The organism is Tsukamurella paurometabola (assembly GCF_900631615.1).
Lineage (GTDB): Bacteria > Actinomycetota > Actinomycetes > Mycobacteriales > Mycobacteriaceae > Tsukamurella > Tsukamurella paurometabola_A.
This window is the reverse complement of record NZ_LR131273.1, coordinates 57,672-110,861: the sequence shown is the minus strand read 5'-3', so window position 1 is coordinate 110,861 and position 53,190 is coordinate 57,672. Positions and strand designations below refer to the sequence as shown.

73 protein-coding genes (2 of these 73 running past the window's edge) are annotated in these 53,190 nt (G+C 70.3%); 57 read left to right on the top strand and 16 right to left on the bottom strand.

Features of this window, described 5'->3' with window-relative positions:
• The 3 genes in view from ELY19_RS00675 to ELY19_RS00665 are tightly spaced (at most 20 nt apart) and all read left to right on the top strand, a layout consistent with a single transcriptional unit that may run on beyond the window.
• Window positions 1–3,816 carry the end of a type I polyketide synthase gene (locus tag ELY19_RS00675; protein ID WP_126194484.1) on the top strand. 5,478 nt of this gene lie to the left of the window's left edge, so the window shows 3,816 of its 9,294 coding nt (coding positions 5,479–9,294); its start codon lies off the left edge, out of view; it ends in the stop codon at window positions 3,814–3,816.
• Between the two features lie 17 nt (window positions 3,817–3,833).
• Complete coding sequence (acpS, locus tag ELY19_RS00670; protein WP_126194483.1) at window positions 3,834–4,259, top strand: holo-ACP synthase AcpS; 426 nt, start codon at window positions 3,834–3,836, stop codon at window positions 4,257–4,259.
• 20 nt (window positions 4,260–4,279) lie between these two features.
• Complete coding sequence (locus tag ELY19_RS00665; RefSeq protein ID WP_126194482.1) at window positions 4,280–9,733, top strand: ATP-binding protein; 5,454 nt, start codon at window positions 4,280–4,282, stop codon at window positions 9,731–9,733.
• Between the two features lie 87 nt (window positions 9,734–9,820).
• Here the strand turns inward: ELY19_RS00665 and ELY19_RS00660 are convergent, their stop codons facing one another.
• The 3 genes from ELY19_RS00660 to ELY19_RS00650 all read right to left on the bottom strand — a co-directional run bounded on the left by ELY19_RS00660 (window position 9,821) and on the right by ELY19_RS00650 (window position 11,575).
• Window positions 9,821–10,156, bottom strand: a complete 336-nt coding sequence (locus ELY19_RS00660; RefSeq protein WP_126194481.1) for an HIT domain-containing protein — start codon at window positions 10,154–10,156, stop codon at window positions 9,821–9,823.
• An 87-nt stretch (window positions 10,157–10,243) separates the two neighbouring features.
• Window positions 10,244–11,062 (bottom strand): transglutaminase-like domain-containing protein, encoded by an 819-nt coding sequence (locus ELY19_RS00655; protein ID WP_197715959.1) that lies wholly within the window; start codon window positions 11,060–11,062, stop codon window positions 10,244–10,246.
• Window positions 11,063–11,140: 78 nt separating this feature from the next.
• A complete protein-coding gene (locus ELY19_RS00650; protein WP_126194480.1) occupies window positions 11,141–11,575 on the bottom strand; it encodes a DUF6194 family protein in 435 nt (144 codons plus the stop codon).
• Window positions 11,576–11,615: 40 nt separating this feature from the next.
• Between ELY19_RS00650 and ELY19_RS00645 the strand changes: the two genes are divergently transcribed.
• The gene (locus ELY19_RS00645; protein ID WP_322745655.1) at window positions 11,616–12,320 is read left to right on the top strand and encodes a MerR family transcriptional regulator; all 705 of its coding nucleotides are present in this window, start codon (window positions 11,616–11,618) and stop codon (window positions 12,318–12,320) included.
• A gap of 54 nt (window positions 12,321–12,374) precedes the next feature.
• Here ELY19_RS00645 and ELY19_RS00640 read toward each other — a convergent pair whose 3' ends face one another.
• A complete protein-coding gene (locus tag ELY19_RS00640; protein WP_126194478.1) occupies window positions 12,375–13,520 on the bottom strand; it encodes an acyl-CoA dehydrogenase family protein in 1,146 nt (381 codons plus the stop codon).
• Window positions 13,521–13,536: 16 nt separating this feature from the next.
• Complete coding sequence (gene bcp / locus ELY19_RS00635) at window positions 13,537–14,010, bottom strand: thioredoxin-dependent thiol peroxidase (RefSeq protein WP_126194477.1); 474 nt, start codon at window positions 14,008–14,010, stop codon at window positions 13,537–13,539.
• 19 nt (window positions 14,011–14,029) lie between these two features.
• Here bcp and ELY19_RS00630 point away from each other — a divergent pair, with 19 nt between their 5' ends.
• Window positions 14,030–14,413 (top strand): hypothetical protein, encoded by a 384-nt coding sequence (locus ELY19_RS00630; RefSeq protein WP_126194476.1) that lies wholly within the window; start codon window positions 14,030–14,032, stop codon window positions 14,411–14,413.
• Between the two features lie 60 nt (window positions 14,414–14,473).
• Here the strand turns inward: ELY19_RS00630 and ELY19_RS00625 are convergent, their stop codons facing one another.
• Window positions 14,474–15,340, bottom strand: a complete 867-nt coding sequence (locus ELY19_RS00625; RefSeq protein ID WP_126194475.1) for a LysR family transcriptional regulator — start codon at window positions 15,338–15,340, stop codon at window positions 14,474–14,476.
• 124 nt (window positions 15,341–15,464) lie between these two features.
• On the opposite strand from ELY19_RS00625, the gene ELY19_RS00620 reads away from it, so the two are divergent.
• Window positions 15,465–16,799, top strand: coding sequence for an NAD(P)/FAD-dependent oxidoreductase (locus tag ELY19_RS00620; RefSeq protein WP_126194474.1), 1,335 nt, complete (start codon window positions 15,465–15,467; stop codon window positions 16,797–16,799).
• On the opposite strand, the gene ELY19_RS00615 is transcribed toward ELY19_RS00620, so the two are convergent.
• Window positions 16,737–17,957 (bottom strand): L,D-transpeptidase, encoded by a 1,221-nt coding sequence (locus ELY19_RS00615; RefSeq protein ID WP_126194473.1) that lies wholly within the window; start codon window positions 17,955–17,957, stop codon window positions 16,737–16,739. The genes ELY19_RS00620 and ELY19_RS00615 overlap by 63 nt on opposite strands.
• A gap of 98 nt (window positions 17,958–18,055) precedes the next feature.
• On the opposite strand from ELY19_RS00615, the gene ELY19_RS00610 reads away from it, so the two are divergent.
• Entirely contained in the window at window positions 18,056–18,301 is a 246-nt protein-coding gene (locus ELY19_RS00610) for a glycine zipper domain-containing protein (protein WP_126194472.1), read from the top strand.
• A 183-nt stretch (window positions 18,302–18,484) separates the two neighbouring features.
• On the opposite strand, the gene ELY19_RS00605 is transcribed toward ELY19_RS00610, so the two are convergent.
• From ELY19_RS00605 to ELY19_RS00570, 8 genes are all read right to left on the bottom strand, one after another.
• Window positions 18,485–18,901, bottom strand: a complete 417-nt coding sequence (locus ELY19_RS00605; RefSeq protein ID WP_126194471.1) for a VOC family protein — start codon at window positions 18,899–18,901, stop codon at window positions 18,485–18,487.
• 263 nt (window positions 18,902–19,164) lie between these two features.
• Window positions 19,165–20,340, bottom strand: a complete 1,176-nt coding sequence (locus ELY19_RS00600) for a site-specific integrase (RefSeq protein ID WP_126194470.1) — start codon at window positions 20,338–20,340, stop codon at window positions 19,165–19,167.
• Window positions 20,340–20,558, bottom strand: a complete 219-nt coding sequence (locus ELY19_RS00595) for a DUF3263 domain-containing protein (protein ID WP_126194469.1) — start codon at window positions 20,556–20,558, stop codon at window positions 20,340–20,342. The genes ELY19_RS00600 and ELY19_RS00595 overlap by 1 nt, the downstream gene beginning before the upstream one ends.
• Window positions 20,555–20,890 carry a hypothetical protein gene (locus tag ELY19_RS00590; protein ID WP_126194468.1) on the bottom strand — a complete coding sequence of 112 codons (336 nt, stop codon included), beginning with the start codon at window positions 20,888–20,890 and terminating at the stop codon, window positions 20,555–20,557. Before ELY19_RS00590 ends, ELY19_RS00595 begins: the two co-directional genes overlap by 4 nt.
• Window positions 20,884–21,318: an ImmA/IrrE family metallo-endopeptidase gene (locus ELY19_RS00585; protein WP_227967096.1), complete on the bottom strand. Its 435-nt coding sequence runs from the start codon at window positions 21,316–21,318 to the stop codon at window positions 20,884–20,886. Before ELY19_RS00585 ends, ELY19_RS00590 begins: the two co-directional genes overlap by 7 nt.
• Before the next feature lie 49 nt (window positions 21,319–21,367).
• Window positions 21,368–22,036: a hypothetical protein gene (locus tag ELY19_RS00580; protein ID WP_126194467.1), complete on the bottom strand. Its 669-nt coding sequence runs from the start codon at window positions 22,034–22,036 to the stop codon at window positions 21,368–21,370.
• Window positions 22,033–22,239, bottom strand: a complete 207-nt coding sequence (locus ELY19_RS00575; protein ID WP_164711475.1) for a type II toxin-antitoxin system HicA family toxin — start codon at window positions 22,237–22,239, stop codon at window positions 22,033–22,035. The genes ELY19_RS00580 and ELY19_RS00575 overlap by 4 nt, the downstream gene beginning before the upstream one ends.
• A 38-nt stretch (window positions 22,240–22,277) precedes the next feature.
• Window positions 22,278–23,489: a helix-turn-helix domain-containing protein gene (locus tag ELY19_RS00570; protein WP_126194465.1), complete on the bottom strand. Its 1,212-nt coding sequence runs from the start codon at window positions 23,487–23,489 to the stop codon at window positions 22,278–22,280.
• Between the two features lie 197 nt (window positions 23,490–23,686).
• On the opposite strand from ELY19_RS00570, the gene ELY19_RS00565 reads away from it, so the two are divergent.
• The 49 genes from ELY19_RS00565 to ELY19_RS00330 all read left to right on the top strand — a co-directional run bounded on the left by ELY19_RS00565 (window position 23,687) and on the right by ELY19_RS00330 (window position 49,049).
• Window positions 23,687–23,962: a hypothetical protein gene (locus ELY19_RS00565; RefSeq protein ID WP_126194464.1), complete on the top strand. Its 276-nt coding sequence runs from the start codon at window positions 23,687–23,689 to the stop codon at window positions 23,960–23,962.
• Window positions 23,963–24,025: 63 nt separating this feature from the next.
• Window positions 24,026–24,910, top strand: coding sequence for a phage antirepressor KilAC domain-containing protein (locus ELY19_RS00560; protein WP_126194463.1), 885 nt, complete (start codon window positions 24,026–24,028; stop codon window positions 24,908–24,910).
• A complete protein-coding gene (locus ELY19_RS00555; protein WP_126194462.1) occupies window positions 24,907–25,170 on the top strand; it encodes a hypothetical protein in 264 nt (87 codons plus the stop codon). The genes ELY19_RS00560 and ELY19_RS00555 overlap by 4 nt, the downstream gene beginning before the upstream one ends.
• Entirely contained in the window at window positions 25,167–25,454 is a 288-nt protein-coding gene (locus tag ELY19_RS00550; RefSeq protein WP_126194461.1) for a hypothetical protein, read from the top strand. Before ELY19_RS00555 ends, ELY19_RS00550 begins: the two co-directional genes overlap by 4 nt.
• Window positions 25,451–25,657, top strand: a complete 207-nt coding sequence (locus tag ELY19_RS00545; protein WP_126194460.1) for a hypothetical protein — start codon at window positions 25,451–25,453, stop codon at window positions 25,655–25,657. The genes ELY19_RS00550 and ELY19_RS00545 overlap by 4 nt, the downstream gene beginning before the upstream one ends.
• Window positions 25,654–25,911 (top strand): hypothetical protein, encoded by a 258-nt coding sequence (locus tag ELY19_RS00540; protein ID WP_227967094.1) that lies wholly within the window; start codon window positions 25,654–25,656, stop codon window positions 25,909–25,911. The genes ELY19_RS00545 and ELY19_RS00540 overlap by 4 nt, the downstream gene beginning before the upstream one ends.
• A gap of 82 nt (window positions 25,912–25,993) precedes the next feature.
• A complete protein-coding gene (locus ELY19_RS00535; protein WP_126194459.1) occupies window positions 25,994–26,365 on the top strand; it encodes a hypothetical protein in 372 nt (123 codons plus the stop codon).
• Entirely contained in the window at window positions 26,362–26,550 is a 189-nt protein-coding gene (locus ELY19_RS00530; RefSeq protein WP_126194458.1) for a hypothetical protein, read from the top strand. Before ELY19_RS00535 ends, ELY19_RS00530 begins: the two co-directional genes overlap by 4 nt.
• Window positions 26,547–26,732 carry a hypothetical protein gene (locus ELY19_RS00525; RefSeq protein WP_126194457.1) on the top strand — a complete coding sequence of 62 codons (186 nt, stop codon included), beginning with the start codon at window positions 26,547–26,549 and terminating at the stop codon, window positions 26,730–26,732. The genes ELY19_RS00530 and ELY19_RS00525 overlap by 4 nt, the downstream gene beginning before the upstream one ends.
• Window positions 26,732–27,118: a hypothetical protein gene (locus ELY19_RS00520; protein WP_126194456.1), complete on the top strand. Its 387-nt coding sequence runs from the start codon at window positions 26,732–26,734 to the stop codon at window positions 27,116–27,118. Before ELY19_RS00525 ends, ELY19_RS00520 begins: the two co-directional genes overlap by 1 nt.
• Complete coding sequence (locus tag ELY19_RS00515; protein ID WP_126194455.1) at window positions 27,118–27,423, top strand: hypothetical protein; 306 nt, start codon at window positions 27,118–27,120, stop codon at window positions 27,421–27,423. Before ELY19_RS00520 ends, ELY19_RS00515 begins: the two co-directional genes overlap by 1 nt.
• Window positions 27,420–27,920 carry a hypothetical protein gene (locus ELY19_RS00510; RefSeq protein WP_126194454.1) on the top strand — a complete coding sequence of 167 codons (501 nt, stop codon included), beginning with the start codon at window positions 27,420–27,422 and terminating at the stop codon, window positions 27,918–27,920. The genes ELY19_RS00515 and ELY19_RS00510 overlap by 4 nt, the downstream gene beginning before the upstream one ends.
• Window positions 27,917–28,057 carry a hypothetical protein gene (locus tag ELY19_RS23295; protein WP_164711474.1) on the top strand — a complete coding sequence of 47 codons (141 nt, stop codon included), beginning with the start codon at window positions 27,917–27,919 and terminating at the stop codon, window positions 28,055–28,057. The genes ELY19_RS00510 and ELY19_RS23295 overlap by 4 nt, the downstream gene beginning before the upstream one ends.
• A gap of 34 nt (window positions 28,058–28,091) precedes the next feature.
• A complete protein-coding gene (locus tag ELY19_RS00505) occupies window positions 28,092–28,340 on the top strand; it encodes a hypothetical protein (RefSeq protein WP_126194453.1) in 249 nt (82 codons plus the stop codon).
• Entirely contained in the window at window positions 28,337–29,065 is a 729-nt protein-coding gene (locus tag ELY19_RS00500; RefSeq protein WP_126194452.1) for an ERF family protein, read from the top strand. Before ELY19_RS00505 ends, ELY19_RS00500 begins: the two co-directional genes overlap by 4 nt.
• Window positions 29,062–29,292 (top strand): hypothetical protein, encoded by a 231-nt coding sequence (locus tag ELY19_RS00495; protein WP_126194451.1) that lies wholly within the window; start codon window positions 29,062–29,064, stop codon window positions 29,290–29,292. The genes ELY19_RS00500 and ELY19_RS00495 overlap by 4 nt, the downstream gene beginning before the upstream one ends.
• A complete protein-coding gene (locus ELY19_RS00490; protein ID WP_126194450.1) occupies window positions 29,289–29,525 on the top strand; it encodes a hypothetical protein in 237 nt (78 codons plus the stop codon). The genes ELY19_RS00495 and ELY19_RS00490 overlap by 4 nt, the downstream gene beginning before the upstream one ends.
• Entirely contained in the window at window positions 29,522–29,884 is a 363-nt protein-coding gene (locus tag ELY19_RS00485) for a hypothetical protein (RefSeq protein WP_126194449.1), read from the top strand. Before ELY19_RS00490 ends, ELY19_RS00485 begins: the two co-directional genes overlap by 4 nt.
• Before the next feature lie 2 nt (window positions 29,885–29,886).
• Entirely contained in the window at window positions 29,887–30,360 is a 474-nt protein-coding gene (locus ELY19_RS00480) for a single-stranded DNA-binding protein (protein WP_126194448.1), read from the top strand.
• A gap of 5 nt (window positions 30,361–30,365) precedes the next feature.
• On the top strand, window positions 30,366–30,554 hold the full coding sequence (locus tag ELY19_RS00475; RefSeq protein ID WP_126194447.1) for a hypothetical protein: 189 nt from the start codon (window positions 30,366–30,368) through the stop codon (window positions 30,552–30,554).
• Window positions 30,551–31,519, top strand: coding sequence for a DNA cytosine methyltransferase (locus ELY19_RS00470; RefSeq protein ID WP_126194446.1), 969 nt, complete (start codon window positions 30,551–30,553; stop codon window positions 31,517–31,519). The genes ELY19_RS00475 and ELY19_RS00470 overlap by 4 nt, the downstream gene beginning before the upstream one ends.
• Entirely contained in the window at window positions 31,516–31,959 is a 444-nt protein-coding gene (locus ELY19_RS00465; RefSeq protein ID WP_126194445.1) for an HNH endonuclease, read from the top strand. The genes ELY19_RS00470 and ELY19_RS00465 overlap by 4 nt, the downstream gene beginning before the upstream one ends.
• Window positions 31,959–32,888, top strand: a complete 930-nt coding sequence (locus ELY19_RS00460) for a hypothetical protein (protein ID WP_126194444.1) — start codon at window positions 31,959–31,961, stop codon at window positions 32,886–32,888. The genes ELY19_RS00465 and ELY19_RS00460 overlap by 1 nt, the downstream gene beginning before the upstream one ends.
• Complete coding sequence (locus tag ELY19_RS00455; protein ID WP_126194443.1) at window positions 32,885–33,331, top strand: hypothetical protein; 447 nt, start codon at window positions 32,885–32,887, stop codon at window positions 33,329–33,331. Before ELY19_RS00460 ends, ELY19_RS00455 begins: the two co-directional genes overlap by 4 nt.
• Before the next feature lie 298 nt (window positions 33,332–33,629).
• Window positions 33,630–34,160, top strand: coding sequence for a hypothetical protein (locus ELY19_RS00450; RefSeq protein WP_126194442.1), 531 nt, complete (start codon window positions 33,630–33,632; stop codon window positions 34,158–34,160).
• Window positions 34,157–34,348 carry a hypothetical protein gene (locus tag ELY19_RS00445; RefSeq protein ID WP_126194441.1) on the top strand — a complete coding sequence of 64 codons (192 nt, stop codon included), beginning with the start codon at window positions 34,157–34,159 and terminating at the stop codon, window positions 34,346–34,348. The genes ELY19_RS00450 and ELY19_RS00445 overlap by 4 nt, the downstream gene beginning before the upstream one ends.
• On the top strand, window positions 34,345–34,749 hold the full coding sequence (locus ELY19_RS00440; protein WP_126194440.1) for a hypothetical protein: 405 nt from the start codon (window positions 34,345–34,347) through the stop codon (window positions 34,747–34,749). Before ELY19_RS00445 ends, ELY19_RS00440 begins: the two co-directional genes overlap by 4 nt.
• The gene (locus tag ELY19_RS00435) at window positions 34,739–35,371 is read left to right on the top strand and encodes a hypothetical protein (protein WP_126194439.1); all 633 of its coding nucleotides are present in this window, start codon (window positions 34,739–34,741) and stop codon (window positions 35,369–35,371) included. The genes ELY19_RS00440 and ELY19_RS00435 overlap by 11 nt, the downstream gene beginning before the upstream one ends.
• A complete protein-coding gene (locus ELY19_RS00430) occupies window positions 35,368–35,808 on the top strand; it encodes a hypothetical protein (protein ID WP_126194438.1) in 441 nt (146 codons plus the stop codon). Before ELY19_RS00435 ends, ELY19_RS00430 begins: the two co-directional genes overlap by 4 nt.
• The gene (locus tag ELY19_RS00425) at window positions 35,805–36,056 is read left to right on the top strand and encodes a hypothetical protein (RefSeq protein WP_126194437.1); all 252 of its coding nucleotides are present in this window, start codon (window positions 35,805–35,807) and stop codon (window positions 36,054–36,056) included. The genes ELY19_RS00430 and ELY19_RS00425 overlap by 4 nt, the downstream gene beginning before the upstream one ends.
• Window positions 36,056–36,988 carry an NUMOD4 domain-containing protein gene (locus ELY19_RS00420; RefSeq protein ID WP_164711473.1) on the top strand — a complete coding sequence of 311 codons (933 nt, stop codon included), beginning with the start codon at window positions 36,056–36,058 and terminating at the stop codon, window positions 36,986–36,988. The genes ELY19_RS00425 and ELY19_RS00420 overlap by 1 nt, the downstream gene beginning before the upstream one ends.
• A complete protein-coding gene (locus ELY19_RS00415; RefSeq protein WP_126194435.1) occupies window positions 36,988–37,803 on the top strand; it encodes a hypothetical protein in 816 nt (271 codons plus the stop codon). Before ELY19_RS00420 ends, ELY19_RS00415 begins: the two co-directional genes overlap by 1 nt.
• Window positions 37,804–38,172: 369 nt before the next feature.
• Window positions 38,173–38,367 carry a hypothetical protein gene (locus ELY19_RS00410; RefSeq protein WP_126194434.1) on the top strand — a complete coding sequence of 65 codons (195 nt, stop codon included), beginning with the start codon at window positions 38,173–38,175 and terminating at the stop codon, window positions 38,365–38,367.
• Complete coding sequence (locus ELY19_RS24075; RefSeq protein ID WP_126194433.1) at window positions 38,364–38,771, top strand: HNH endonuclease; 408 nt, start codon at window positions 38,364–38,366, stop codon at window positions 38,769–38,771. The genes ELY19_RS00410 and ELY19_RS24075 overlap by 4 nt, the downstream gene beginning before the upstream one ends.
• A gap of 103 nt (window positions 38,772–38,874) precedes the next feature.
• Complete coding sequence (locus tag ELY19_RS00400) at window positions 38,875–39,225, top strand: hypothetical protein (protein WP_126194432.1); 351 nt, start codon at window positions 38,875–38,877, stop codon at window positions 39,223–39,225.
• 3 nt (window positions 39,226–39,228) lie between these two features.
• Window positions 39,229–41,025 carry a terminase large subunit domain-containing protein gene (locus ELY19_RS00395; RefSeq protein ID WP_126194431.1) on the top strand — a complete coding sequence of 599 codons (1,797 nt, stop codon included), beginning with the start codon at window positions 39,229–39,231 and terminating at the stop codon, window positions 41,023–41,025.
• Window positions 41,025–42,461, top strand: a complete 1,437-nt coding sequence (locus ELY19_RS00390; protein ID WP_126194430.1) for a phage portal protein — start codon at window positions 41,025–41,027, stop codon at window positions 42,459–42,461. The genes ELY19_RS00395 and ELY19_RS00390 overlap by 1 nt, the downstream gene beginning before the upstream one ends.
• Window positions 42,436–43,302, top strand: a complete 867-nt coding sequence (locus ELY19_RS00385) for a VG15 protein (RefSeq protein WP_126194429.1) — start codon at window positions 42,436–42,438, stop codon at window positions 43,300–43,302. The genes ELY19_RS00390 and ELY19_RS00385 overlap by 26 nt, the downstream gene beginning before the upstream one ends.
• Before the next feature lie 64 nt (window positions 43,303–43,366).
• Complete coding sequence (locus ELY19_RS23595; RefSeq protein ID WP_126194428.1) at window positions 43,367–44,008, top strand: hypothetical protein; 642 nt, start codon at window positions 43,367–43,369, stop codon at window positions 44,006–44,008.
• 16 nt (window positions 44,009–44,024) lie between these two features.
• Window positions 44,025–44,402 (top strand): capsid cement protein, encoded by a 378-nt coding sequence (locus tag ELY19_RS00375; RefSeq protein WP_126194427.1) that lies wholly within the window; start codon window positions 44,025–44,027, stop codon window positions 44,400–44,402.
• 13 nt (window positions 44,403–44,415) lie between these two features.
• Complete coding sequence (locus tag ELY19_RS00370; RefSeq protein WP_126194426.1) at window positions 44,416–45,321, top strand: major capsid protein; 906 nt, start codon at window positions 44,416–44,418, stop codon at window positions 45,319–45,321.
• A complete protein-coding gene (locus ELY19_RS00365; protein ID WP_126194425.1) occupies window positions 45,321–45,539 on the top strand; it encodes a hypothetical protein in 219 nt (72 codons plus the stop codon). The genes ELY19_RS00370 and ELY19_RS00365 overlap by 1 nt, the downstream gene beginning before the upstream one ends.
• Window positions 45,526–45,915, top strand: a complete 390-nt coding sequence (locus ELY19_RS00360) for a Gp19/Gp15/Gp42 family protein (RefSeq protein ID WP_126194424.1) — start codon at window positions 45,526–45,528, stop codon at window positions 45,913–45,915. Before ELY19_RS00365 ends, ELY19_RS00360 begins: the two co-directional genes overlap by 14 nt.
• On the top strand, window positions 45,912–46,256 hold the full coding sequence (locus tag ELY19_RS00355; RefSeq protein ID WP_126194423.1) for a hypothetical protein: 345 nt from the start codon (window positions 45,912–45,914) through the stop codon (window positions 46,254–46,256). Before ELY19_RS00360 ends, ELY19_RS00355 begins: the two co-directional genes overlap by 4 nt.
• The gene (locus ELY19_RS00350) at window positions 46,256–46,561 is read left to right on the top strand and encodes a hypothetical protein (protein ID WP_126194422.1); all 306 of its coding nucleotides are present in this window, start codon (window positions 46,256–46,258) and stop codon (window positions 46,559–46,561) included. The genes ELY19_RS00355 and ELY19_RS00350 overlap by 1 nt, the downstream gene beginning before the upstream one ends.
• Window positions 46,558–47,022 (top strand): phage tail termination protein, encoded by a 465-nt coding sequence (locus ELY19_RS00345; RefSeq protein ID WP_126194421.1) that lies wholly within the window; start codon window positions 46,558–46,560, stop codon window positions 47,020–47,022. The genes ELY19_RS00350 and ELY19_RS00345 overlap by 4 nt, the downstream gene beginning before the upstream one ends.
• An 86-nt stretch (window positions 47,023–47,108) precedes the next feature.
• Complete coding sequence (locus ELY19_RS00340) at window positions 47,109–48,047, top strand: hypothetical protein (protein ID WP_126194420.1); 939 nt, start codon at window positions 47,109–47,111, stop codon at window positions 48,045–48,047.
• 106 nt (window positions 48,048–48,153) lie between these two features.
• The gene (locus tag ELY19_RS00335) at window positions 48,154–48,618 is read left to right on the top strand and encodes a hypothetical protein (protein WP_126194419.1); all 465 of its coding nucleotides are present in this window, start codon (window positions 48,154–48,156) and stop codon (window positions 48,616–48,618) included.
• A 182-nt stretch (window positions 48,619–48,800) separates the two neighbouring features.
• Window positions 48,801–49,049, top strand: a complete 249-nt coding sequence (locus tag ELY19_RS00330) for a hypothetical protein (RefSeq protein ID WP_126194418.1) — start codon at window positions 48,801–48,803, stop codon at window positions 49,047–49,049.
• 43 nt (window positions 49,050–49,092) lie between these two features.
• Here ELY19_RS00330 and ELY19_RS00325 read toward each other — a convergent pair whose 3' ends face one another.
• Window positions 49,093–49,416, bottom strand: a complete 324-nt coding sequence (locus ELY19_RS00325; protein WP_164711472.1) for a DUF732 domain-containing protein — start codon at window positions 49,414–49,416, stop codon at window positions 49,093–49,095.
• Between the two features lie 145 nt (window positions 49,417–49,561).
• On the opposite strand from ELY19_RS00325, the gene ELY19_RS00320 reads away from it, so the two are divergent.
• Window positions 49,562–53,190, top strand: partial view of an aggregation-promoting factor C-terminal-like domain-containing protein gene (locus tag ELY19_RS00320; protein WP_197715958.1) — the 5' portion only. Its footprint extends 622 nt past the window's final position; the window shows 3,629 of its 4,251 coding nt (coding positions 1–3,629); the start codon lies at window positions 49,562–49,564; the stop codon falls past the right edge of the window.

The window sequence follows — 53,190 nt, the reverse complement described above, 5'->3', positions numbered from 1 at the left end:
TGCGACGGCGTGAGCTCGCGCCGCAACCAGCTCCTCCTGGACCTCGGCTCGGAGCTCAACCTCGGCGCGATCGACGGCGCCGCGGAAGCGGACCTGCCGACGCTCGCGGCCACCGTCACCAAGCTGGCGCGCACCTACAAGCCGCTCGGCCCCGTGCTCTCGGAGACCGTCGGCAACCAGCTGCGCAAGCTGCTCGGCTCGACCGGTAAGCGGCCGAACTACATCACCGAGTACGTGACCGGCACGTGGGAGCTGGGCCCCGGCTGGGCGCAGCACACCGTGCTCGCCCTGGCGACCGGCACCCGCGAGGGGGCCTCGGTCCGCGGCGGCGACCTCGCGACCCTGCTCGACGGCCCGGTGACCAACGCGGCCGCGCTCGACGCGCTGATCGACCGCGCGGTCGCCGAGGTCGGCGCCGCCCAGGGCGTGCCCGTCGGGAAGCCGTCGGCCGGCGGCGGGGGCGGCGGCGCGACCGTCGACGCCGCGGCGCTCGCCGAGTTCACCTCCGCCATCACGGGGGAGGACGGGGCGCTCGCCGCGTCGGCCCGCGTGCTGCTGCAGAAGCTGGGCCTCGAGACGGTCGAGGGTGGCCTGCCCGCGCTCGACGACGAGTCGGAGCGGCTCGCCGCGCTGATCGCGACCGAGCTGGGCGACGACTGGACGAGCGCGGTCGCGCCGGCCTTCGACGCCAACAAGGCCGTCCTCATCGACGACCGCTGGGCCAGTGCCCGCGAGGACCTGCTCCGCGTGTGGAACATGGACCCGTCGACCTTCCCGACCTACAGCAAGCACATCCTGGAGACCGCCAAGGGCGCCGGCCCGGCGCTGGTCAACCAGGCGAAGTGGTGGGAGAAGAAGGCCACTGCGGCCGGCCGGCCGGAGCACGCCCGCGCCTACGCCTTCCTTTCCGGGCTCGCCGAGTCCACCCCGGAGCCGGGCGTCTACGCCGATGAGGTCGCCGTGGTCACCGGTGCCTCCGCGGGCTCGATCGCCGCGGCGGTCGCGGCGCGGCTGCTCGCCGGCGGCGCGACGGTGATCGCCACGACCAGCCGCCTCGACGACAAGCGCCTCGACTTCTTCAAGGAGCTCTACCGCACCAGCGCCCGCACCGACGCGTCGCTGTGGGTCGTGCCCGCGAACATGGCGAGCTACGCCGACGTCGACGCGCTCGTCGCCTGGATCGGCGAGCGTCAGGCCGAGACCGTGGGCCCGTACACCACGGTCCACAAGGAGGCCCTGGTCCCGACGATGCTGTTCCCGTTCGCGGCTCCCCGCGTCTCGGGCGACATGTCGGACGCCGGCCCGCGGGCCGAGCTGGAGATGAAGATCCTGCTGTGGTCGGTCGAGCGGCTCATCGCCGGCCTCGCCGCCATCGGCAAGGACACGGATCTGGCGTCGCGGCTGCACGTCGTGCTGCCGGGTTCGCCCAACCGCGGCATGTTCGGCGGTGACGGCGCCTACGGCGAGTCGAAGGCCTCCCTGGACGCCCTCGTCACCCGGTGGAACGCGGAGAAGTCCTGGTCCGAGCGCGTCACCCTGGCCCACGCCATCATCGGCTGGGTCCGCGGCACCGGCCTCATGGGCGGCAACGACCCGCTCGTCGAGGCCGTCGAGGCGGCCGGCGTGCGCACCTGGTCCACGTTCGAGATGGCCGACAAGCTGCTGGCCAACGCCAGCGCCGAGGCGCGGGAGCGGGCCGCGACGGCCCCGATCTTCGACGACCTCACCGGCGGCCTGGGCGGCGTGAACCTGGACATGAAGGCGCTCGCCGAGCAGGCCATGGAGGCCCGCCTGGCGGAGGCCGCCGAGGCCGAGGACGAGGGCACCATCGCGGCCCTGCCCGGCGCCCCGGTGGCGACCCTGCGCGAGCCCGACTGGGGTTCCGTCGAGGCGCGGCCGGAGGACATGGTCGTCATCGTCGGCGCCGGCGAGGTCGGCCCGTACGGCAGTTCCCGCACTCGCTTCGAGATGGAGGTCGACGAGCGGCTCTCCGCCGCGGGCGTCGCGGAGCTCGCCTGGGTGACCGGCATGATCACCTGGGAGAACGATCCGGAGCCGGGCTGGTACGACGCGGAGTCGGGCGAGCTGGTGCCCGAGGCGGAGCTGGCCGACAAGTACCACGACGCGGTCGTGGAGCGCTGCGGCATCCGCGAGTTCAGCGACGACGGCGACATCGTCGACCAGTCGGCGCCGCTGCTGGTGTCGGTCTTCCTGCCCGAGGACATGTCCTTCGTGGTCGCGAACGAGGCCGAGGCCCGCGCCTTCGCCGATGCCGACCCGGAGAACACCGTCGCGGTGCCGATGGAGTCGGGCGAGTGGCGGATCACCCGCAAGGCGGGCACGGAGATCCGCGTGCCGCGCCGCACCAAGCTGCTGCGCAGCGTGGGCGGGCAGGTGCCGGACGGCTTCGACCCCACCCACTGGGGCATCACGCCCGAGATGGTGGAGTCGGTGGACCGGCTCGCGCTGTGGAACCTGGTCGCCACCGTCGACGCGTTCATCTCCGCCGGTTTCGAGCCGGCCGAGCTGATGGAGTACGTGCACCCGTCGCACGTCGCCAACACGCAGGGCACGGGCATGGGCGGCATGAGCTCCATGCGCGACCTGTTCATCAACACCCTGCTGGGCGAGCCGAACCAGAACGACATCCTCCAGGAGGCCCTGCCGAACGTCGTCGCCGCGCACGTCGTGCAGAGCTACGTGGGCAGCTACGGCGCGATGATCCACCCGGTCGCGGCCTGCGCCACGGCGGCGGTCTCGGTCGAGGAGGGCGTCGACAAGATCAAGGTCGGCAAGGCCCTGTTCGCGGTGACCGGCGGCTTCGACGACCTGTCGATCGAGGGCATCACCGGCTTCGGCATGATGCAGGCGACCGCCGACAGCGAGAAGATGCTGTCGAAGGGCATCAGCCCGCGGCGGTTCTCCCGCGCCAACGACCGGCGGCGCGCCGGCTTCGTCGAGGCGCAGGGCGGCGGCACCGTCCTCCTCGCCCGCGGCGACGTCGCGGCGAAGATGGGCCTGCCAGTGCTCGGCGTGGTCGCGTGGGCGCAGAGCTTCGGCGACGGCGTGCACACCTCCATCCCGGCCCCCGGTATGGGTGCGCTGTCCGTGGCCGCGGGCGGCCCGGAGGCGCCGATGGCCCGCAGCCTGCGGCAGCTCGGGGTCGAGGCGGACGACGTCTCGATCATCAGCAAGCACGACACGTCGACCAACGCGAACGACCCGAACGAGGCGAACCTGCACGAGCGGATCGCCGCGTCGATCGGCCGCTCCGAGGGTGCCCCGATGTTCGTGGTCTCGCAGAAGTCGCTGACCGGTCACGCCAAGGGCGGCGCCGCCGCCTTCCAGCTGATCGGCATGTGCCAGATGCTCAACGATCAGGTGGTGCCGCCGAACCGCAGCCTCGACTGCGTGGACGACGAGATGCGCAAGTACCCGCACCTGGTGTGGCTGCGCGAGACGCACCGCTTCGACGAGAGCTTCCGGCCGAAGGCCGGCCTGCTCACCTCGCTCGGCTTCGGTCACGTCTCGGGCCTCATCGCGGTCGTGCACCGCGACGCCTTCCTCGCCTCGCTCGATCCGGCGGCCCGCGCCGAGTACCTGGCGACGGCGCGGGAGCGCGAGGTCGCGGGCGCCCGCGCGGTCCTCTCGGCCATGTGCGGCCGGTCGGGCCTGTACCGCAAGCCGCCGGCGGGCCGGCGCTTCGGCGCCGACGCCTCGTCGGAGGCGACGGACCGCAGCGAGGCGGCGCTGCTGCTCGACGAAGGCGTGCGGCTCGGACCCGACGGCACGTACTGCGCCGACGGATGCCGGTAGCCCGCTAGGCTTCCGCCATGGCCGTGGTGGGAGTCGGGATCGACGTGGTGCACGTGCCCGGGTTCGCGGAGCAACTGGCGCAGCCCGGGACCACGATGCTCTCGTCGTTCAGCCCCGCCGAACGACGGGACGCCGCGGGCGATGTGCGCTCTCTGGCCGCCCGGTGGGCGGCCAAAGAGGCCGTCTTCAAGGCGTTCTCGTCGGGGTACTACGCGCAGCGACCGGCCGAGAAGGAGGTCGGTGCGCGGGAGGTGGAGGTCGTCTCCGATGCGTGGGGGCGGCCGGCGGTACGGGTGTACGGCCGCATCGCGGCCGACCTCGGCCCGGATGCGACGATCCATGTGTCACTCACTCACGACGGTGACACCGCGGCGGCGTTCGCTGTGATCGAGAGAACTGAAGAGCGCGATGGTCCGAACGGACCGCAGTCGTGCACGGGATAGAGCCGAAAGGGAACAAGCGAGTGTTCAGCCGAATCGCCATCGTGAACCGAGGTGAGGCCGCCATGCGCCTCATCCATGCGGTCCGCGACCTGGCCGCCGAGACCGGGCAGCAGATCGAGACCGTCGCCCTCTACACGGACGTCGACCGCACTGCGACCTTCGTCCGCGAGGCCGACATCGCGTACAACCTGGGTCCCGCCGCGGCGCGGCCGTACCTCAACTACGAGCTGCTCGGCAAGGCCCTGCAGGAGACCGGCGCCGACGCGGCGTGGGTCGGCTGGGGCTTCGTCGCCGAGGATCCCGTCTTCGCCGAGAAGTGCGCCGAGGTCGGCGTCGTGTTCGTCGGCCCGAGCCCCGAGGCGATGCGGCAGCTCGGCGACAAGATCGGCGCCAAGCTCATCGCCGAGGAGGTCGGTGTCCCCGTCGCGCCGTGGAGCCGCGGCCCCGTCGAGACGCTCGAGGACGCGAAGGCCAAGGCGAAGGACATCGGCTACCCGCTGATGCTCAAGGCCACCGCCGGCGGCGGCGGTCGCGGTATCCGCATGGTCGCCTCCGACGCCGACCTCGAGGAGGCCTACCTGCGCACCCGCGAGGAGGCCGAGCGCGCCTTCGGCAGCGGCGTCGTCTTCCTCGAGCGCCTGGTCACCGGGGCTCGCCACGTCGAGGTGCAGGTCATCTCCGACGGTGAGACCGCGTGGGCCCTCGGCGTGCGCGACTGTTCCGTGCAGCGCCGCAATCAGAAGGTCATCGAGGAGTCCGCATCGCCGGTGCTCGGTGCCGAGCAGGTGAAGCGCCTGAAGGAGTCGGCCGAGCGGCTGGCGATCAAGGTCGGCTACCGGGGCGCCGCGACCGTCGAGTTCCTGTACCACCCGGGCGACGACCTGCTCGCCTTCCTCGAGGTCAACACCCGCCTTCAGGTGGAGCACCCGATCACCGAGGTCACCAACAGCTTCGATCTGGTGCGCGCGCAGCTGCACGTCGCCTCGGGCGGCAAGCTCGACGGGGAGCGCCCCGTCGAGCGCGGCCACGCCATCGAGGCCCGCCTCAACGCCGAGGACCCTGACCGCGACTTCGCCCCGGCGCCCGGCCGCATCGCGCTGCTCGACCTGCCCGCCGGCCCCGGCATCCGCATCGACACCGGCGTCTCGCAGGGCGACACCATCCCCGCCGACTTCGACTCGATGATCGCCAAGGTCATCGCCTACGGCAAGGATCGCGACGAGGCACTGGGCCGCCTCCGCCGTGCCATGAACGAGACCCGCGTCATCATCGAGGGCGGCGCCACCAACAAGAGCTTCGTGCTCGACCTGCTGAACCAGCCCGAGGTGATCGACGGCAGCGCCGACACCGGCTGGATCGACCGGGTCCGCGGCGAGGGCCGCCTGGTCGCCGACCGGCACACGTCCGTCGCCCTGGCCTCCGCCGCCATCGACGCGTACGAGGAGGAGGAGCGGTCCGAGCTCACCCGCCTGCTCACGACGGCCTCGGGCGGTCGCCCGCAGGTGCAGCACGAGAGCGGCACGCCGCTGGACTTCAAGCTGCGCGGCGCGAGCTACCGGGTCCGCGTCGCCCGCACCGGCGCGCACAGCTTCCGGCTCGTGATCGATACCGGCGCCGAGACCCGCACCGCCGATGTCGACCTGGAGCGCTTCGACAACCACACCGGCCAGGCCGTGGTCAACGGCGTCCGGTACCGGCTCACCACCGGCACGCACGGTCCCGTCCACGTGGTCGACGTCGACGGCGTCACCCACCGCGTCAGCCGCGACGAGGGTGGCGTGGTCCGCTCGCCCGCGCCGGCGCTCGTGGTCGCCGTGCCGCTCGCCGTCGGCGACGAGGTCGAGGCCGGCGCGCCGATCCTCGTGCTCGAGTCGATGAAGATGGAGACGGTGCTCCGCGCGCCGTTCGCCGCGCGCCTCAAGGAGTGCGCGGTCACCGTCGGCAGCCAGGTCGAGGCCGGGGCACCGCTGCTGCGTCTCGAGCCGCTCGGCGACGGTGCCGAGGACGCCGCCGGATCGGCGGCGGGCCCGATCGACCTGCCCGAGGAGCCCGCGCAGGTGGGCGCCGTCGAGCGCGCCGCCGCCGGCCGCGACGCCCTGCGCAGCCAGCTGCTCGGCTACGACGTCGACCCGGCCGACGAGAGCCGTCTGCTCGACGAGTACCTCGTGGACCGCGTGGCCGCGGAGCTCGAGGGCGCCGCGCCGGCCGCCGCCGAGCTCGCGCTGGCGAACGTCTTCGCCGACCTCGCCGAGCTGGGCCTGCGCCGCTCGGTGAGCAGCGACGACGAGGTGCACAGCCCCCGCGAGCACTTCCACACCTACCTCCGCAGCCTCGACGCCGACCGCGCCGGCCTGCCGGACTCGTACCGCGCCAAGCTCGCCGCGGCCCTCGGCCACTACGGGGTCACCGAGCTCGATCGCACCCCGGACCTCGAGTCGGCCGTCTTCCGCGTGTTCCTGGCGCAGCAGCGGCCCAAGGTCGGGGTCCGCGTGATCACGGCGCTGCTGCGCAAGTGGCTGCGCGAACCGGCGCCGTCGGTCGAGGAGGGCGGCGACGCGCGCGCCGTGCTCGAGCGGCTCATGGACGCGACGCAGTCGCGCTACCCGGTGATCGCCGACCTCGCCCGCGGCGTGGTCTTCGCGTGGTTCGGCCAGCCGCTGCTGCGCAGCAACCGCGAGGGCGTGTACTCGGCGGTCCGTGCGCACCTGTCGCACCTCGATCAGAACCCCACGGCGGCCGATCGCGCCGACCGGATCGCGGAGATGGTGCGCAGCACCGAGCCCCTCGTGCTGCTCCTCGGCGAGCGGCTCGCGGGGGATCACCCCACCGACAACGCCGTCATGCTCGAGGTCCTCACCCGCCGGTACTACGGCAACAAGGGGCTCACGGAGGTCCGCACGCAGGACGTCGCGGGCACGGAGTGGGTCGTCGCCGAGCGCGACGGTGCCCTGCTCGCCTCGGCCGCGGTCGCCTACGACGGGCTCAGCGACGCGGTCGCCGGGCTGGCGCAGGTCGCCGAGGGCGCGGCGTCGGTGGACGCCGACATCTACCTCAGCTGGGAGCAGCAGCCCGAGGACCAGGACGAGATGGTGGCCGCGTTCGACAGCGTGCTGTCGGCGCACCCGCTGCCGGCGCAGGTCCGCCGCGTCACCATCACCGTCGCGGGCAGCGGCGGCGCGGTCATGCACCACCACTTCACCTTCCGCGCCGCCACCAACGGCGTCGTCGAGGACCGCCTGATCCGCGGCCTGCACCCGTACATCGCGCAGCGCATGCAGCTGGAGCGGCTGCGCCGCTTCGACCTGACGCGCCTCACCTCGTCGGACGACGAGGAGGTGTACCTGTACCGCGCCGTCGCCAAGGAGAACCCGGCCGACGACCGGCTCGTCGCCTTCGCCCAGGTCCGCGACCTGGCTGCCGTGCGCGACGCGGACGGCCGCCTCCTGGCGCTGCCGACCGCCGAGATCGCTCTCGCGACGTGCGTGGACTCGATCCGCCGGGCGCAGGCCGCCCGCCCGAGTGGGAAGCGCCTGCCCACCAACCGGATCGTCATGTACATCTGGCCCCCGGTGGATCTCAGTGACGCCGAGCTCGAGGCGCTCGCCGGGCACATCGAGTCGACCACCGTCGGTGCGGGGCTCGAGGAGGTGCTGCTCATCGGCCGCCGCCGCGACGCGGCGACCGGCGAGCTGGTCAAGACGGAGGTGCGGGTGTCCTTCAGCCCCACCGGCCGTGCCGACCTGCACATCGGCGAGCCGATCGAGGACACCGTCGAGCCGATCGACGGCTACCGCCAGAAGGTGCTGCGCGCCGCGAGCCGCAACACCGTGTACCCGTACGAGCTGACGGCCGCGCTGGGCGACTTCGTCGAGTACGAGCTGGCCGAGGGCGACATCGCCGACGTGCTGGTGCCCACCGACCGGCCGAAGGGCCGTAACACCGCGGGCATCGTGGTCGGCGTCGTCTCCACGGCGACGGACCTGTACCCGGAGGGCGTCAAGCGCGTTCTGCTGCTGGGCGATCCGACGAAGTCGCTGGGCGCGCTCGCCGAGGCGGAGTGCCGCCGGATCAGCGCGGCGATCGACCTCGCGCACCGGATGGAGCTGCCCGTCGAGTGGTACGCGCTCTCCGCGGGTGCCCGCATCTCCATGGACTCGGGCACCGAGAACATGGACTGGGTCGCGGCGGCGCTGAAGAAGATCGTCGAGTTCACCCAGCAGGGCGGCGAGATCAACATCGTCTCCGCCGGCATCAACGTGGGCGCTCAGCCGTACTGGAACGCCGAGGCCACGATGCTCATGCACACCAAGGGCGTGCTGATCATGACGCCGGAGTCGGCGATGGTGCTCACCGGCAAGCAGTCGCTGGACTTCTCCGGCGGCGTCTCGGCGGAGGACAACTTCGGCATCGGCGGCTACGACCGCATCATGGGCCCGAACGGCCAGGCGCAGTACTGGGCGCCGGACCTGGTGGGCGCGCACAAGATCCTGATGGAGCACTACGCGCACACCTACATCGCGCCCGGCGAGCTGGCGCCGCGCCGCGCCGCCACCACGGACCCGGCCGACCGCGACATCACGACGTACCCGCACGTGCTGGCCGACAGCGACTTCACCACGGTGGGCGACATCTTCTCCGCGGAGAAGAACCCGGACCGCAAGAAGCCCTTCGACATCCGCACCGTGATGCGTGCGCTCTCGGACCAGGACCACGAGGTGCTCGAGCGCTGGGCCGGCATGGCCGACGCCGAGACCGCAGTGGTGCAGGACGTGCACATCGGTGGCATCCCGGTCTGCCTGCTGGGCATCGAGTCGAAGTCGGTGCCGCGCCTGGGCTTCCCGGCGACCGACGGCCCGGACACCTACACGGCCGGCACGCTGTTCCCGCAGTCGTCGAAGAAGGCGGCCCGCGCGATCAACGCGGCCAGCGACAACCGCCCGCTGGTGGTGCTCGCCAACCTCTCGGGCTTCGACGGTTCGCCGGAGTCGCTGCGCAAGCTCCAGCTGGAGTACGGCGCCGAGATCGGCCGTGCGATCGTCAACTTCTCCGGGCCGATCGTCTTCTGCGTGATCTCGCGCTACCACGGCGGCGCGTTCGTCGTGTTCTCCAAGCAGCTGAACCCGAACATGACGGTGCTCGCCATCGAGGGCTCGTTCGCCTCGGTGCTCGGCGGCGCACCCGCAGCAGCGGTCGTGTTCTCGGGCGAGGTCAACGCGCGCACCGGCAACGATGCGCGGGTCAAGGACCTCGAGGCGCAGGTGGCCGAGGCCACCGGCACCGAGCGCGCGGCGCTGCTCGCCGAGCTCGACGAGGTGCGGAGTTCCGTCCGCGCCGAGAAGTTGGGTGAGGTCGCCTCCGAGTTCGACGGGGTGCACAGCATCCGTCGCGCCGTCGAGGTCGGCTCGGTCGACGAGATCATCGCCGCCGCGGACCTGCGCCCGAAGATCATCTCGGTGATCGAGGCCGCGCTGTAGCTGCGGGCCGAACCGGTCCGGAGGGCACCGTCGGGATTCCCGGCGGTGCCCTCCGTCGTTCGGCGTCGGTGCCCAGGCGCCGTAGCGCTACTCGAGCCGCCTTCCGGCATGGACGTGGAAGTGCAGATGCTTGGAGTCCTGGTAGTCGCCGAGGTTGGAGGTGACCGCCGCTGCTCCGGCGCGGCGAACGACTGCGCGCGCCGTGTCCTGCACGACCAGGAGCAGCTTTGCGGCCAAGTCCCCGGGCTCCAGCTCAAGTAGCGATCCGACGTGCAATGTGGGCACCACGACGAGGTGGGTCTGCCAATACGGTCGGGTGTGCTCGAAGGCGAGCACATCCTCATCCTCATAGGTCACTACGAGTTGTCGACGCCGCGGAATCGCGACGTCGCAGTAGAAGTCGGTGCCCGCGTACTCGCCCATGCGCCGAGCCTACGGATTTCGGGTAGGGGAGGCCCCTCGGGTCCTGTGCCCGGGCGACTGCGGATACCCCGTCACAGCATCTGAGCCTCAGCCGACCATTGCCGCTGGTACGCGGAGATGGGGATGTTCGTAGAGCGCGGCGATCGCGGTTGTGTCGTCGGTTGAGCACACCGCGGCAACCTCGTCGAGCAGGTGGTCGTACGCGGATCCTGTCCGTCCGTGGTATGCCTCGGTCATTAGCCCCCACTCATCCCACGGGAGCATCTCGACCTTGTTCAGAGCAGCGAGGTCCTTGACGAGGTTGCCTCGTATTTCGGCTGCTCCCCAGTTCTCGGTGCCGGACACACCGAACTTCGACGGGGCGACCTCCCCGCGCCGGAAGGCCACCCACGCTTCGCCACCGGACAGAAATTGGCCTGGCGCGAGATCCTCGGGGTGCGTGACTACGTTCATACCGAGAATCTCTGGATCGAGGCGAACCCACCGGTCGACGTCGGCGGCGCGGTACTCCGTGATCCAGTGGTCAACCGCTGCGTTCTCCTCGAAGTACGTCGCGAACCCGCAGCGTACCCGTGCTGCGATACCTCGATGACGGAGCAGGGCGCACGCGATTACTGCGAAATGTCGGCACGTGCCCACGATGCGCGTGCGTGGATCTCGCGGCTCGGCGAGGCGCGTCGGTGCGAGGTCAAGAAGCCGGGCGACGAGGTCTGCGGCAGGTCGAATCTGATTCTCCGCCAGGCGCTCGTCAGGCAGGCCGCGTGCGTCGATCGCGGTCGGCTGGACCACCAACCCACGCACAGGGAAGCAGATTGCCAGTGGATCGGTGTCGAACGTCGCGAGCGCGTCGGCGGGAATGGCACCGAGGCCAGTCAACGGTCCCGGCACGCTGTAGTCGATCGCCACAGAGCCAAGCGTAGGACGCCTGCCATGAAGTGGGGGCGGCTTGGGTCCACCGCATGCCGGTATGCCGCGGGGGAGCGTTCAGCCGCGGAAGCGCGCGGCCGCAGCCGCATGTGCCTCGCGGATCAGGCCGGTCAGCAGGTCGAGCGTCCGCTCGCCCGGGCGGACCACCGCGATCCAGCCCTGGCGGGCGTACAGCGGGTGCCCGATCACGCGGTCGGGGGTGGCGTAGTCCATGTCGGCCTCGTCGACGAGCTCGGCGAGGCGGGCGCGCCCGACGTGCACGTTGACGCGGTACCGGTCAGGGGCGTCGAGGCCGCACCGGTCGTCGTCGGGGTAGTTCTTGGTGATGATCGTGGCGAAGGGCTGGCCGCGCTGCGGGATCGAGCCGTCGGGGGAGTAGTAGAAGAAATGATCTCCCCAGGCGACCTCGGGGAAGGTGCTCCCGGGCTCGGGCGCGAGCTCGACGACGCCGTTCAGGGCGCGGGTGCTGTCGATGATCTGCTGCATACTCATGGTTGAAGTATGTCGTTGAAGTGCTTATGGAGGGTTGGTGGTGGCGGCTCTCGGAACCGGGCAGGTGGCGGCGGCCACCGGATACAGCGTGCAGCAGGTGCGGGTCCTGGAGGCCGACGGGGTCCTGGGGCCGGTGCCGCGTGCCGGCAACGGCTACCGCAGGTACTCCGCGGCACATGTGCGCGATCTGCGCGCCTATCGCGACCTGGCCGCGGCGGTCGGCCCCGTTCGCGCACGGTCGGTGCTGCGCGCGGCGCGCGGCGCGACCACGCACGACGCCCTCGCGGTGGTCTCCGACGCCCACGCGGACCTGCGCCGTGAGCGCGAGCACGCGCTCGCGGCGCGGCGTGCGCTGCTGGTGGTCAGCGGCGAGGCGGCCGGCGAGGCAGCACCGGCCGCCTCGGACGAGCTGACCGTCACGGAACTCGCGGGCGCGATCGGCGTCCGGGCCTCGACGCTGCGCTACTGGGAACGCGAACGGCTGCTCGCACCGCGCCGGTCCGGGGGAAGCGGAGGGGCGCGGCGGTATCCGGTGCCGGAGGTGCGGATCGCCCGGATCGTCGCCGAACTGCGTACCGCGGGCTATCGGATCCCCGACGTCCGGCGGGCCGTCATCGCGTTGCGGGAGCTCGGGGACACGGCCGCCTCCCTCGACGCGCTCGACGCCCGGATCGGGGACGTCGACAGGCGGTACCTCGCGCTGCTGCGCGCCGGCGCGGTCCTCGCCGAGATCATGGACGGCTGACGAACGCGGAAGGGCACCGCCGGCGATCCCGACGGTGCCCTTCGCACTCGAGTCCTACAGCGCCAGATCGCGCCCGATGATCTCCTTCATGATCTCGGAGGAGCCGGCCCAGATGCGGGTGACTCGGGCGTCCATCCACGCGCGGGCGGCGCGGTACTCGCGCATGTAGCCGTAGCCGCCGTGCAGCTGCACGCAGGAGTCGAGCACCTGGTTCTGGATCTCGGCGGAGATGTACTTGACCTTCGCGGCGTCGACGGCGGTCAGCGTGCCCTCGGCGTGCGCGACGACGGCCTGGTCGACGTAGGCCTGGACCATCTCGATCTTCGTCACCAGGTCGGCCAGCAGGAACTTGTTGTGCTGGAACGAGCCGATGGACGCGCCGAAGGCCTTGCGCTCGCGGGCGTACTCGATGGTCTCGGCCAGGATCTGCTTGGCGTGCGCGACGTTGCCGACGGCGGAGCCGATGCGCTCCTGCGGCAGCTTCTCCATCATGTGGTAGAAGCCGCGGTCCACCTCGCCGATGAGGGCGCTCGCGGGCACGCGCAGGTCGGAGTAGAAGAGCTCCGCGGTGTCGGCCTCGGGCTGGCCCACCTTGTCGAGCTTGCGGCCGCGCTCGAAGCCGGGCAGCGAACAGTCCACGGCGAACAGCGAGATGCCGCGCGCCTTGGCGTCCGGGTTGGTCTTGGCGGCGATCACGGCGACATCGCAGGTGTAGCCGTTGGTGATGAAGGTCTTGGAGCCGTTGAGGATCCAGTCGTCGCCGCTGCGCACCGCGGTCGACTTGATCGCCGCCAGGTCGGAGCCGGCCGACGGCTCCGTCATGCCGATCGCCGCGACGGCCTCGCCGGCGGCGATGGCGGGCAGCCACTGCTGCTTCGCCTCGTCGGTGCCGAGGCGCACGATGTACGGCGTCGTGATGTCGAAGTCGATGCCCACCGAGCTCGCGAAGGCCATGGACAGCGCCGCCAGCTCCTCCTGCGCGATGGCGTTGAAGCGGTAGTCCTCCGCCTCCCCGCCGCCGTACGACTCCGGGATCTCCAGTCCCAGGACGCCCTGCTCGCCGAGGCCGCGCCACACGTCGCGGGAGATCAGCTTGTCATCGATGTACTGCTCGGCGTGCGGCAGCACCTGCTTCTGCAGGTAGTCGCGGACCGCCGAGCCGAACTGCAGGTGGTCCTCGGAGTAGATGGTGCGTTCCACGTGGGTGGCTTCCTCTCTAGAGCTTCAGGTCGCGGCGCAACTTCGCGACGTGCCCGGTCGCGCGCACGTTGTACTGCGCCACCTCGATGTTCCCGTCCGCGTCGATGACGAACGTCGACCTGATGACGCCCGTCACGGTCTTGCCGTACATCATCTTCTCACCGAAGGCCCCGTATTCGGTAAGCACCTGCTTATCCGGGTCCGAGAGGAGCGGAAATGTGATCGAATCGCGCTCGACGAACTTCTTGAGCTTCTCCGGCTTGTCCGGGGAGATGCCCAGCACGCTCAGCCCCGCGTCGGCGAAGTCGGACAGGTTGTCGCGGAAGTCGCACGCCTGCTTCGTGCAGCCCGGGGTCATGGCCGCGGGGTAGAAGTACAGCACCACCCGCTTGCCGCGGTAATCGGCGAGGGAGACGGGGTTGCCGTCCTGGTCGGGGAGGGTGAACGACGGTGCCGGGGTGCCGGGTTGCAGGCGCGCGGAAGTGGTCATGCCGGTTACCGTAGCTGGCATGGCAGCACAGGACGAGGGCTCGGGGTATTCCGGCGGCACGGGTGGCCGCGGTCGGGCGCGCATCCGCAACCTGGCGAGCGCGGCGCTCAACGCGGACATGACGATCGACCAGGCCACGGCCATGCTCGAGGGCATGGCGGTGACCATGGACAACATGAGCACCACCATGGCGACCTTCGATGAGACGGTGGCCCGGGTGAGCCGCAACCTCGACGAGTTCGAGAAGCTCACGGCCCGGTTCTCCGCCACGCTCGAGAAGACCGACGCGGCGCTGGAGAAGCTCAACGCCCTGCTGTCCGTGCCGGGGGCGGCGGTCACCGTCGCCGAGCGGGTGCTCGCGGTCCCGACCGAGGTGACCAAGCGCTTCCGCGGCAAGCCCTGACCGCGTCCCGCCCGGACCGAGGCACGCCCCGGCGGCGGGGGGTGACGGCGCAGCGTCGGATCAGGCTCGGCGGTATCCGTTCGACAGTCCGACCAGCAGCTCCGCGACCAGGGGGTTCGGGGTGGCGTCGGTCCGCAGCACCGCGGAGGCGGGCAGGGTGAAGCCCGGCGCCGGCCTGCTCGCGATGCCGGGCTGGCGCGGGTCCTCGTAGAGCAGTGTCCATCCGTCGGGGTGGTTGATCAGCTCGAAGGCGACGGGGTGGTCGTCGCGGATCTCGGGGCCGAGGAGCACCTCGAGTCCGTCCGCGGTGAACACCTTCTGCGCCAGCCGGTGCAGCAGTACCTGCTGGTGCGGGGGTGGGAGGAGTAGAGGGTATTGCGCCAGTTCCCGGGTCGACGGTGGCCTGCCGAGCGCGGCCAGGGGGTGCCGCGTGGAGAATGCGATGAGCGGGTTGTCGACCCACAGCGGCTCCAGATAGAGCCCCGGCTCGTCGAGCCGGCCGCGGATGAGCGCCAGGTCGGCCTCGCCCGACTTCACCGCCGCGATCCGCTGCGCGAAGGGCTTGATGAGGAAGTCGATCTCCGCGCCCGGGTGCCGCTCGCGCACGTCGGCGGCCGCGGCCAGCGCGGAGCGCGCGAATGACATGTTCGCGGCGAGGCGGATGCGGTCGGGCCGGGGCCGCACCGCGTCGATCGCCTCGTCGCGTTGCCGGAGCAGTTCCCGGGCGCGGGGGAGGAGCGACTCGCCGGCGTCGGTGAGCCGCACGCTCCGGCCGGTGCGCTCGAACAACTCGGCGCCGAGTTCCTTCTCCAGGGTCGCGATCTGATGGCTCACCGCCGACTGCGAGACGAAGCACTGCTTCGCCGCGCGGGAGAAGCCGCCGTGATCGGCCACGGCGACGAGGTACTCGAGCTGCCGGAACTCCATTCCGCCATCATATGAACAAACGAGATGGTTCGCATCATCAGGATGGCGATCTACCAGCTTGTAGAGCAGTCACCCATTCACCAAACTGGTAGTAGACAACGACGTCTCGAAGGAGGAGAAGATCATGCGCAGCACCCACGTCGTGGTGATCGGCTCGGGATTCGGCGGCCTCGCCGCCGCGAAGCAGCTCGCCAAATCGAACATCGAGACCACCCTCATCTCGGCGAACGGCACCCACCTCTTCCAGCCCCTGCTGTACCAGGTCGCCACCGGCGTCACCGCGGGCGAGCGCATCGCGCCGCCGATCGCCGAGGTCCTGCGGCGGCGCCGTGCCGTCGACGTCGTGACGGGCTATGTCACCGAGGTCGACGCCGAGCGCAAGGTGGTCACCTACGCCACGGCCGACGGCATCGAGCGGATCGGCTACACCTACCTGATCGTCGCCGCGGGTGCCGCGCAGGCGTACTTCGGCCACGACGAGTGGGCCGACCGCACCTTCGCCTTGAAGACGCTCGAGGACGCGGAGAACCTGCGGGAGCGGCTGCGGGCCGCGTTCGCCGCTCCGGCCGCCGGCCCCGCGCGCACCGTCGTCGTGGTCGGCGCGGGCGCCACGGGCGTCGAGGTCGCGGGCCAGGTCGCCGAGCTCGCGCGCCGGTTCCACGACGACGCCGAGATCCGCATCCACCTCGTCGAGGGCGCCGACGACGTGCTGCCCTTCTACGGCGGCACCCTCTCGGGCTACACCCGCGCCGCGCTGGAGAAGGCCGGCGTCACCGTGCACACCGGCACGTTCGTCACCGCGATCGAGGACGACGTCGTCACCGTCAAGGACAAGGCCGGCGCCGCGCGCGAGATCCCCGCGGGCACCGTCGTCTGGTCGGCCGGTGTCAAGGCCACCCCGCTCGCCGGCGTGATCGCCGAGGCCACGGGCTGCGAGACCGACCGCGACGGTCGGCTCCTCATCAACCGCGACCTCACGGTCGGCGGCCGGGCCGATGTCTTCGCCCTGGGTGATATGACCAGCCTGAACGGCCTGCCCGGGCAGAGCCCTGTCGCCATGCAGCAGGGCCGGCACGCCGCCGACATCATCCGCGGCACGAAGGGCCCCGGCACGCACTTCCGCTACCTGGACAAGGGCAGCATGGCGATGATCGACACCCCGCACGCCGTCATCCAGCCCCCGCTCGGCCTGCCCGGTCTCACCGGCATCGTCGCCTGGGCGGGCTGGCTGGCCGTGCACCTGTACTACCTGGCGGGCATGGGCAACCGGGTCGCGGTGCTCCGGGACTGGCTGCGCGCCTTCGTCGGCACGGCCCGCCCCGGGTTCGCCGGGGCGGTCCCGCTGCCCGACGGTGCGCCGACGGTCACCGTCGGCGCCGCGGACGCGGGCGAGGAGCTAACCGGCGGACTTGGCGTTACCGGCACGCCAGACGGACCACGGAACGTTCCAGTCGCCTAGTCCGTCCGTGCCCTCCAACGTGGGCCCCGCGGTGTCGGTGACCTTCACGATGTCGCCGCGCTTGGTGTTCTGCAGGAACCAGAGCGCGTTCTCGGTGCTCACGTTGAGGCACCCGTGGCTCACGTTGGTGTAGCCCTGTTGATTCACCGACCACGGGGCGCTGTGCAGGTAGATGCCGCTGTAGGACATCTGCACGGCGTAGTCGACCAGGGTGCGGTAGCCGTTGGGGGAGTTCACCGGGACGCCGTACGTCGACGAGTCCATGATCATGTTCTCGCGGTGATCGCCGATGAGGTAGATCCCGTTCGGGGTCTCGTTGCCCGGGCCGCCCATCGAGGTGGGCATCGTCTTGATGAGCTTGCCGTTCTTGGTGACCCGGACGATCTTGTCCTTGTCGGAGACGGTCGTGACCACCTCGTCGCCCACGGTGAACCGGGTGGAGGCGTCCTTCTGGCCGAAGGTGCCGCCGCCGAGGTCCACGCCGTAGATCTTCACGTCCACGCTGACCTTGGTGCCGGGCTTGAAGTAGCTCTCCGGGCGCCAGCGCACCTCGGACGGGCTGATCCAGTAGAAGGCGCCCTCGACCGGCGGGTCGGTGACGATCTTGATGGCGCGCTGCGCCGCCATGCGGTCGGCGATGCGCTCGTCGAACTTCACGCCGACGGTCTGCCCGACGCCGACCGTCGAGTTGTCGGCGGTGGTGAAGTACGCCTGGGCGAGGTTGTTCGGCGACTGGGTGCTGAACGTCTCGTTGGCCACGTTCACGCCGCCGATGCCGTTGGCCTCGGCCCGCAGCTTGTAGGTCTTGTTGTAGCCGAGCGGCTCCGTGTTGCTCCAGGAACGGCCGTCGTCCGCCAGCTTGCCGGAGACCTCCTTGCCGTCCGCGTTGGTCATCACGACCCGGGTCAGCACGCCACCGCTGGCGGTGACCTTCACGGGGACGCCGGGCTGCACGTCGAGGGTCCCGCTGCGCACGCTGGAGGTGATCTGCGGGCGGAGGAGATCGAAGAAGGGCGTCGAGTCGGTGATCTTCTGGCTCTCGTCCGGCAGCGCCGCGGCGCCCGTGGAGGACGTGCAGCCGGCGACCAGGGCGGCGGCGACGGCCAGCGCCGTCACCGCCGTCGGGATGCGTCGGGACACGGCGGCACGGTTGCGCATGGCTCAGCTCCAGAAAGGCTCAGTCGGGTTCGGTCCACGAGACCGATTGCTCCTGATTCTACCGGGCGCCAGGAGGCCCGGGCCGGTACGGTGCGGGTGTGAGCGACGACGGTGACCGGCCCGACAGCGGCGCGCAGACCGGCGACGAACGGCCCGTCGGACCGTGGGGCGACAAGGGCTACAACAAGCTGGCGCTCGGCCTCGCGGTCGGTGTGGTTATCGGCGCGAGCATCGGTACGGCGCTGGGGAATCCGGCCGTCGGGATCGGTGTGGGGCTGGCGCTCGGCATCGCGCTCGCGATGGCCTTCGGCTACGGCGCCGGCAAGGATGACGAGGCCGACTGACTCGCCGGCCCCGCCGTCCCGACCTGGGTGAGAGCCTGGGGAGAACGCTGCGGGCGGCAGGTGAGGTGGTTGCTCCCCAGGCTCGATCGAAGCTTAACTTAGCGTAGGTAAATTTAGAAGGTTCAATTCTGCGACCGTGATCACGGCCGTCGCCTTCGGTCTCGCGTCAGGACTCGAGCTCGGTCAGCGGGCGTCGGGGCGCCAGTCTCGCGTGCAGAGCACCAAGAGATATCCGTCCGGGTCCCGCAGCGTCACACCCCATCGGGCCCAATACGGATTCCGTGGCTCGACCACGGTGCCCCCGCAGGAGACGGCTCGATTCACGAGCTCGGCTGGAATCGCGCCTGCAAGGTAAAGGACGAGGAGGTCTTCAGGTCCGGGTGGGTTGGCGATGGCTGCGTGCGGGTCGGCGACCAACTCGAGATGCCAGGCCGCGCCGGGAAGCCCGATCATGAGTAGTTCGTGGCCGCCGCTGGTGGTGTTGTCGGTCCGCCACTGGATGTGCATACCGATGCCCTCGACCCAGAACCGCTCGGCGGCGGCAATGTTGCGGGTAGGGCGGGCGACGCGGAGAGGGGCATCCGCACGGAATGAGGTCATGTCGCCATCCTCAAGGGTGAACAGAGGTCGAGGTCAAGCGATTCCGGCGAGACCGTGAACTGTGCGCAAGACGGCTGACGCAGAAGGCCCCCTCCGGATTGGAGGGGGTCTTCGGATTGTGCGCCATCAGGGACTCGAACCCCGAACCCGCTGACCGCGTTCCGCCCTGTCGGTGACGGGTGGGGGTGTCGGGAAGTGTTGTGCTGTGCGGCATCCCGTGAGGGCAAACTGGCGGGCACTCTCCCGAATGCCGTTGATTTCGCTCATTTCGGGTGGGTAAAAGGTGGGCTGGGAGCCAGCCTCCGCTGCAGCTCCGCCGACGAATCCGGCGCCACCGCCTTCCGCTCAATGTAGTGCGCGCGCGTCACGTCCGGCCCCGAATGTCCGAGCTGCCCGGCGGCGCGCTCCTCGCCCAACTCCTCCGCCAGCACCGTCGCGACGGTCCGCCGGAAGCTGTGCGGCGTCACCCACTCGAACATCCCCGCAGGCCCATCCGCTTTCCCGCGCGCGTCGCGCACCACGTACTTGCGGGCCTCCCGCAGCTGACGCCGCACGTTCGCCGCAAGGCGGGCAGTCCCTGCCCTCGACGGGAACACCAGGCCCCCGGGGAGCATCCGGGCCCGCTGGACCTTCAGCGCGTCGATCGCGAACTGCGGGAGCGTCAGCACCAGCATGTTCTCCCCGCCCTTCGTGCGGTTCAGCACCACCTGGTTCGAGTCCCACAGGACGTCCGACCACTCCAACGGCAGGACCTCGTTGATCCGGCCGCCCGTGCCGATGAACACCTCGAACAGCTCAGGCAGGTCGACGGCGCGCGGCGGCCCGGTCGGCTTCCCGTCTCCGCCGTGGGTGCCGGCGTACGCGGCGACCCGCGCGCGGAGGATCGTCAGCTCCGCGGCGCTGATGGCCCGCGGCTTCTTCCGCTGCACCGCGGCCGGGGTGGTGTCGCGCACGAGGTTCCGGTCCACGGCGTCGTGCTTCGCGGCGATCCCCATCATCCCGGACAGGGCGAGGCGACAGCGCTTCTTCACGGTGCCGGTCTTGGTGTCGAGGAACCGCTCGAGGCCGCCGATGGTGACCTCGCCGACGCGGAGTTCGCCGACGGCGGGCGTGACGTGGGTGCGGATGGTCTGCTCGTACAGCTCGATCGTCTTCGGCGCGAGGTTCTGGCGGCGCTTCGTGTCGAGCCAGATGGTCCCGAGGTCGGCGAGGTTGGTGTCTCGGGTGACGTCGGCCGGCGCGGCGGCGGGCCGTGCGCGGTCGCGGAGGGCGACCTTGAGCGCGGCCTCGGCCTTCGCGCCTGAGGCGCCGAACCGCTCGACGGTGCGTGTGCGGCCGTCCCAGTCGCGGTACTTCGCCCGGGCCCGCCACTGCCCGGGCGCGGTCTGGGCGCGGGTGATCGCGCCCCAGGTGCCGAGGGGGAGCGGTGGGCGGGCCATCAGGGTGCCTTCCTGGTGATGCGGCGGAGCCTGTTCACGACGGTGGGGGAGTAGGCGAGCGCCTCAGGTCGGTCGAGCAGTTGGTTCAGCAGCTGCGTGTACCGGATCGGTGACACGTCGAACTGGGCGCGGATGGCGTCCTCCTTGGCGCCGCGCAGCTGCCACCACGCGGACTCGAAGTCGAGGATCGCGCGCTCGCGATCGGTCAGCTCGGTCATGCGCCGAACTCCGGGCCGTCCGGGTCGGGTTCGTCGCCGAGCGGCCACGGCAGGTGCTCCGTGCTGCCGGAGCCGCCTTCGTCGCCATCGTCGAGGCCGCGGAGGTCGACGCCCTTGAAGTCGAGGCCGCGGCGGCACAGGCTCACGGGCCCGGCCGGGGGCGGCGCTGCGCGGAACGACTCCCAGGCGTCGGCCGGCGCGCCCGCGCGCTGCCACGCCCACCACTGCGCCCAGGTGTCGCTGAAGACGATCGCGCCGTCCGGCCAGCGGAACGGGCCGTCGGGTTGGGCGGGCGCCGGTGCGGTGCGCGGGCCGTCGTGGTTGGTCAGCATGGCCGGTCCTCCACCTGGGCGTCGACCCAGGCTCGTTCGTCGTCGGTGAGTGCGCGGACGCGGGCGAGGAGCGTCGGCACGTCGACCCACAGCTCGTCGGCGACCTCGGTGGCGTGCCGGGCCCAGCGGAGGACGTCGACGAGGTCCTCGAGCTCGATGAGCCGGCGCGCGGCGATCTCGTGGACCGCGGTCTCCTCGCGGGCCTGCAGCACCGGGTCGCGGGGGTAGACGCGGCGCTCGTCGTGGACGAGCTCGTGCGCGATGGTGCAGCGTCGCTCGGCCTGGGTGAGGTCGTCGGCCAGCTGGATCCGGCGGCCGTTGATGCACCCGGCGAGCGTGGTGTGCCCGATGTCGCCGAAGCGGATCTCCAGCCAGTTCCGGGCGCGGGCCTCCCTCCACGGGTGCCAGGTTCCGCGTTCGATCGTCATGCCCGATGTTGTACACGTACGGACCGACAGAAAACGCTCTGACCAGGAACTACACGCGTGTAAGTTCCCGATGCACAACGTCGCGATCAGGCTTCGGGAGGCGCTGCCCCATGCGCTCGACGTCGGCGGCCATCGTCGCGCGGATCGCGTCTTCGATGGTCGACTCGGGCGTGAGTCCCAACGCCTCAGGGTTGTAGCCGTCCGTGGAGTCGAAACCGGGCACCGAGTAGGGCATGTTCCAGATGACCGGCCCCGCCTGTTCGTCGGGCTCCTGGGCGATCACGATCATCGTCGCGACGTCCTTCTCCCGGAGTTGATCCCGGATCCAGCTGAGGCTGTCGGACCGTACCGCGCTGATCACCAGGCGCTCACCGGTGTCGAGGGTGCGCTGCTGAGCGCGGTCGCTGTCGGACCAGGCGCCGGCGACGATGGCCGCCCCCGCGTACCCGGCGAGTCTGGCGCGTTCCTCGGCGTGCTCGTCGTCGGCGAATCGGACTAGGTATTCGTTGCCTGCGGGGTCTTCGAGGGCGTGCTCCTCGTGTGTGATCACGCGCGGTTCGGGTAGGTTCCCGATGCCCGCGAACATGAGGATGTCGGCGGTGTCGCGAATGATGCTGTCGGCGGTGGCGCGGCCACCGACGAGGCCTGGGAGCTGTGGGCTGTGGATGGCCCAGCCGAGGTCGCCGTAGGTCGTGAGTACGACGTGCACGTCGGTCATATCCCTGCCACCTTCCTGGCTTGGTCCATCGTCAGCCCCACCTGGTTGACCAGTATGTCCCTGAGCACGCGCGGAGGAACGGTGTCCCCGTTGTGGTACGCCCAGGTTATCGCAGGTCTGGCCTCCGCGACGAGGGTCACGTGACTGCCGGACTGCCGGGCGCGGCGATACCCGAGCTGCTTCATGAGGATCTTCTTCAACACGTGGCTGGCCTTGTGGGCAGGCCAGGGCGAGGCCATCATCACGCCCCGCCCTCCGGGCCCTCGGGATCGGGGGTCTCGCCGGCTTCGTCCTGCCGGCGTCGGATCTTCCGGCCGACCGGCTCGTCGCCCAGGTCGCGGGCTGCCCACCTTTCGCTTTGCCGCAAGGCCCCCGCCTGGCTGCGGTGATCCGCAAGGCGATGGACCTGCGCGGCAACCGGCTGCTGGATAGCCGCTGCTGCTCCAGCGAGAAACGCCTCTGTTTGAGCGAGGCCTTGTTCGTACTCGGAGTAGATCCGGGCGTCGTCGTCGCTGACTGAGACCCCGCCTATCGTGGTGCGTCCAGAGCGATTCGCCCGTAGACGGTCGTACATTTGGTGCGCTGTTGATAGCGCAGCCACCATGCGATCGGCGGCCTCGTTGATCCTGCCGGAAACCGCCTCGACATCGTCTTCAGTCAGGGCGACCAGCTCCGTTCGGGGCTTGCGCGCTCCTTCGATGAACTCATCAAGGAGTGCGATCCAGGACGTTGCGAGGACGTCGAGGTAGGCAGCCCTGTGAGGGGTGATGCGCTTGAGCCCGTTGGCCCATTGGACTGCGGTGTCGATGGTCTCACGCTCGGAAGCGATCAGCCCGGCCACCATTTCTGGAGTCGTCCCTACAGCCCCAACAACCAGGTCCGCTGTTGCGAGTGACTCTCGTAGGAATGCGTCTGTTGCCTGCTCGGCTTGGTCGATCGCTCCGACGAAGGTGATCGCGAGGAGTTCCAGGGGGTCCTGGACCATCTCCGCGTAGGCGACCGCCGGGTGCTGCTCGATGGCGGTTTTCAGTTCGCTTGCGCCGAGACCGGCGTAGGCGGTCTTCTGGTCTTCACTCGCCTGGTCCTGGGTGTCCTCGGACGAGCCCGGCGTACCGGTTCGGTCGGATCGTTCAGCATCGGTAGCTCCTCGCGTAGCGACGATGCTCTTGATGAGCTCGTCGAGTGCTCGGCGCTGGGGATCGTTGAGCAAGTTCGCTTCGGGCGGAGGGCTGTACGGGGCGGCCTCGCCGCGTGGCTGCCCAGCCGCTTCACGAAGCTGCTCGATGGGGATCTTCAGCGCATGAGCGATCTTGTCGAGGGTGTCGAGCCCAGGGGCACGGTCACCACGCATGATCCCGTCGATGGTTCCGGGCGCCACCCCGACCGCCTTCGCGATCTGCCGGTTGGACTTCTCCGGGACCTTCGCTCGGATCAGGTCGGCTAGGTCGCTCACGGCTACAGACTCTCCCGGCTGGTTCGGCTACATGGCAACCATCACTGTATCCGGCACGGATACAGATAACGCGCATGTAGTTCCGTGACATGCAGGTGGGCGCGCGCAACTTCAGGTTGCGTGCGTATCTGTTTCCGGATACAGTTGCGCAGTGCCTAGCGAGGCGCTAGGCTCGCAGATACGTCAAGGAGGCGGGCATGAACATCACGGAGAGGAGGTTGTGGGTGAAGCTCATCAGCCGAGACGCGCTCCGTCAGTACATGGAATTCCGTGGCGAGACCAATGTCTCGCTCGGCACCAAGGCGGGCGTCAGCAAGGCGATCGTCGGGCACCTGCGTAGCGGACAGCGGTCCACATGCAACGGGAAGACGGCGGCCGCGATCGAGCGCGCGCTGAACGCGCCCCCGGGGTCTCTTTTTTTGGCCGAAGTGCCTACTGCGCATGTGCGCACGAGGCGCACGGCGGCGGCATAGAAATGGCCCCCACCTGCGGGAACAGGTGAAGGCCGATCGACAACCAATAGATAGGAGTCTCAGGTGTCAGACCTGACCTTACCGGACGCACGGAACGAGCGGGACCAGCTCGCCGGGCGTACGGATGTGCTCGACCGGGTGGGCGTGCTGCGCACCCTGCCTGACGGGGTGCATGTGAGCACGCCGATGATCGCCGAGTTCTACGGCGTACCCGTCGAGACCGTGAAGAACACTGTGAAGCGGAACCGCGAGGAGTTCGAGTCGGACGGCTACACCGTCATCGCCCGGGGAGAGGTCGGGTTCAAGATGAACCTGACTCCCGCCGACCTGGGGATGCCGGACACGGCGCCGTCGCTCGCGCTGTTTCCCCGTCGCGCCGTCCTCCGCGTGGGGATGCTTCTCCGCGACAGCGAGACGGCCCGCGAGGTCCGCACCTACCTTCTCGACGCCGAGCACGACGCTCCTGCCCGGCAGCTGTCCGAGGACGAGAAGCTGTTCGAGGCATTCCAGATCCTCACGCGTCGCAACGACGCGCTGACGGAGAAGAACGCCGCGCTCGTGGAGCAGATCGAGCACGACCGCCCCGCCGTCGAGTACGTCAACACCCACGTGATCGTCGACGACGACGTGATGCTCGTGAAGGACTGGGGCCGCACCTACGGGCTGACCGAGCCGCAGGCGTTCGCGCTCCTCCGCGACGAGAAGGACCTGATCTACCCGAAGCACTTCGAGCGGTGGTCGGAGAAGAAGGGCTGCAAGGTCGTCGAGACCGAGTACCGCCCGCGCGCCGGGAAGCGCTCGTTCACCTGGTTCGACGTGAAGGAGCAGCGGCACGCTCCGCGTCGGAACAACGGGCAGGCCCGCAAGACGCTGTACGTCAAGGCCATCCACGCGGTCGACCTGGCGCGCCTCGTGGGCCTCCTCCCGAACCTGGAGGTGGCGTCGTGATCCCCGTCTTCGACGACGACCGCTCGACTGACGCGGAGTACGCGGGGGAGCGGCACATCGACCACGAGCAGATGGTCACCATGCGGGTCGACGCGACCGACCAGTGGATCAACGTGCCCGTGCGGACGGTGCTCGACGACCAGGGGTGGCACTTCGAGATCGGCCCGTACAGCGTGGTCGGCTCGGATGCGACGAAGCTGATCAACGAGCTCGCACACTACGGACGCCAGTCCGGCGAGTTCAAGGCGGTCGAGCGATGACCACCACCGTGACCCCGTCGTACTCGGACTACCTGGATGCCCGGTTCACCCTGGATCACATCGGCGAGCACGACTACTCCGAACTGCGTCTCGCCCTGCAGTGGGTGAACGAGTTCGAGACCGCCGTCCGGGATGCGGTCGCCGCCAGATTCGCGGACCGTGTTCACGCCGACGACGGCCGGATCATCAGCCCCGCCTGGGACGACCTCGAGCAGTGGCAGCAGGACGCCTTGTTCGACGCAGCGATGGTCGGTGCCCGCACGGCCCAGGGCGGTGCGCGGTGACCGCGGCGCTGGTCCGCGCGCTCCCGCGGGAGGACGGCGGCCCGGACGACCAGCTCGATCTGCCGATGAATGTGGTCGACCTCGCCGGCTGGTTCGTCGGCGCGGACGGCGCGCTGATGGGCCAGGTGGTGCTGAACCACAGGGACTTCGCGGAGCCGTACGAGATGGCGCTCCCGGCGGACCGGATCGAGGTGATCGCGTGAGCGAGCCGGAGCGGATGACGACCGCGCAGATCGAGCACGAGCTGACGACGTACGCGGCGACGACGGTGATGGTCACCGCGGACGCGTTGGGCGTGGGCCGGACGCACATGTACGCGGCGGCGCGGAAGGCGTGCGACAACGCGGAGGGCCGCGGGTTTCTGGCGGCGGGTGTGCCGGTGCTGCGGATCGGCGGCCGGTACTCGGTGCCGACGGCGCCGCTGCGCGCCGCGTTGGGGCTGGGGGTGGCGGCGTGAACGGGCTGACGTTCCTCGGGCTGGCTGCTCTGGTCCCGACGTGGCTGTTGATCTACAGCCTGCACGAGCGGGAGGCGGGTCGATGACGCCGGCTGATCAGCAGGTGGACCTGGTCGTCGCGGCGCAGGCCAGGGTTCGCGCGCTGACGGCGCAGGACCTTGTGGACCGCGCACGTTCCCGGATGGAGTCGGTGCCGGGCCCGCTCGGCGGCCCGTGGGATCGGTGTGAGCTGAACGCGGGCGCGGCGACCGCGCTGGCGCAGGAGCTGCTCGACGAGCGGGCGGAGCGCCTCCGCATCGCGGGGCGGGTGCACAACCTGGCCGGGGACCTCGAGAAGTTCCTGACGCAGTGGACCGCGGACGACCTGTCGGACTTCGGCCTGGTGCAGCAGGTGGAGACGGTGATCGAGCTGCTGCAGAAGCAGGTCGCCGCGCTGAAGGCGGTCGTCCGGTGAGCGCGGAGGCGCAGCTGGCGCTGGCGGTGCTCGTCGCGGGCCTGCTCGTCGTGGCGGTGTTGTCGGCGGCGATGGCGGTGCTGCAGCGGCGCGCGGACCGGGCGGAGGCCGAGGCGGATGCGGCGGTTGAGGCGCGTTTCGGCCGGGACATGGCGGGTCTCGCGGAGGAGCAGCACCCGAGATGACCGGGTTCCGGGCGCACGAGCTGGTGAAGGTGGCCGGCGCGTTCGGCCACGTGATGAGGGGCCCGTTCAGCACGGGCGGTGCGCGCCGCTGGTCGGTGCGGATGTTCGACGGCCGCGCCGTGCTGGCGCGGGAGGACGTGATTTTCAGCGCCGAGAGGCGCAACAACGACGAGGAGCTGTGATGAGCAGGAAGACGATGAACCGGCTGTGGGTGGCGGCCGCTGGCGTGTTGGTGGTGGCGAGCTGCGCGGTTCCGGCGTGGGCGGAGCCGGCGCCGATCGACGACGGGTCGGGCCCGCGGTCGGTGGGCGCGCAGATCGACGACGGAAGCGGCACGCCCGGCCCGAGCTTCGACACTCCGGTGTCGATCCCGAGCGTGGGCGAGAAGCCGGCGAAGCCGGATGACGACGCCACCGAGGAGGAGGTCGAGGCTTACGAGAAGGCGCTCGCCGCCTACGAGGCGCAGGTGCAGGCCCGCGACCGCGCGGCGGCGCTCGAGCGTGCCCGGCAGATCGCGAAGGAGTACCGCGAGTGCATCGCCCGCGCGAACCCCGACGAGGTGTGCTGATGACCCCGGAGCAGGAGATCCGGCTCGCCGCCCTCGAGGTGGCGTGCGACTGGGCGGGCGACCACGCGCTCGAGGGCCGCGGGCATCCCGGCCCGGGTGCGGTGATCAACACCGCGGAACGGTTCGAGCACTTCATCGCGAGCGGGCAGACGGTGCTGCCGTCACGGTGCCGGTGCGAGGAAGACCCGGAGTCGGCGGTCGGCGATGTGTACGACGTTCTGTCGCACGACGGCATGGATGCGCTGAGGACTCGCCTGGCGGGCCCTACTCCGCTGACCGACGCCCTGCACCGGGGCCTCGCATGACCGCCCCGGTGCAGGGCGAGACGCGACGGACGCGGCTGACCGACCGCGAGGTCCAGTCCCTGCGGAAGATGATCGGCTGGCGCGAGGACTGGATGGGGCGGGCCCGCCCGCGCGCCGAGCGCGCGCCGGAGGTCCAGGAGCGCGAGACCCGGATGCGGGCGTGGTTCGCCGCCGAGGGCATCGACCCGTTGCAGCCTCTGCCGAAGGGTGTACGTCCGCGGGCGATGGAGGCGCTGGGCATCGAGTCGGTGGAGGCGTTCGCGTGGTCACTGCGGAACATCCGGGACCGAACGGAGCGCGCGGACCGGCGGGCGGGGCGCCCGCGTGACCCGGTGGTGGTGAAGCGCATCGAGGCGATCGAGGCGTACTTCGCGGCGGCGGGAATCGATCCGCTGCGGGCGTTGCCTCATGGCGCGAGGCGGGATTGCGCGGCCGCGCTGGGCATCACGTACGTGCAGGTGCAGCACGCCATGACCCGGATCAGGGGTGCGCGGTGATGGGGAGCTTGCTGTTCGCCGGATGGGTGTTGTTCGCGCTGGTCCTGGGCTGGCTGTTGGAACCGGGGCCGAGCGGCCCGACGAACACGGGGCTGGACGTGCTGCCGCCCACGAACGACGAGGAGGACGAGAGATGAGCGACGACAAGATGATCGAGGAGGAGAGACCGCGGTGCTCGACGTGTACGGGCGGCTCGCGATGCAGACCGCGGTGGCGAAGGTCGTGAAGGGCGAGGTCGACGCGACCCGCGCGCTCGCGGCGGCCAGTCTGCAGCCGGGGGACCGGCGCGCGGCGCGGCACGACGGAGTGAAGCTGGGCGCGGTCACCCTGACCGACCCGTCGTGGCAGGCCGCGGTGACGGACCGGGCCCGCGCGCTGCTTCAGGGCGCCGCGATGCCCGAGCTCGGGGGTGCCGCATGACCGCGACGACGCAGCCGACTGTCTACGAGGCGTTCGCCGCCGTCATGGGCGCCGTGCAGGGCATCCGCAAGGGCGAGCGCGCCGAGAGCGGCCCGGCGCGGTTCAACTTCCGCGGCATCGACGCCGTGATGAACCATGTCGGCCCGGCGCTCCGCGAGCACGGCGTCGTGATCGTCCCGACCGCTGAGCACATCGAGGTCGAGCGGTACCCGACGAAGTCCGGCGGGCAGATGAAGAACGCGACGGTGCGGATGCGGTACACCGTGTTCGGGCCCGCCGGGGACTCGTTCGCCGGGGTCGCGTTCGGTGAGGCCGCGGACGCCGGGGACAAGGCGGTCAGCAAGGCCCAGAGCGTGGCGTACAGGACGTTCCTGCTGCAGGCGTTGACCGTGCCGACGGATGAGCCGGACCCGGACCTGTCGGTGCACGAGCGCGCGGCCAGACAGGACGCGCCGCAGTCCGCGCCGCCGGATCCGCTGCAGATGGCGAAGGACCGGCTCGGCGCGGCGTGCCGCACCGCGGGCGTGGCACCGCAGACGGTTATCGACTGGGCGATCACCCCGTCGGGGCCGAACGGTGGTGTCGCGCTGAACGTGTGCACGGATCCGAAGGTGTTCGACGCGCTGGCGAAGCGGGTGCGGGACGGTGGGTTCGCCGAGCCGACGCCGGATGAGGCCAAGGCTGCGGTTCAGGGCGAGCTCGGCGGAACCGAGGTGCCGGCATGAAGCTCTACAACGAACTCGAGCCCGGAATGGTCGTCGGCGCGGCCTTGCATCTGGATCCGTGGGGTGAGCACGCCCCGATGGGGCAGGGGGTCGCCGACACGGTCACCATCGGCATCGACCCTGGCTGGGTGGCCGGTAAGTCGCTCTCTGGCATGTCGTCGCCGGACGGACTGCGCGAGCTGGCCGCGCATCTTCTGGTCCTCGCGGACCGGTTGGAGGAGTCGTGACTGCCCCGCAGGATCTGCTGGCGCACGGCCGGATGCAGCGCGACGACGCGATGCCCCCGAACCGGGTGGTGCTCGCGGCGGCGAAGCGGCTGCAGCAGGCGTGCGAGCTGGTCCTCGACGGAACCCCGGCGACGGACCTCACCGTCGACGCGCCGCCGTGGGACGACGTGCCGGCGGAGCAGCGAGAGACGTGGCTGTGGCTGGCCCGGGTAGCGCTCGGAGTCGAGTCGTGACCGGCGAGGTGCTGAACCCGGTGGACATCGAGCAGGCGATCCGAGGGATCGCGAACCGCATCGCGGCGGGCGTGAAGGTCTGCTCGGACCGCTACGAGGCATTTCTCACTGCGGACCGGGACTACGACCGGGCGTTCGCCGGCGCCTACCTGGCCCACGACGGCGCCGCGCACGAGCGGAAGTACGCCGCCGAGCTCGCCACGCACAAGCAGCGGGAGACCCGTGATGTCGCTGACGCCGCGTACCGGTACGCGGACCGGCAGCACCGGGCCCTGCAGGACGAACTACGCGCCTACCAGTCGGTGGGCGCCTCCATCAGACAGATGTACGCGGTCGCTGGCCGCGGAGAAGGAGCATGACCATGGCGAACGAGACCACCCTCACGATCATCGGGAACCTCACGGCCGACCCGGAGTTGCGGTTCACGCCGTCGGGTGCCGCGGTCGCGAACTTCACCGTCGCCGCGACGCCGCGCACGTACGACAAGGACACGCGGGAGTGGAAGGACGGCGACGCGCTGTTCATGCGCTGCAGCGTGTGGAAGGAGCAGGCGGAGAACGTCGCCGAGTCCCTGACGAAGGGCTGCCGGGTCATGGTGTCGGGCCGGTTGAAGCAGCGGTCGTACGACGACCGGGATGGCAACCGGCGCACCGTCGTGGAGCTCGACGTGGAGGAGATCGGCGCGTCGCTGCGGTATGCGGTGGCGAAGCCGGTCCGCGCGGCCCGCGGTGGACAGCCGGCGCAGCAGCGTCCCGCGCAGCAGGACGATCCGTGGGGTTCGGCCCCGGCCGGCGGCGCGTTCGGCGGCTCCGACAACACCGACCCGCCCTTCTGACCGCCATGTACGGAACGAGAGCGCTCAAGGAGGCGCAGGCGGATAGCGAGAGGGCGTGGCGTCGGTTCTGCCACGCGGTGCAGAACGGCGGTGTGCGGGCGGTGGAGGCGGCGGAGCTGGATCTGCGCGCGGCGTGGCGTCGGTTCGACCGGGTGAACGCTGCGGCGTCGCTGGACGAGAGGTGGGCGGCATGACCATCACCGCGACCGACCTATTCGCTGGCGCTGGCGGGAGCTCGCAAGGACTCTCCGACGCCGGCATCCACGTGGAGATCGCCGCGAACCATTGGCCCACGGCTGTCGCGACGCATCAGAAGAACCACCCCGGGACCGAACACCGGACGGCGGACCTGTCCGAGACCGACTGGCGCTCCTTCCCGTCGACGGACATCCTGTGGGCGTCACCGTCGTGCGTGTGGCACGCCCGCGCTGGCGGCCGGAAACGGCCCCCGGCGGAGGTGGAGCGGTTACGCGCCGACGCCGGTGCGATAGACCGGGCGACCGCGTTCGCTGTCATCGAGGCGGCGGAGGTGCACCGGTACCCGGTGATCTTCTGGGAGAACGTGCCCGAGTTCCTGAAGTGGTCGCTGCATCCGTGGTGGCTGGAAGGGCTCCGCACCCTCGGGTACCGCACCGACGGGGAGATGATCCTCGACGCCGCCGACTTCGCGCACGGGCAGCACCGGCTGCGAGCGTTCGGCGCCGCGACCCTCGACGGGGTCGAGCTGGACCTCACGCCGCCCGAGCTCGAGCCGGTGTTCGCCGCGGACATCCTCGACCTCGACCGTGGGAAGCCGGTGGAGCGGCGCTTGTACGTCGCCGACCAGATCGACGCGATCACCGAGCCGGGCGTGCCGCACCTGGTGACGTACCGCCGGAACGCGCGGCCGCGCCGGGCCGATCGGCATCGGCTCGCCACGGTCACGGCCGGCGGCAACCATCACGCGGTGGCGACCGTCGACCACGACGGCCGGCAGTGGCACCGGATGCTGACCAACCGCGAGTGCGCCCGCGCGCAGGGCTTCCCGGACTCGTACGAGTTCGTGGGGAAGTCGGAGGACGTGAAGCGGCAGATCGGGAACGCGGTGCCGGTGAACGTGGCTCGGTGGCTCGGTGAGCGCGCGGCCCTGGCCCTCGGCGGAGCGGCGGTGGCGGCATGAGCCAGATCAAGCCGCGGCCGGACCGCCTCGCGAAGCCTGTCTCCGCGCGCGGCCCGCGCCGCCCCGAGGGGTTCCCCCGCGCGGTCCGTGAGCTGATCCTCGAGCGCGCAGGCGGGGTATGTGAGCTCTGCGGCGCCCTGCCGGTGGATCAGGTGCATCACCGGCGGCCGCGGGGGCTCGGCGGTACGTCGGACCCTGCGGTGAACCGGGCGGCGAACGGGCTCGCCCTGTGCTCGTGGTGTCACGACGTCATCGAAGGCCGGTCTGTGGAGCACCCGCAGCTGGGCCGGGTCCGTGGGTCGCGCGCGGAGTCGGAGCGGAAGGGCTGGCTTATCTCGCGGCTGTCGGTGGACGGGCCGTGCGAGGTGCCGGTGTGGACGGCCGTGGGGTGGGTGCAGCTGTCGGACAGCGGCGCGAAGAGACGAATCGAGGTGCCCTGATGGTGTGGTTCAAGGTCGACGACGCGCTGCACTCGCATCCGAAGGCGCGGCGCGCGGGTCTCGCTGCGATCGGGTTGTGGGCGCTCGCGGGGTCGCACTGCATGGCGTACCTGACGGATGGGTACGTGGAGCGGTGGGTTGTGGAGTCGTGGCCCGATGGCGTGGCGCTCGCCGGCCGCCTGGTCGATGCGGGGCTGTGGGACACCCACCCGGACGGCGGCTGGATGTTCCACGACTGGCGGCTGTATCAGCCGACGAAGGCCCAAGTGGATGAGGACCGCCGGAAGGAGCGCGAGCGTAAGGCTGCGTGGCGCGAGTCGAAAAGATCAGGGACGGACGGTGGGCGTCCCGGTGGGACACCTGGCGTCAGTCCGGGGGGCGGTCCCGGTGGGCGTCACGGTTCCCCGACCCGACCCGACCCGACCCGACCCAGCACGCCTAACGGCGTGCTGCCTGACGCGCGCGCGGACGATGGGCGTCCCGATGGGACAACCGCGTTCGGTGATGGCACCCCGATCCCGCCGGAGCCGGACGACGACCGCGCCGAGCTCATGCTCGTCACCGACGACGCGCCGGTCGTGGAGATCGCCAGCCGCGCCCCGAAGGTCCACGTCGGCTCGTCGGTGCTGACGCTGGTCCGCCAGCACGTGCCCGCCGGGATCCCGAAGGACGTGCAGCGGAAGGTCGCCGAGCAGGCGCAGCGGATGGCGAACGATCCGAACGTGGACCGCCGGGACCTCGAGGCGGCGCTGACGGAGTGGGCCAGAAGATCCGACGCCGGCCCGGGGCTGCTGCCGCACCTGGTGGCGGATGCGGCGCGGGCACGGCAGGGCGGCAAGGCCGGGGCGGCCAGACCGGAGCACAAGACCAGGACCCTCGCCCGGCTCATCGCCGAGGAGGAGTCGAACGACCAGAAGGGGATCTCATGACGGTGGATCGGGCGGGCGCGCTGCGGGTGCAGATGTTCATCACGGGCTGGCATACGCGGACGGCGCCGCGGGTGGACGACGAGGACGCGGTGAAGTTCGTCGCGGACGTGTGGGCGAAGGCCCTGAACGATCGGCGGGTGTCTCTGGCGGATGCGTTGGCCGGTGTGGAGGAGCGGGCGATGGCGGATCCGTCGGCGTCGGCTCCGGAGTTGGCGGAGGTCATCGCGGCTGGTCTGCGGGTGCGGTCGCGGCGGGTGAACGCGGCCATCGACCGGCGGGCGATCGGTGCGGGCTCGGACGGCGCCGAGGTGTATCCGGCGACAGCGCTCGCGGTGGTGTGCCCGGAGTGCGAGGCGCCGGCGGGGGAGTTGTGCCGGATCGACGTGGATTCGGGCCGGGTGATCTACGCGCGGAGGCCGTGCCGGTCCCGCACGGAATCGTGATCGAAATGTGTTCTCGGACAACAGGTAGCGGCCGTTGGGCCGATAGAATGGAAGGACCGGAGGTGGTCGGAATGCGAAGAAGCTCAAGGTTTTACGCTCCAAGTGGACTGTCGTTCGCGGAGGAGTCGGTGCGTGCGGATCGGCATCGGGCGGCGGAGCAGGCGCTCCGTGACGCGTCGAAGGTGTCTGTTGAGGGTGTGTGCCCGGAGTGCGGCCGGAAGTGTCGCCAGGAGGCTGCTGGGGCCCCGGAACCGTGCTTCCTGTGCGTGCACTCGCCCCGCGGGACGCGAGGTGCAGCATGACCGCCCCGAAGCTGGACGTGCAGCCGGGTTGGCGTGGCACCGAGGATCTGACGGACGCCGCTCCCGCTCCGCTGGAGCCGGAGGGGTACGTGACGGTTCCGGGGTTCGGGAAGTGGCTCCCACGTGGCCTGAAGTACCTGTTCGAGCAGATCGGCGTGCCCGAGGGTGGGTGTGCGGTGATGGAGGCGGTGGACGCGGTGCTTGAGAATCGGCAGCCCGCCCCGCTGGACCCGGGCAACCCCGAACACCTGCGGCAGGTCGCGGAGTTCCTGACGCACGTGACGGCGACGTTGGCACTCCACGACGCTCAGGCCGCCCTCATCGACGCCGAGAACGTCCTGTATCGGCAGGCTGAGCGCCTGGACCGCGAGCGCGCCGAGGCCGAGCAGGACGCCGCCGACCGTGAGCGGGCCGAGGAGTACGCCCGCACGCGGTGGGAGTTCGATACACCCACCTACTGGGAGTGCGTCGACGCCTACCTCGCCGGTATCCGTGCTGAGCGTGCACGCCTGGAGGTGGGACAGTGAGCGCTCAGAAGTTCAAGCTAGGCGACCGAGTAACTAACCGCTTTGACGAAGGCAAGGCGGTCGGGTTGATCACCAAGGTGATCAATTCCTACCTCTACGAGGTCGTACGGAGCGATGCCGGACTCATGGAGTTCGACCTACAGGTTGGCGACGACCTGGAATTGGCCGATCAGGAGCGTGTCTCGTGAGCGCCGTCGAGGACCGTCTCGCCGCCACGCTGGCGAAGCACCAGTTCTCCTACTTCAACGAGGTGGACTGTCGCTGTGGATGGGTTGCAGACCTGGGGGATTGCTCCCTGGCGCAGGCGCACGCCGCCCACGTCGCTGCCGTGATCGCCTCCTCCGACGACCTCGCCGTCATCGAACTGCCGAAGCCGAACGAGCGTGAAGACGACGACACTGCGACCACCTGGGGTGAGGCCTACAACAACCTGCAGGTGGGCGTCCATGACGAGTACGCGGATCAGGTGCAGGTGTGGGTGGACTACGAGCCGATTGAGCCGTGGAGTCCGCGTGAGGCCGTGGAGTTCGCCTCGCATCTGCTGGCTGCCGCGAAGGCTGCGGAAGGGGTGACCAGCGATGGCGAGTGACCCGACCGACCTCATCCGCGAAGCCGACGAGCACCACTACCTCGCCGAGTGCACGAACTCCGACTGCGCGGGCTGTGAGTGCGCGGCCTGCGGCGACGACTGGCCGTGTGAGGTGCGCCGCCTGCGGGATGCGCTCGACGCCATGCGCACGGAGCTGGCAGAGATGACGCTATCCCGTGCCGAACTGGCCGACGAGGCGCAGAAGCTGCGGAACTGGCGGGACGGCGATGCGCGACGCGAGCGCGACGAGGTTTCCGCTGCCCAGGCCGACCGGGATGAGGCGCTACAGCAGCTCGCGGAGGTGAATTTCGCACTGGCTGAGGCGAACGCAGCGGTACGTGCTGAGCATGCCGAACGTGCACGGTGGCAGGACCAGCAGCTCTGCACCGCCGTGGAGGCTGAGGCCGCCCTGGCTGAGGCGAACGCGACCATCGCGCGCTTCAAGCACGAAGTCAACATGATCGCCGCTCACCGAACCGACTGGGACGACAACGGACCCGAGCACGACGAGTGGCTGGCCTCCCTCGGGGAGAAGCGTCTCGGTGGACCGAACATCGCCTACCGGGGCATTCAGTACGCCGTGACGCGACTTCGCCGCGCCATCGAGGGGCCGCAGTCATGAGCGACGACATCCGAGTCCGGGCGGCGCGGCTCGCGGTTCGCCTGCGAACCTGGGGACACCGCCACGAGGCGAGCCTGATGGAAGATCTGGCCGAGGAAGTGGGTGCTCTCCGCGCGACGATCGAGGATCGCGACGATGCCCTCCTGCGGGCGGGCGGGGACAACCTGCGGCTGGGCCGGATTGTCGAGCGGGTGCAAGAGCTGGCCGACACCTACGGGTACACGCCGAACATGACCAGCGCGCACCACGAGATCGCGGACCAGATCACCCGTGCCATCGACGGTGCCCCTGATCCGCGCCGGGTGGAGACCGCCGAGGAGTTGGACGCAGCCCCCACCGGTCAGCGAAACATGTGGGACGGCTTCTGCGACGACTGTGAGTGCATCCACTGCAAGCCGATGGACTCGGAACCTTGGCACGGAAAGGCATCATCGTGACCTGGCTCATCGAACACCTACCGCGCATCCTCGCCGGAACCCTCGTGCTCGGCACCGCATGGGCGGCGCTCGCCGGGATCGTCGTCGCCGTCACCCCTGACGTTCCCGGGATGCGCCGGCGGATTGTTACCGGCCTGGTTGCCGTCCCACTCGCAGCCCTCGCATTCATGTTCATCGTCGCCGTGATCTACATGCTCACAGCGCTCGGCGGGTACGCGGTCACCGGCGACTGGCGATGGTGGTGGTGATGGCCCCTATCTGCGAGTTCTGCCACTTCGACTACATCGACCGCACGGACCACTCGGACTGCGGCCCCGACGCTGAGGAGACCACCGTGACCGAGTCCTGGGCCCCGATCCCCGACTCCGCCCACTACGAGGTGTCCGACCTCGGCAACGTCCGCTCGGTCACGCACACGAGCATCGCGAGCAACGGCATCCCCCGCACCATCGAGGGGAAGCCGATCGCCCGCCTCACCACCGAGAACGGTTCCCCGTACGTGTCGATCCGCCGGGACGCCGCTGTCCGGCCGACGAACCGGCGCATCGCCGCGCTGGTCCTCGAAGCGCACGCCGGCCCCGCACCGCAGGGCGCTCGACCGCGGGTGATCAACGGCGACCGCAGCGATGTCCGCCTGGCGAACCTCGAGTGGGCGGGACCGAAGCCGCCGAAGTCGAAGACGCCGAGGGTGCCGCGCGCGGCCACGAAGCGACCCGCCGCCCCGGCCCGCGCGCCCCGCCCACCGAAGCCCGCGCCGCCGACCGAGGTGGTCATCGACCTCACCGGCCTACCGATGATGTCCCCGAACGGCCGCCCGAACCACTACGCGCGCGCCCGCGACACCCACACCATCCGCCACTCCGTCGCCTGGCGGGCCCGCGCCGCCCACATCCCAACCGGCCTCGACCACCTCACGATCGAGTACCACTACCGTCCCGCCGAGGACCGCTACGCCTGGGACGCTCGGAACCTCGCGTCCGCCGGCATCTGGAAGGCGGCTCAAGATGCCCTCCACGCGCACCGCGGCCGCAGCAACGGCCCTACCCATCCGATCGTCCACGACGACAGCCCCAGCTTCATGACCGAGGTGGGGCCTACTCAGCACCCGGCCCGTAAGGGTGAACTCGCCGCGACGTGGCTGGTCATCCGCTGGACCGTCAACACCGAGAAGGCGAGCTGATGACCCAGACCAACGTCGACGGGTTCTTCATCACCCGCGCCGAGCAGGACAAGCTGCTCGAGCGCCTCACCGTCCTCTCCGAATGGCTCGCTGACGCGCTCGACGCCGCGGTCACGTGCCAGACGGTGCGCCCGGCCGGTCCCCGCGGCCGCAGAGCGAAGCGCGGCGCGACCGAGGACGACTCGAAGCTGCCGTACAACGAGGTCGCCAGCAAGGTCGCCGAGGTCCTCGCCGACACACTGAACGCCTGGGTGACCCACACCACCACCCAGCGGCAGTTCACGCACCCCGGGCGTCTGACGGTCAAGGCCGCCGCGAAGTGGCTCGGCACCCGCCGCCACGTCACGGCCCTCGCCCTCACCGAGGACGCCCCGGCGGCCTACGAGGAGATCTTCTACGCCTCCGACCGCGCGCTGCGTACCGTCGACCGCCGGCCCCTTCCGAGCTACGTCGGGGCGTGCGAGGTCTGCAAGGCCGACCTGTGGGCGCGCCGCGACGACGACGAGATCCTGTGCAAGGCGTGCGGCCTCGTCGTGCCGCGCGAGACCCACGAGCGGCGCATCGACGGCGAACTCCGCGACAGGCTGTTCACCGCGCGCGAACTCGTCGCGGTGGTCGACGCCAGACTGGGGCTGACGATCAAGCCGAAGACGGTGCACGATCTCGCGTACCGCGCGCGCCGGCCGATCCCCGTGAAGGGCTACGACCGGCAGACCGGCGTCCCGCTGTACCTGTGCGGCGACGTCATCGACGCGCTCACGCCACGCCTGCATCACCGCACCCGGACGCGCAACGACACGCGAACGGGTACTTGACACGCACACCGAACGGGTCTGCGGTAGGCTATAGCCGTAGGCGAGTGGACCGTGAAGGTTCCTCGCCTTTCGTGTACTTCCGCCCCGGGCATCGTCACCCTCGGCGGACGCTGCCCCGACAGCCGCCAGCCAGCGCACGGGCCAGCACGATCTCCCGGCCGGGTGTCGCACCGTCACCTGTTGCGGTCAAGCACCCACCACGGCCCCTCCGCAGTCACAGCACCGCACCCCGACCGCCCTACTCCGGGCCGGGTGGCGCTCGGGGCTCGGGACGCTGCACCCGCCGGGGGATCACACCAGGCCGCACCTACCCGCGAGTAGCGGTGCGGCATTCCTGCTGGTGGCACTCAGGAAAGCGCAGGCCGCACGATGAGCACCAAGCACGACGGCGAGTGGCATGAGCCCACCGCAGCGGTGAGGATGAGCAGGAACGGCTGGCCCATCGAAGCCATCCACGACGCCATCCTCACCCCCTGCAAGACGATCCGCGCCCAACTCCACCGCGCCGAGGTCGAATCCCAGGGCTACATGCGCGACCACATCGTCCGCTCCAAGCTCACATGAGCCGCTGGAACGACGGCGGACGCTACCACGGAGGCTTCCCCACCTCGGTACGCCGTGAGGCCCGCCGAACCCTGCCGATGCGGTGCGCACGATGCGGAGCCGACAACGCACCGCTCGAGCTCGACCACATCGTCAACGCGGCGGCCGGCGGCACCAACGACCTGACTAACGCCCAGTGGCTCTGCACCGACTGCCACGCAGCGAAGACCAAGACCGAAGCCCTCCACGGCGCCACTGCCCGGCGCGCCCGGCTCCGACTCCCCGTCGAGCCGCACCCAGGACTCGCCCCAAGACCCACCAACACCCCGTCGAACACCACGTTCGACACACCACCGGCGTTCGACCCAACCCCACCCCTGGGGGAGGACCCCGAACCCCGATCACGCCAGCGCCGGGACGTATAGCACTCCGGATCCTGCGTGCGTCGTTCCTGGTGTTTCGCCACTGCTCGTTCCTAACCGCGGCCCTGGTGGCTGCGTTGATCCCCCTGAGACCCTGGAGGTCGCCGTGGATGCTGAACCCGATGGACTGGATGCGGCCGGCCGGAAGCTGTTCGCCGCGATCACGTCGCAGTACAAGTTGCGCGCCGACGAGCTGCGGGTCCTCGAGGATGCGTGCTTCGAGGCGGATCTGATCGACAGCCTCCGTGAGGAGCTGAAGGATCAGCCGACGCTGGTGCGCGGCTCGCAGGGCCAGAAGGTCATCAACCCGATGATCTCGGAGCTGCGGCAGCACCGTGCGACGCTGTCGAACCTGCTGAAGCAGCTGCGTCTGCCGGATCCGGCGGACACGGCGGAGGCGCGGTCGACGCAGGCGCGTGCGGCTGCGAACGCGCGCTGGCAGAAGCGCACGGGGTAGCTGGTGGCGACGACGCTCAGCGCGGGTGTCGCGACGAAGGACGACGACTCCTACGCGGCACTCCGCGCGCCGGCCGACTGGTACTGGCACGAGCTCGAGGGTTCGTCCGGCAGGGTCGCGCCAAAGCGGCGGTGGGAGCCGGTGAAGATCGGCCCGACGTGGCAGACCGTCGGCGGCGGCTGGGTGCTCCCGAAGCTGACCCTCGGCTGGCACATGCTCGGCTGGTGCGGGATGCGGCTCCGTGGCCCTGACGGCGCGGAGCAGGTGTTCACACTCGAGCAAGCGCGGTTCCTGCTCTGGTACTACGCCGTCGACGAGAACGGCCGCTGGCTGACGTCGAACGCGGTGCTGCAGCGGCTGAAGGGCTGGGGCAAGGACCCGCTGGGCGCGGCGATCGCCGCGTACTCGGCGTTCGGGCCGTCGATGGTCGATCGGATCGACGACGACGGCACCGTCCACGGGACGCAGAACCCGGCGGCGTGGGTGCAGGTCGTCGCGGTGTCGCAGGAGCAGACGAAGAACACGATGAAGCTGTTCCCGACGATCCTCCCGCCGGAGACGATCCGGCGGTACGGCATCCAGATCGGCCGGCTGAACGTGTGGGGCCTCGGCGACACGGTGCAGATCGAGGCGATCACGTCGTCCCCGCTCGCCGTGGAGGGCGGACGGCCGACGCAGGTGATCCGCAACGAGACGCAGAACTGGAACAGCTCGAACCAGGGCCACGACCTCGCGGGCGCTGTCGACGGCAACGTGGCGAAGTCGCCGCGGGGCACAGCCCGGATCCTCGACATCTGCAACGCGTACCGGCCGGGCACGGACTCGGTGGGGGAGCGGACCCGGGAAGCGTGGGAGAACGCGTGCGCGGCCGGCATCGACATCGGCCTGCTGTACGACTCCCTCGAGGCACCGCCGGACGCCCCGCTGACGGTGGAGGAAGCGCCCGCGGTGTTGGAGGCGGTCCGCGGCGACGCGTACTGGCTGGACACCGCGTCGGACGGCGAGATCCTGAAGTCGATCGCGCGGACCACGAACAGCCCCAGCGAGTCCCGGCGGAAGTGGTACAACCAGATCACCGCGACCGCGGATGCGTGGATCACCCCGCAGGCGTTCGACGTGCAGGCTGTGCCGCAGATCGTGGCCGACGGCGAACCGGTGGTGCTGTTCTTCGACGGGTCGAAGTCGGACGACTCGACGGGCCTCGTCGGCTGCAGGCTGTCCGACGGGTTCGTGTTCACCGCCGGTGTGTGGGAACGTCCACCGGGCCGCGAGGTGTGGCAGGTGGACCGCGAGGCCGTCGACCTCCGTGTCACCGAGACGGTGGAGCGGCTGAACGTGATCGGCCTGTGGGCCGACCCATCGGACGCCCGCGACGACGAGACGGGTGAGCGGTTCTGGGAAGACCTCCTGGACCGCTGGGCGCGCCGCTGGGGTCGCCAGTTCACGATGCACGCGGTGAAGACCGGCGACGGTGCGCACCCGATCATCTGGGACATGCGCTCACCGGCGCACCAGAAGCTGTTCGTCGAGCACGCCGAGCGCGCGATGACGGACATCATGGAAGGCAACTTCCCCCACGACGGGCACAAGAAGCTGGCGCAGCACGTGAAGAACGCGCGCCGCCGGCCGTCGAAGTACGGCGTCTCGCTCGGCAAGGAGCACCGCGAGTCCCGCCGGAAGGTCGACCTCGCGGTGTGTGCGGTCGGCGCCCGGATGATGTGGCGGATCCATCAGGCCGCGCAGGCGGACGCGAAGATCCGCACGAACCAGGCGATGTCGATCACGCGAAGGAGGTGGTGATGCGGAAGCAGGCCGCAGTGGACGCCGCACGGCAGATCATGTCCGGCGCGCGCGCGTGGGAATCGCACCGCCTCGACAGGATCTTCCGCGCCATGCAGCCGGCGCGTGACTTGGCGCTGAGCCCGTCGGCGCTCGACGTTCCGGTGTCGTTGCAGCAGTGGGAGAACGCGGCGGGCGTGAACCCGCTCGACGTGATCGTGCCCCCGGATGCCCCGCCCGCGATGCAGCGCCTCGCGGGGAAGTCGCGCACGAACTTCCTGCCGCTGGTGGTCGACACCTTCGGTCAGGTGATGAAGGTCGACAACTACCTCGCGTCGGACGGGGAGAGCACCCCGGCGGCGTGGAACGACTGGCAGCGGAACCGGTTCGACGCGCGGCAGACCGGTGTGCACCGGTCCGCGCTCACCTACGGCGCCAGCTACGTGACGGTGCTCCCCGGCGACGACGAGAACGGCCCGGCGTGGCGCGGCGTGTCCCCGCGGAACATGACCGCGATCTACGCGGACCCCGACGACGAGTGGCCGATCATGGCCCTCGAGGTCGACCGCAAGCTGGTGAAGCTGTACGACGAGACGAACGTGTACTACCTCGGCGCGGAGAACACGCCGACGGACCTGTTCGGCGCCCCGAACTGGGCGACCGTCGCGGACATTGAGTTCATCGAGGCCCGCGAGCACGGCGTCGGCCGCTGCCCGGTGGTGCGGTTCCGCGACAAGATGCTCCTGGATGGCGAGGAACAGTTCGGCATCGTCGAGCCGCTGATGACGATCCAGCAGCGCATCAACGAGACGAACTTCGGAATGCTGGTCACCCAGTACTTCTCGGCGTTCCGCCAGCGGTACGTGATGGGCTGGTACCCGGAGAGTGAGCTCGAAGAGGCGCGGGCGTTCGCCGGCGACACCTGGCTGTTCAAGGACGCCGACGTGAAGGTGGGCCAGTTCGAGGAGAGTTCGCCCGAGTACTACATCAAGTCGAAGGCGTCCGCGATCCAGGATCTCGGCGCGATCTCCCAGCTCCCCATCCAGAACTTCGGGTCCGACGGCATCAGCAACATCAGCGCCGAGACCCTGTCCGCGCTCGAGACCGGCATGTCCCGCAAGAGCGACGAGATCACCACCAGCTTCGGCGAGTCCTGGGAGCAGGCGTTCCGGCTGTCGGCGTACATCTCCGGCGACACCAAGGGCGCGCAGGACTTCGGCGCCGAGGTGAAGTGGCGCGACGTCACCGCGCGCTCGTTCGCGCAGACCGTCGACGGGCTCGGCAAGCTCGGGCAGATGCTCGGCGTGCCCGACGAGATCCTGTGGGAGGACATCCCCAACTGGACGCGGGAGAAGGTCAAGCGCGCGCAGACGATGCGCGAGAGCACGGACCCGCTGACACGGATGTACCTGGGGAATCGTGCGGTGAACGATGACGCAGCCGGCGGCGGCGAGTAGCTACCTCGCAGCCGCGGGCACGCTGGACGTCGTCGCGTTCCAGCGCGCGCAGGCCGCGATCGCGCAGGGGATCGTGACGGTCACCGGCCGCGCGATGCAGCGGCATGGCCTGCCGACAACGCCGACGGCCCGGGCGCAGATCGTCCAGCGGATCCTCCCCACGGTCGTCGCGGCCCGGCGGTCCTCGTACGAGGCGGGCGCCGCGCACCTGCGGTACGCCGCCCGGACCGCGGGCGCACCGACCCCGGTGCCGGCGCCGATCGCCACCTACTCCCGGGACGTCCTCGACGAGGCGATCGAAGCCGCCGTGGAGAAGACGGCCCCCCGCGGGCGTGTCCGCGTGACCGAGGTAGACCCGGCCGTACTGGACCAGGTGTCCCGCAGTCGCCCGCGTGTGCGCGTCACCGTCGCCGCGACCGTCGCGAAGCACGCCCAGGCCGCCGGTCGCGCCGTCGTCGCGGACACCGCCGACACCCTCGGCGATCAGGTCGGCTGGGCGCGGGTGCTCACCGGCGCCGAGAACTGCGCGTTCTGCGTGATGCTCGCGTCCCGCGGGCCCGTGTACAAGACCGCCCGCGACGCCCAGCATCGCGGCCGCAACCAGATCGACGACACGTACCACAACAACTGCGACTGCGTCCCCACGCTGGTCTTCAAGGGCCGCGACTGGGAGGGCCGGGAGCGGTTCGAGCTCGCCGAAGACCTGTGGACCGAGGCCACGAAGGGCTACCGGCAGAAGGACGCCCTGAACGCGCTCCGCCGCCAGCTGGCCCGCGCCGAGCGCGAGGGCTGGACCCATCAGCAGCTCCTTGACGTGCTGCTCGAAGAGAACGCCCCGTAGAAGACTTCCCCGCCCAGGTGGCGGGGCCGAGTAACACCCCCGAACGCCCAGGAGGCAATTCCCCATGACCGCTCCGACCGAACCGACGGCGCCGGCCGCTCCCGCTGCTCCCGCAGCAGCACCTGCAGCGCCTGCAGCTCCCGCGGCGCCGCCTGCGCCCCCCGCACCGGCCGCGAGCGCAGCCCCCACCCCTGCACCCGCCCCGCCGGCCGCGCCGCAGCAGCCCGCCCCGGCCGAGCCGCAGGACGACGTCCCGGACGACTGGCCCGAGTCCGCGAAGGCCGCGCTCCGGAAGAAGAACAACGAGGCCAAGAACCTCCGTGACCGCCTGAAGGCGCAGGAGCCGATGGTCACGGCCGCCCAGGAGGCGGAACGCGCCAAGATGAGCGAGCTCGAGCGGGCGACCGCGGACAACGAGGCCCTGCGTCAGCAGCTCGCCGCCCGTGACACCGAGGTGCTGAAAGTCAAGTACCAGCTGACCGACGACGACCTGGAGTTCATCGGCAGCGGCACCTTCGAGGAGCGGTCAGCGCGCGCGGAGAAGTTCGCGGCCCGCGTCCAGGCCGCAGGACAGGCGACCCCCGGTGGGCCGCCGTCGAACCGGCCGCAGGTCAACCTGCGTCCTGGCGCATCACCCGACGCCCCGGTGGTGGAGGACAACTCGTATCCCGCGTCGTGGGGCTTCCAGCCCCCGGCACGCACCTAGGAAGGACTTCGTCACCATGGCGAATGAAGCAAAGCCCCTGTTCCGACCCGGCGCCAACGTCACCGCGGTGACGACCGCCGCGGTCACCGGCAAGACGTTCGTCGGGGTCTCCGCGACCCGCGACACCGACTCCGGCCTCGTCAAGGTCGCCCCCGCCACGGGCGCGGCCAAGCCGTTCGGCGTCGCCGGGTACGACGCCGCGTCCGGCGCGACCCTGCCCGTCCTGCGCGGCGGGATCCTGTTCGTCACGGCCGGCGGCGCGATCGCTGCGGGCGCGCAGGTCGAGGTCGGCGCGGGCGGGAAGGCTGTGACCCTCGCGTCCGGCGTCGCCGTCGGCGTCGCCCTGGAGACCGGCACCGCCAACAACGACGTGCTCATCGCACTGGACATCTGAGAGGAGCTGAATCATGGCTAACACCGCATACTCGCAGGAGTACCCCCTCGGGTCGCCCGCCGTGGTCGGCAACAGCCTGACCGTCGACCTGATGCTGAAGCAGCCGACGCGGATCAACGCGTACCTGTCGAACATCGCTCTCAAGGGCTACTTCGCGGAGCGGATCTTCACCAATGGCGGCGGCGTGTCCGGCGGCGCGCTGGTCTACGACCAGCTCACGTCGAACGACCTGTTCCCGACCCGCTCGGTGCAGGAGGTCGCCCCGGGCGCCGAGTTCCCCGAGGTCACGTTCGACCGGCCCGAGCCGAAGACCGCGCAGGTCAAGAAGCTCGGCGGCAAGTTCCGCGTCACCGACGAGGCACGCGACCGCAACGACCTCTCGGCGATCCAGAACGAGGGCGTCAAGCTCGGCAACGACGTGCAGCGCCAGCTGCACACGCGCGCCCTCGGCGAGCTCGAGGCGTCGCTCACCGCGATCGGCGCCGACGGCACCATGGTCGGCAAGTCGTGGGCCGACGCCACCGCGCTCACGATCTCCACGGAGAACAAGGCCGCCCTTCCGGCCGCGGACCTCGCGGAGCTCCGGCGCCGTGCCGCGGTCAAGGAGCTCGGCTCCGAGTTCAACCTCCTGGTGCTGCACCCGAACGAGGTCGCGAACCTGTCGATCATCTACGGCGACGCCGAGGGATGGCTGCGGGCGCAGGGCTTCGGCCTGGCGGTGTCGAACATCGTCACCGCCGGCAGCGCCTACGCGGTGTCCGAGGGCCTCGTCGGGCAGGTCCGCTACGAGCAGGAGCTCCGTACCGTCGCCTTCCGGGACGACGCCACGGAGTCGACGTGGGTGCAGACCAGCATCCGCCCCGTGTTCGCGGTGACCAACCCGTTCAACGCCATCAAGATCACCGGGCTCGCGGCCTGATGGCTGAGGCGAAGCGGACCGTCCGCGTCGGGTCGATGGCGTACGTCGACCCGGACGGGCGGACCCGGCGCGCGGACTGCGGCGCCGAGGTGTCGGTGCACCAGGACGACGCGGAGCGGTTCGACATGCTCAACGTCCTTCCCGGTGACCCTGCGCCCGCTGAGCCGCCAGCCGCGAAGCCGCGCCGCACGAAGGCGGCAGGCAATGGCGACGGGTGACCCGTACGCAGGGGTCTCCGACCTCGAGGCCCGCTGGCGGCCCCTGAACGACGCTGAGACCGCGGTAGCGACCACGCTGCTCGGTGACGCCTCGTACTGGGTCCGCCAGTGGTTCCCCGCGGAGACCGCGCAGATCGACGCCGGCGAGGCCGACGCCACCGGCGTGAAGATCCTGGTGTGCACCATGGTCAAGCGGGCCATGATCGCGCTCAACGACGACAGCAAGTCCTCCGAGACCGAGATGTACGGCCCGTTCATGCACGTGCGCGCCTTCTCCAACCCGTCGGGGAATCTGTACATACTCGACTCCGAGTGCGACATGATCCGCGGCCGCACACCCGGCTTCAAGTCCCTGCGGATGAACGGCGCCTGGTGAGCTTCCGGTTCGGCGAGTCGATCCGCATCACCCGCCCACCCGACCGGGATCGGTTCGGCGACCAGCCCGGCCAGCCGACCGAGACCACCGTGACCGGAGTCGGATTCGCGTTCAGCTCCACCAACACGAAATGGCCGCTCGACGGCGAGGACCTCGCCGAGAACGAGGCCATGCTGTTCCTGCCCGAGGGCACCGACATCCGAAAGGGCGACACCGTGACCCGGGTCGTCGACGGATCGACGTGGCACGCGGTGGGCCGCCAGCAGTGGAACGGGTCGGTGCACCCGATGACCGGCTGGAGCTCGGGCATGTTCACCCAGAAGGTGCGGGAGGCCAGCTGATGGAGTTCGAAGCCGACTACGCGGGAATGGGCCGGTGGCTCCGCGGCCCCGAGTCCACGGCGATCACCCGTGCTGCGGGGGAGCGCGCGAAGGCGATCTACCAGAGCGTCGTCGCCCGCCGAACTGGCCAGCTCGCCGAGTCGGCGACGGTGAGCATGAGCCGGGGTCGCAACGGCCGCCCGGTCGCCACGCTGACCGTCGGTGGCACAAGCGCCTCGTACGGCCTCGCGCACGAGTTCGGCGCCGACGGCGGAGTGCAGACCGCGCACCACGACCTGCTCGTCACCCTCGGGATGCTCCGATGACGTGGCAGCCGCCCGCCGGGTACGTCCGCCGCACACCGGATGTCGAGGCCCTCGTCCTCGACATGGTGCAGCCGCTCCTCGACGTCGGCACGCCAACCGGGCGCGCGGTCACCTGGTGGCCGGACGACGCAGACAAGCTCATCGCGCTGGGGGTCCCACTTGCCCGGGTGCGGAAGATCCCCGGCATCGTCGAACTCGAGGGCCGCCAGATCCAGGCCAACGTGCTGCTGACGGTGCGCACCGGATCCCGATCCGAGTCGTGGGACATCCTCACGTACCTCGGCGACGAGCTCACCCGCCGCTGGCACAAGGGCGGAATCGTCGACCGCGAGGACGGCTCACGGTCTGCGGTGGCGCGCCTCGAGGTCGACGCCGCAGATCAGCAGCTCCCCGAGCTCGATCCCGACTTCCGCGCGGTGTCGAACTACGTGACCCTCACGCTGATGCGGCGCACCGCCTGACCCACCCCTGAACGAGCACCGGACCCGCCTCGGGCCCGGGGTTCCGTCATGCCCCCGCGGGGGCGAAACCCCTCGAAGGAGAATCCATGACCACGCAGACCCAGCTCTACAAGGACGCGCAGAACCTCGGCGTCCTCGTCGCCCAGGACATCGCGATCCTCGCGAAGCCCTACGTCAAGGGCGCCCTCGCCCCAGACCCGCTGTTCGACGCCAACGGCATCGTCGCGAACTCGCTGGCTTCGTACGCCTCGTGCGGCGAGATCGAGCAGAAGGCTGGGGTGAAGATCACCCCGGACGTGAAGTACAACGACATCATGGGCTACGGCTCCCGCGCGCCCCGCCGCCGTCTGCTGCAGTCCGAGGGCCTCGGACTCGACTTCACGCCGCAGGAGGTCCGCCGGATCGTCAAGGAGATGAACGGCAACCTGCAGGCCGGCGCGTTCGAGGCCACGACCACCGGCGGCGTGCGGTGGAAGAAGACCGCGGGCTCGATGCCCCGTTACTGGTCGGTCTTCCTGCTCGCGGAGGACATCAACGACGAGACCCTCGAGCCGATCTACCAGTGGTGGCACTTCCCGAAGCTGGGTCTCGACAAGCCCGGCGCGCAGTCGCTGACCATGGACGCCGCATCGGAGTCGCCGACCACGCTGACGCTGCTGCAGGACGGCGACAACCTGTACGAGGCCGGCATCGACGGCCCCGGGTTCGCCTCCATCGCGGCGGCGCTCGGGTTCGGCGCCGACACCGCCTACGTCGTGACCATCAGCGGCACCCCGACGGGCGGAACCTGGACGTACACCATCGGCGGCCAGACCACCGCGGGCATCCCGTACAACGCCACGGCGACCGCGGTGCGCTCGGCGATCGAGGCGCTGTCGAACGTCGGTGCGGGCAACGTGCTCGTCACCGGTTCGGCGGGTGGCCCCTGGACGATCACCCTCTCGGGTGTGTCCGGCGTTCCCACCGTGTCCGGCGCGGGCCTCACCGGCGGCACCTCGCCGACGGTGACCATCGCCCCGGCGTAACCCCCCTGATCGTCGGCCCGCGCCGTAGTTCCTCCCCCGGCGCGGCGCGGGCCGGCATCCCAGCACCATCCAACGACCGGGGGAACAGCCGAGGGAGGCAACCGTCATGGCATCACCCACCAAGAAGGCGCCGGCCAAGAAGGCGCCGGCCAAGAAGGCCGCGCCCCGCACCGCCGAGCAGCGCAACGCGGACAACGTGTCCCGCTTCGCCGAGTTCCGCGCCCGCGCGCAGAAGATCCGCGAGGACGGCTCGATCCCCGAACTCAAGCCCTACATCGTCACGGCCGCGGAGCTCGACGACGGCATCGACGCCGACGTCGTGCTCAGCCCGCCGACGACGCTGGCGCAGCGCACCGCGCTCGACCGCGCGATCCGCAACAGCGACTTCGTGTCGATCGTCGCGATCATGGGCGGCGAGGGTGCACTGAACCGCATGGTCGCCGCGTTCGACCGGATCGCGGACGACGTGAACGACGCGACCCGGCTGTTCGCAGGGTTCGGCTACTCGGTGGTCAACCACCTCAACGGCAAGGGCGCGGCCGATGTGCCGGGGGGTACGCCCGCCTCGTAGACACCATCGGTGGCTACGGGGCGCAGATCCGCGCTGACCTGCACCGTCACTACCATCTCGACCTCAACGAGTGGCTGCGCGGTGAGCGGGACTGGCGTGACCTGTTCGACATCCTCGACCAGTTCCCCGTCGGCTCCTCGTACCTCGCTGCGCTGCAGGAGGACGAGGAGCTCGCCGCGGACATGCTCGTTCCCGGGTACCGGCCGCCGAAGCCGACGAACGAGCCCCCGCCGTTCCGCGACTTCGACGCCCACCGCTACGACATGGCGCGGCTGACCGCGATGATCGAAAGGCTCATCGCGGTCACCGCGCACGCCGAGCCGAACGGCATCACGGTCGCGGTACCGGTGCCCGCGGTGGAGAAGCTCTACCGCGGGAAGGGCCTGACGAGGCTGCGCGCCTCGGTGGCCCGAGCTATCGGAAGCGGCTGACCTACTGCCAGCTGACGCGGTATCTCATCCGAGCGGTGCCCTTCTATGCCTGATCCGGGCAGAGGGAGCCGTCGTCTACGGCCGACGCGATCACGTCTGCTCGGTAGGTCTGCGACAGCGATCCCGACCGTCGAGCGACGATCTCCGCAGCTGTCATTCCGCTGCGCATGGCGCTGCAGTACGCCCTGCCGAGGTCGATCTGCGACTGGGCGATGTCCGGGGAGCTCTGCGGGTGCCCGAGCAGGCCCATATTGGTGAGGAACACGGTTTCGGTGGGGGAGTACCCGCCGGCCCAGGCGGTGCTGGTGCCAGCTCCGAGCGGAACTGCTGCAAGGACGATGAGGGCGGTGATTGCGATCTTCTTCACCGCGCGAGTGTACTGCGCGATTCAGGCCCGACCGCCGCGAATCCGAAGCTGCAAATTGATTGTGTAGCAGAACAACTGAATATGGCATGGCCCCGCGAGACTGGTGTGCTCTCGCGGGGCCTCCGCATACCTGCAGGAGGTGCTCGTGGCGACGTACTCGGCCGGCTCGGCGAAGATCGACGTCTCCCCCTCGCTCGAGGGCTTCGCGGAGAGGTGCCGCGCGGAGCTCGAGCGGATGCGCATCGAGTACACCATCGACGTCGATGCGGACGTTTCGCTGGCGCGCGCACAGCTGGAGGCGTTGGCGCGGGAGCGCACTGCGCGCATCCGGGTCGAGCTCGACGGCGCCGAGGAGGCCGAGGCACGTCTCGCGCTGCTCGCCCGGAACCGCACCGCGCACATCAACGTGAACGTCAACGGCGGCAACTTCACGCAGATCAACAACAACATCACGAACATCACCAACAACGCGGGCCGTGCTGAGCGCGGCCTCTCGTCGATGGGAGCCGTCCGGTTCGGCGGCCTCGCCGCGGCGATCACCGCGCTCGTCCCCGCCCTCGTCGGTGCGATCGGCGCAGCGTCCGCCCTCGGTGGCGTCCTCGCCGGCATCGGTGGAACCGCGGCCGTCGGCCTGGCCGGCGTCGGCGACGCCTTCAAGGCGATGGGCGACGCCGCGAACACCTCCGCGTCGGACGCCACCGCTGCGGCGAACCGGATCACCGACGCCCAGGACGGTGTCCGGCGCGCGCAGGAGGGCGTCGCGGACGCACAGCGCGACGCCAAGCAGGCGCAGGACGACCTCAATGACAGCTACGAGAAGGCGTCCCGCGCGCTCCGCGACATGAACGATCAGCTCGCCGACGCCGAGCTGTCGCAGGAGGGCGCCGAGATCGCGCTCGCCCGCGCCCAGGAGGCCCGCGCGAAGACCTACGGCGACGGGAAGTCGACCGGTCTCGACCGCGCCGAGGCCGACCTGCGGGTCAAGGAGGCGCAGCAGCGACTCAAGGAGGCGAAGTCCAACACCGCCGACCAGCGTGAGGACACCGCCGAGGCGAACGCGAAGGGCATCGGCGGATCCGACATCGTCACCGACGCCCAGCAGAAGAAGCTCAAGGCCGACCAGGCCCTGGTGAACGCGCAGGCCGACCTCGCGAAGTCGATGCGTGACCTCGCCGACGCGCAGAAGGGCGCATCCGCCGGCGCCGACAAGTACGCCGAGGCGCTCGCGAAGCTCTCGCCGAACGCGCGGGACTTCGTCACGCAGATGAAGGCGCTGGCCCCGGAGTGGAAGAACCTGCGGCTCGCGGTGCAGGACCGCATGTTCGACGGGCTCGGCGCGAGCGTCACGCAGTTCGCGCAGCAGACGATGCCCGGCCTGCGGACCACGATGACCGGGATCGCCGGGTACATGAACGGCGCGTTCAAGGACACCCTGAGCAGCCTGTCCGGCGCGTTCCAGCAGATGGCCGCCGACGGGACGATGCAGCGGTTCATCGACGGCATAGGCGGCGCACTGCAGGGCATGGCCCCGATGGTCACCGGCCTCGTGCAGATGGTCACCGACGCCACCGCGGCGGCTGGTCCCGCGCTGGGCCAGTTCTTCTCGGTCCTCGGCACCACCCTCGGGCAGCTCGGGCCGTCGCTCGGGCAGATCGGCGCGCAGCTCCTCAACGCGCTGACGCCGGTGCTGCCCGTGCTCGGGCAGCTGATCCAGGCGATCTCGACGGGCCTGGGCCCGGCGCTCGGCCCACTGGGCAACCTCATCGCGTCGCTCGGCACCGCGCTCGTGCCGCTGGCGAAGCCCCTCGGGGACCTGATCACCGCGCTCGCGAACGGTCTCGCGCCGATCCTCCCGTCGCTCGGGAAGCTGCTCGGCGATCTCGTCGCCGCCGTCGTGCCGCTGATCGACCCGTTCATGCAGCTGCTCAACGCGATCCTGCAGCCCCTGATCTCGATCATCAGCACAGTCGTCGCGGCACTGGCGCCGTTCATCCAGCAGCTCGCGACCGCGCTCAAGCCGGTCATCGACGCCATCGCGCCGGTGCTCGCGCAGGTCGGCCAGACCATCGGCACCGTTCTCGCGCAGGCGATCAAGGACCTCACGCCGGTCATGGTGCCGATGATCGAGGCGTTCTTGAAGCTGGTCGAGGCGTTCCTGCCGATGCTCCCGCCGATGCAGGAACTGTCGATGAAGCTGCTGCCAATCCTCGTCGAGGGGATGAAGCTGATCCTGCCGGTGATCACGGAGCTGATCGAGTGGTTCACCCGGTTCATCGAGTGGCTGATGCCAAAGGTGGTCGAGGGCCTCACCCAGTTGGGCAAGGACTTCGACGGCCTGACCGATCGGGTCAGAGGCTTCATCGACGACGCGAAGGACCGGTGGAACAACTTCGTCGACTTCGTCAAGGGGCTGCCGGGCCGGATCTCGAATGCGGCGTCGGGCATGTGGGACGGCATCAAGGACACCTTCAAGGGCGCCCTGAACTGGATCGTCAGCGCGTGGAACGACTTCCACATTTCGATGAAGGTCCCGGACAGCATCCCGATCATCGGCGGCAAGGGCTTCACGATCGACACCCCGAACCTGCCCTTGTTCAAGGCTGCGGGTGGTCCGATCGCGGGTCCGGGCGGGCCGCGCGCCGATCTCATCCCGGCGATGCTGTCCGACGGCGAGTACGTGATCAACGCAGCCGCCGTGGCGAAGTACGGCGTCGGCATGTTCGACGAGCTCAACACCCAGCGTTTCGCCGACGGCGGCGCTGTCGGGCGGCAGACCGCCGAGGGGTTGAACCCCGGGGCCGACCAGCTGCGCACGCTGATCATGCAGAAGTGGCCCGAGATCAAGACCATCGGGGGCCGCCGCTCCGAAGACGGTTACGGCGAGCACAGCTCGGGCAACGCGATCGACGTCATGATCCCGAACTACGGGACCGCGGAGGGGAAGGCCCTCGGCGATGCAGTCTTCGCGTTCCTGCAGCAGAACGCGACTGCGTTGCAGCTCAACGGTGTCATCTGGCGCCAGAACAGTTACGGCTACGGCGGCTCTCTGACCGAAGGCAAGGCCATGTCGGACCGCGGCTCGGACACACAGAACCACATGGATCACCTGCACGTGATCCTCGGCGCGGGGCGCGGCGCGAACGCGGCCCCGGTCCCCGTCGCGGCCGGACTCACCGCCGAGCCTGAGAAGCCGAAGACCGTCGACGGGCAGAGCACCGACGGCGCCTACAACCCTGCGGCCCGCGAGGCACAGGACGGTCGCGACGACCCGCAGAAGTACACCCCGCAGGCCACCAACACCACGACATCGACAGGGTCCGGCCCGAAGTCGTGGTCCGACGTGGCAGGCGCCTTCGGCGAGGCGTTCGCGAAGGGACAGGTCTCCTCGCTCCTCAGCGTCTTCGGGGTCCCCGACGCGATGCCGCCGATCCTCACGGCGCTCGGCGACCTCCCGTCGAAGATCATCAAGCGCGACGAGAACTGGAAGCCCGCGGGCTTCGGCCAGCTGACTACGCCGACCACAGGGGCGGGCGGGACGCAGACGAACCCCCTCGGCGACCTCGTCGGGAAGTTCATCCCCGGTCTGGACACCCTCGTCGGTGGCGCCCAGGCTACGCCCAGCACCACCGGGGCCAGCGCGGCACCGACCGCGGGGCCAGGCGGCGCGCTGCCGCTCACCGGCCAGCAGGGCACCCCAACGACTAAGACCCCCGTCGAGACGCTCACCAGCACGTTGAGCGCGCCTCCCAACGCGGGCTACAGCGGCGGCGAGCA

Bases quoted from the DNA above. Each gene is read 5' to 3' on its own strand.
- ELY19_RS00535 (WP_126194459.1), top strand. From the start codon at position 25,994: ATGACGCCGGCTGATCAGCAGGTGGACCTGGTCGTCGCGGCGCAGGCC.
- ELY19_RS00450 (WP_126194442.1), top strand. From the start codon at position 33,630: ATGACCGCCCCGAAGCTGGACGTGCAGCCGGGTTGGCGTGGCACCGAG.
- ELY19_RS00580 (WP_126194467.1), bottom strand. From the start codon at position 22,036: ATGACCGACGTGCACGTCGTACTCACGACCTACGGCGACCTCGGCTGG.
- ELY19_RS00420 (WP_164711473.1), top strand. From the start codon at position 36,056: ATGGCCCCTATCTGCGAGTTCTGCCACTTCGACTACATCGACCGCACG.
- ELY19_RS00335 (WP_126194419.1), top strand. From the start codon at position 48,154: ATGGCATCACCCACCAAGAAGGCGCCGGCCAAGAAGGCGCCGGCCAAG.
- ELY19_RS00365 (WP_126194425.1), top strand. From the start codon at position 45,321: ATGGCTGAGGCGAAGCGGACCGTCCGCGTCGGGTCGATGGCGTACGTC.
- ELY19_RS00600 (WP_126194470.1), bottom strand. From the start codon at position 20,340: ATGGCCCGCCCACCGCTCCCCCTCGGCACCTGGGGCGCGATCACCCGC.
- ELY19_RS00630 (WP_126194476.1), top strand. From the start codon at position 14,030: ATGGCAGCACAGGACGAGGGCTCGGGGTATTCCGGCGGCACGGGTGGC.
- ELY19_RS00460 (WP_126194444.1), top strand. From the start codon at position 31,959: ATGGTGTGGTTCAAGGTCGACGACGCGCTGCACTCGCATCCGAAGGCG.
- ELY19_RS00595 (WP_126194469.1), bottom strand. From the start codon at position 20,558: ATGACCGAGCTGACCGATCGCGAGCGCGCGATCCTCGACTTCGAGTCC.
- ELY19_RS00375 (WP_126194427.1), top strand. From the start codon at position 44,025: ATGGCGAATGAAGCAAAGCCCCTGTTCCGACCCGGCGCCAACGTCACC.
- ELY19_RS00430 (WP_126194438.1), top strand. From the start codon at position 35,368: ATGAGCGACGACATCCGAGTCCGGGCGGCGCGGCTCGCGGTTCGCCTG.
- ELY19_RS00515 (WP_126194455.1), top strand. From the start codon at position 27,118: ATGACCCCGGAGCAGGAGATCCGGCTCGCCGCCCTCGAGGTGGCGTGC.
- ELY19_RS00350 (WP_126194422.1), top strand. From the start codon at position 46,256: ATGGAGTTCGAAGCCGACTACGCGGGAATGGGCCGGTGGCTCCGCGGC.
- ELY19_RS24075 (WP_126194433.1), top strand. From the start codon at position 38,364: ATGAGCCGCTGGAACGACGGCGGACGCTACCACGGAGGCTTCCCCACC.
- ELY19_RS00475 (WP_126194447.1), top strand. From the start codon at position 30,366: ATGTACGGAACGAGAGCGCTCAAGGAGGCGCAGGCGGATAGCGAGAGG.
- ELY19_RS00340 (WP_126194420.1), top strand. From the start codon at position 47,109: ATGACCACGCAGACCCAGCTCTACAAGGACGCGCAGAACCTCGGCGTC.
- ELY19_RS00455 (WP_126194443.1), top strand. From the start codon at position 32,885: ATGACGGTGGATCGGGCGGGCGCGCTGCGGGTGCAGATGTTCATCACG.
- ELY19_RS00660 (WP_126194481.1), bottom strand. From the start codon at position 10,156: ATGGGCGAGTACGCGGGCACCGACTTCTACTGCGACGTCGCGATTCCG.
- ELY19_RS00615 (WP_126194473.1), bottom strand. From the start codon at position 17,957: ATGCGCAACCGTGCCGCCGTGTCCCGACGCATCCCGACGGCGGTGACG.
- ELY19_RS00385 (WP_126194429.1), top strand. From the start codon at position 42,436: ATGACGCAGCCGGCGGCGGCGAGTAGCTACCTCGCAGCCGCGGGCACG.
- ELY19_RS00415 (WP_126194435.1), top strand. From the start codon at position 36,988: ATGACCCAGACCAACGTCGACGGGTTCTTCATCACCCGCGCCGAGCAG.
- ELY19_RS00480 (WP_126194448.1), top strand. From the start codon at position 29,887: ATGGCGAACGAGACCACCCTCACGATCATCGGGAACCTCACGGCCGAC.
- ELY19_RS00520 (WP_126194456.1), top strand. From the start codon at position 26,732: ATGAGCAGGAAGACGATGAACCGGCTGTGGGTGGCGGCCGCTGGCGTG.
- ELY19_RS00495 (WP_126194451.1), top strand. From the start codon at position 29,062: ATGAAGCTCTACAACGAACTCGAGCCCGGAATGGTCGTCGGCGCGGCC.
- ELY19_RS00625 (WP_126194475.1), bottom strand. From the start codon at position 15,340: ATGGAGTTCCGGCAGCTCGAGTACCTCGTCGCCGTGGCCGATCACGGC.
- ELY19_RS00565 (WP_126194464.1), top strand. From the start codon at position 23,687: ATGAACATCACGGAGAGGAGGTTGTGGGTGAAGCTCATCAGCCGAGAC.
- ELY19_RS00360 (WP_126194424.1), top strand. From the start codon at position 45,526: ATGGCGACGGGTGACCCGTACGCAGGGGTCTCCGACCTCGAGGCCCGC.
- ELY19_RS00550 (WP_126194461.1), top strand. From the start codon at position 25,167: ATGACCACCACCGTGACCCCGTCGTACTCGGACTACCTGGATGCCCGG.
- ELY19_RS00390 (WP_126194430.1), top strand. From the start codon at position 41,025: ATGCGGAAGCAGGCCGCAGTGGACGCCGCACGGCAGATCATGTCCGGC.
- ELY19_RS00330 (WP_126194418.1), top strand. From the start codon at position 48,801: ATGCTCGTTCCCGGGTACCGGCCGCCGAAGCCGACGAACGAGCCCCCG.
- ELY19_RS00590 (WP_126194468.1), bottom strand. From the start codon at position 20,890: ATGCTGACCAACCACGACGGCCCGCGCACCGCACCGGCGCCCGCCCAA.
- ELY19_RS00500 (WP_126194452.1), top strand. From the start codon at position 28,337: ATGACCGCGACGACGCAGCCGACTGTCTACGAGGCGTTCGCCGCCGTC.
- ELY19_RS00465 (WP_126194445.1), top strand. From the start codon at position 31,516: ATGAGCCAGATCAAGCCGCGGCCGGACCGCCTCGCGAAGCCTGTCTCC.
- ELY19_RS00510 (WP_126194454.1), top strand. From the start codon at position 27,420: ATGACCGCCCCGGTGCAGGGCGAGACGCGACGGACGCGGCTGACCGAC.
- ELY19_RS00410 (WP_126194434.1), top strand. From the start codon at position 38,173: ATGAGCACCAAGCACGACGGCGAGTGGCATGAGCCCACCGCAGCGGTG.
- acpS (WP_126194483.1), top strand. From the start codon at position 3,834: ATGGCCGTGGTGGGAGTCGGGATCGACGTGGTGCACGTGCCCGGGTTC.
- ELY19_RS00525 (WP_126194457.1), top strand. From the start codon at position 26,547: ATGACCGGGTTCCGGGCGCACGAGCTGGTGAAGGTGGCCGGCGCGTTC.
- ELY19_RS00650 (WP_126194480.1), bottom strand. From the start codon at position 11,575: ATGAGTATGCAGCAGATCATCGACAGCACCCGCGCCCTGAACGGCGTC.
- ELY19_RS00470 (WP_126194446.1), top strand. From the start codon at position 30,551: ATGACCATCACCGCGACCGACCTATTCGCTGGCGCTGGCGGGAGCTCG.
- ELY19_RS00585 (WP_227967096.1), bottom strand. From the start codon at position 21,318: ATGACGATCGAACGCGGAACCTGGCACCCGTGGAGGGAGGCCCGCGCC.
- ELY19_RS00345 (WP_126194421.1), top strand. From the start codon at position 46,558: ATGACGTGGCAGCCGCCCGCCGGGTACGTCCGCCGCACACCGGATGTC.
- bcp (WP_126194477.1), bottom strand. From the start codon at position 14,010: ATGACCACTTCCGCGCGCCTGCAACCCGGCACCCCGGCACCGTCGTTC.
- ELY19_RS23595 (WP_126194428.1), top strand. From the start codon at position 43,367: ATGACCGCTCCGACCGAACCGACGGCGCCGGCCGCTCCCGCTGCTCCC.
- ELY19_RS00370 (WP_126194426.1), top strand. From the start codon at position 44,416: ATGGCTAACACCGCATACTCGCAGGAGTACCCCCTCGGGTCGCCCGCC.
- ELY19_RS00620 (WP_126194474.1), top strand. From the start codon at position 15,465: ATGCGCAGCACCCACGTCGTGGTGATCGGCTCGGGATTCGGCGGCCTC.
- ELY19_RS00605 (WP_126194471.1), bottom strand. From the start codon at position 18,901: ATGACCTCATTCCGTGCGGATGCCCCTCTCCGCGTCGCCCGCCCTACC.
- ELY19_RS00435 (WP_126194439.1), top strand. From the start codon at position 34,739: ATGGCGAGTGACCCGACCGACCTCATCCGCGAAGCCGACGAGCACCAC.